59 protein-coding genes (1 of these 59 cut by a window edge) are annotated in these 57,671 nt (G+C 46.6%); 53 read left to right on the top strand and 6 right to left on the bottom strand.

Features of this window, described 5'->3' with window-relative positions; genetic code table 11:
* Positions 1 to 339: the 3' portion of an arginine--tRNA ligase gene (gene argS, locus QNH36_RS23200; protein ID WP_283904373.1), read on the top strand. Its footprint begins 1,332 nt before the window's first position; 339 of the gene's 1,671 nt are visible here — the last part of the coding sequence; the start codon falls outside the window, past its left edge; its stop codon occupies positions 337 to 339.
* Between the two features lie 251 nt (positions 340 to 590).
* On the opposite strand, the gene QNH36_RS23195 is transcribed toward argS, so the two are convergent.
* The 3 genes from QNH36_RS23195 to cls form a co-directional block, all read right to left on the bottom strand.
* Positions 591 to 686, bottom strand: coding sequence for a putative holin-like toxin (locus tag QNH36_RS23195; RefSeq protein ID WP_222125080.1), 96 nt, complete (start codon positions 684 to 686; stop codon positions 591 to 593).
* 121 nt (positions 687 to 807) lie between these two features.
* A complete protein-coding gene (uvsE, locus tag QNH36_RS23190; protein WP_283904372.1) occupies positions 808 to 1,764 on the bottom strand; it encodes a UV DNA damage repair endonuclease UvsE in 957 nt (318 codons plus the stop codon).
* A 108-nt stretch (positions 1,765 to 1,872) separates the two neighbouring features.
* Entirely contained in the window at positions 1,873 to 3,072 is a 1,200-nt protein-coding gene (cls, locus tag QNH36_RS23185; protein WP_283904371.1) for a cardiolipin synthase, read from the bottom strand.
* Between the two features lie 241 nt (positions 3,073 to 3,313).
* Between cls and QNH36_RS23180 the strand changes: the two genes are divergently transcribed.
* The 10 genes from QNH36_RS23180 (at position 3,314) to QNH36_RS23135 (ending at position 18,306) form a co-directional block, all read left to right on the top strand.
* Entirely contained in the window at positions 3,314 to 5,425 is a 2,112-nt protein-coding gene (locus QNH36_RS23180; RefSeq protein WP_283904370.1) for a (Fe-S)-binding protein, read from the top strand.
* 281 nt (positions 5,426 to 5,706) lie between these two features.
* Positions 5,707 to 6,894 (top strand): acetyl-CoA C-acetyltransferase, encoded by a 1,188-nt coding sequence (locus QNH36_RS23175; RefSeq protein ID WP_251542558.1) that lies wholly within the window; start codon positions 5,707 to 5,709, stop codon positions 6,892 to 6,894.
* A gap of 69 nt (positions 6,895 to 6,963) precedes the next feature.
* Positions 6,964 to 7,815, top strand: a complete 852-nt coding sequence (locus QNH36_RS23170) for a 3-hydroxybutyryl-CoA dehydrogenase (protein ID WP_251542812.1) — start codon at positions 6,964 to 6,966, stop codon at positions 7,813 to 7,815.
* A gap of 61 nt (positions 7,816 to 7,876) precedes the next feature.
* Positions 7,877 to 9,007: an acyl-CoA dehydrogenase gene (locus tag QNH36_RS23165; RefSeq protein WP_251542560.1), complete on the top strand. Its 1,131-nt coding sequence runs from the start codon at positions 7,877 to 7,879 to the stop codon at positions 9,005 to 9,007.
* Between the two features lie 1,218 nt (positions 9,008 to 10,225).
* Positions 10,226 to 11,365: an acyl-CoA dehydrogenase gene (locus QNH36_RS23160; protein ID WP_283904369.1), complete on the top strand. Its 1,140-nt coding sequence runs from the start codon at positions 10,226 to 10,228 to the stop codon at positions 11,363 to 11,365.
* Between the two features lie 18 nt (positions 11,366 to 11,383).
* Positions 11,384 to 12,037 carry a TetR/AcrR family transcriptional regulator gene (locus QNH36_RS23155; RefSeq protein WP_144479191.1) on the top strand — a complete coding sequence of 218 codons (654 nt, stop codon included), beginning with the start codon at positions 11,384 to 11,386 and terminating at the stop codon, positions 12,035 to 12,037.
* A 2-nt stretch (positions 12,038 to 12,039) separates the two neighbouring features.
* Entirely contained in the window at positions 12,040 to 15,300 is a 3,261-nt protein-coding gene (gene icmF / locus QNH36_RS23150) for a fused isobutyryl-CoA mutase/GTPase IcmF (RefSeq protein ID WP_283905459.1), read from the top strand.
* Between the two features lie 244 nt (positions 15,301 to 15,544).
* Complete coding sequence (locus QNH36_RS23145) at positions 15,545 to 15,751, top strand: hypothetical protein (protein WP_144479189.1); 207 nt, start codon at positions 15,545 to 15,547, stop codon at positions 15,749 to 15,751.
* 118 nt (positions 15,752 to 15,869) lie between these two features.
* Entirely contained in the window at positions 15,870 to 16,442 is a 573-nt protein-coding gene (gene rpoE / locus QNH36_RS23140; protein WP_283904368.1) for a DNA-directed RNA polymerase subunit delta, read from the top strand.
* Positions 16,443 to 16,704: 262 nt separating this feature from the next.
* Positions 16,705 to 18,306, top strand: coding sequence for a CTP synthase (locus tag QNH36_RS23135; protein ID WP_144479185.1), 1,602 nt, complete (start codon positions 16,705 to 16,707; stop codon positions 18,304 to 18,306).
* 70 nt (positions 18,307 to 18,376) lie between these two features.
* On the opposite strand, the gene QNH36_RS23130 is transcribed toward QNH36_RS23135, so the two are convergent.
* A complete protein-coding gene (locus tag QNH36_RS23130) occupies positions 18,377 to 18,892 on the bottom strand; it encodes a DUF2529 domain-containing protein (RefSeq protein ID WP_144479183.1) in 516 nt (171 codons plus the stop codon).
* A gap of 195 nt (positions 18,893 to 19,087) precedes the next feature.
* Between QNH36_RS23130 and QNH36_RS23125 the strand changes: the two genes are divergently transcribed.
* The 13 genes from QNH36_RS23125 to spoIIR all read left to right on the top strand — a co-directional run bounded on the left by QNH36_RS23125 (position 19,088) and on the right by spoIIR (position 31,313).
* Positions 19,088 to 19,462, top strand: coding sequence for a response regulator (locus tag QNH36_RS23125; protein WP_144479181.1), 375 nt, complete (start codon positions 19,088 to 19,090; stop codon positions 19,460 to 19,462).
* A 298-nt stretch (positions 19,463 to 19,760) separates the two neighbouring features.
* The gene (locus tag QNH36_RS23120; RefSeq protein ID WP_144479179.1) at positions 19,761 to 20,618 is read left to right on the top strand and encodes a class II fructose-bisphosphate aldolase; all 858 of its coding nucleotides are present in this window, start codon (positions 19,761 to 19,763) and stop codon (positions 20,616 to 20,618) included.
* A 255-nt stretch (positions 20,619 to 20,873) separates the two neighbouring features.
* Positions 20,874 to 21,521, top strand: a complete 648-nt coding sequence (fsa, locus tag QNH36_RS23115) for a fructose-6-phosphate aldolase (protein ID WP_144479177.1) — start codon at positions 20,874 to 20,876, stop codon at positions 21,519 to 21,521.
* 551 nt (positions 21,522 to 22,072) lie between these two features.
* Positions 22,073 to 23,359: a UDP-N-acetylglucosamine 1-carboxyvinyltransferase gene (locus QNH36_RS23110; protein WP_144479176.1), complete on the top strand. Its 1,287-nt coding sequence runs from the start codon at positions 22,073 to 22,075 to the stop codon at positions 23,357 to 23,359.
* A 175-nt stretch (positions 23,360 to 23,534) separates the two neighbouring features.
* Complete coding sequence (glpX, locus tag QNH36_RS23105) at positions 23,535 to 24,497, top strand: class II fructose-bisphosphatase (protein ID WP_144479174.1); 963 nt, start codon at positions 23,535 to 23,537, stop codon at positions 24,495 to 24,497.
* A 262-nt stretch (positions 24,498 to 24,759) separates the two neighbouring features.
* The gene (locus QNH36_RS23100) at positions 24,760 to 24,939 is read left to right on the top strand and encodes a hypothetical protein (protein WP_144479172.1); all 180 of its coding nucleotides are present in this window, start codon (positions 24,760 to 24,762) and stop codon (positions 24,937 to 24,939) included.
* Between the two features lie 180 nt (positions 24,940 to 25,119).
* A complete protein-coding gene (gene rho / locus QNH36_RS23095; RefSeq protein ID WP_079506270.1) occupies positions 25,120 to 26,391 on the top strand; it encodes a transcription termination factor Rho in 1,272 nt (423 codons plus the stop codon).
* 144 nt (positions 26,392 to 26,535) lie between these two features.
* Positions 26,536 to 26,745: a 50S ribosomal protein L31 gene (gene rpmE / locus QNH36_RS23090; protein ID WP_144479171.1), complete on the top strand. Its 210-nt coding sequence runs from the start codon at positions 26,536 to 26,538 to the stop codon at positions 26,743 to 26,745.
* Between the two features lie 279 nt (positions 26,746 to 27,024).
* The gene (locus QNH36_RS23085; protein ID WP_144479169.1) at positions 27,025 to 27,645 is read left to right on the top strand and encodes a thymidine kinase; all 621 of its coding nucleotides are present in this window, start codon (positions 27,025 to 27,027) and stop codon (positions 27,643 to 27,645) included.
* 300 nt (positions 27,646 to 27,945) lie between these two features.
* Positions 27,946 to 28,395: a hypothetical protein gene (locus QNH36_RS23080; RefSeq protein ID WP_144479167.1), complete on the top strand. Its 450-nt coding sequence runs from the start codon at positions 27,946 to 27,948 to the stop codon at positions 28,393 to 28,395.
* Positions 28,396 to 28,570: 175 nt separating this feature from the next.
* Positions 28,571 to 29,644 carry a peptide chain release factor 1 gene (gene prfA / locus QNH36_RS23075; RefSeq protein ID WP_283904367.1) on the top strand — a complete coding sequence of 358 codons (1,074 nt, stop codon included), beginning with the start codon at positions 28,571 to 28,573 and terminating at the stop codon, positions 29,642 to 29,644.
* Positions 29,637 to 30,503, top strand: coding sequence for a peptide chain release factor N(5)-glutamine methyltransferase (prmC, locus tag QNH36_RS23070; protein ID WP_251542564.1), 867 nt, complete (start codon positions 29,637 to 29,639; stop codon positions 30,501 to 30,503). The genes prfA and prmC overlap by 8 nt, the downstream gene beginning before the upstream one ends.
* 96 nt (positions 30,504 to 30,599) lie before the next feature.
* Positions 30,600 to 31,313, top strand: a complete 714-nt coding sequence (spoIIR, locus tag QNH36_RS23065; RefSeq protein ID WP_251542816.1) for a stage II sporulation protein R — start codon at positions 30,600 to 30,602, stop codon at positions 31,311 to 31,313.
* Positions 31,314 to 31,560: 247 nt separating this feature from the next.
* Here spoIIR and QNH36_RS23060 read toward each other — a convergent pair whose 3' ends face one another.
* Both QNH36_RS23060 and QNH36_RS23055 read right to left on the bottom strand, forming a co-directional pair.
* Complete coding sequence (locus tag QNH36_RS23060) at positions 31,561 to 31,902, bottom strand: cupin domain-containing protein (protein ID WP_283904366.1); 342 nt, start codon at positions 31,900 to 31,902, stop codon at positions 31,561 to 31,563.
* Between the two features lie 12 nt (positions 31,903 to 31,914).
* Entirely contained in the window at positions 31,915 to 32,292 is a 378-nt protein-coding gene (locus tag QNH36_RS23055) for a globin domain-containing protein (RefSeq protein WP_283904365.1), read from the bottom strand.
* A gap of 305 nt (positions 32,293 to 32,597) precedes the next feature.
* Here QNH36_RS23055 and QNH36_RS23050 point away from each other — a divergent pair, with 305 nt between their 5' ends.
* The 29 genes from QNH36_RS23050 to nuoK all read left to right on the top strand — a co-directional run bounded on the left by QNH36_RS23050 (position 32,598) and on the right by nuoK (position 57,669).
* Positions 32,598 to 32,987: a KGG domain-containing protein gene (locus QNH36_RS23050; RefSeq protein WP_144479157.1), complete on the top strand. Its 390-nt coding sequence runs from the start codon at positions 32,598 to 32,600 to the stop codon at positions 32,985 to 32,987.
* A gap of 140 nt (positions 32,988 to 33,127) precedes the next feature.
* The gene (locus tag QNH36_RS23045) at positions 33,128 to 33,571 is read left to right on the top strand and encodes a GNAT family N-acetyltransferase (RefSeq protein ID WP_144479155.1); all 444 of its coding nucleotides are present in this window, start codon (positions 33,128 to 33,130) and stop codon (positions 33,569 to 33,571) included.
* 142 nt (positions 33,572 to 33,713) lie between these two features.
* Entirely contained in the window at positions 33,714 to 34,757 is a 1,044-nt protein-coding gene (locus QNH36_RS23040) for an L-threonylcarbamoyladenylate synthase (protein WP_283904364.1), read from the top strand.
* 132 nt (positions 34,758 to 34,889) lie between these two features.
* Positions 34,890 to 35,444, top strand: a complete 555-nt coding sequence (locus QNH36_RS23035; protein ID WP_251542570.1) for a manganese efflux pump MntP — start codon at positions 34,890 to 34,892, stop codon at positions 35,442 to 35,444.
* A gap of 121 nt (positions 35,445 to 35,565) precedes the next feature.
* The gene (locus QNH36_RS23030; protein WP_251542572.1) at positions 35,566 to 36,003 is read left to right on the top strand and encodes a low molecular weight protein arginine phosphatase; all 438 of its coding nucleotides are present in this window, start codon (positions 35,566 to 35,568) and stop codon (positions 36,001 to 36,003) included.
* 75 nt (positions 36,004 to 36,078) lie between these two features.
* On the top strand, positions 36,079 to 37,374 hold the full coding sequence (locus tag QNH36_RS23025) for a methyl-accepting chemotaxis protein (protein ID WP_481825294.1): 1,296 nt from the start codon (positions 36,079 to 36,081) through the stop codon (positions 37,372 to 37,374).
* A 382-nt stretch (positions 37,375 to 37,756) separates the two neighbouring features.
* Entirely contained in the window at positions 37,757 to 38,200 is a 444-nt protein-coding gene (gene rpiB, locus QNH36_RS23020; RefSeq protein WP_283904363.1) for a ribose 5-phosphate isomerase B, read from the top strand.
* An 18-nt stretch (positions 38,201 to 38,218) separates the two neighbouring features.
* Positions 38,219 to 38,791: a TIGR01440 family protein gene (locus QNH36_RS23015; RefSeq protein WP_283905457.1), complete on the top strand. Its 573-nt coding sequence runs from the start codon at positions 38,219 to 38,221 to the stop codon at positions 38,789 to 38,791.
* A 138-nt stretch (positions 38,792 to 38,929) separates the two neighbouring features.
* A complete protein-coding gene (gene glyA / locus QNH36_RS23010) occupies positions 38,930 to 40,171 on the top strand; it encodes a serine hydroxymethyltransferase (protein WP_251542578.1) in 1,242 nt (413 codons plus the stop codon).
* A 178-nt stretch (positions 40,172 to 40,349) separates the two neighbouring features.
* Positions 40,350 to 40,979, top strand: coding sequence for a uracil phosphoribosyltransferase (gene upp, locus QNH36_RS23005; protein ID WP_144479139.1), 630 nt, complete (start codon positions 40,350 to 40,352; stop codon positions 40,977 to 40,979).
* A gap of 261 nt (positions 40,980 to 41,240) precedes the next feature.
* Positions 41,241 to 43,529 (top strand): S8 family serine peptidase, encoded by a 2,289-nt coding sequence (locus tag QNH36_RS23000; RefSeq protein WP_283904362.1) that lies wholly within the window; start codon positions 41,241 to 41,243, stop codon positions 43,527 to 43,529.
* 267 nt (positions 43,530 to 43,796) lie between these two features.
* Complete coding sequence (locus QNH36_RS22995; protein WP_079506312.1) at positions 43,797 to 44,018, top strand: AtpZ/AtpI family protein; 222 nt, start codon at positions 43,797 to 43,799, stop codon at positions 44,016 to 44,018.
* Positions 44,019 to 44,024: 6 nt separating this feature from the next.
* A complete protein-coding gene (locus tag QNH36_RS22990) occupies positions 44,025 to 44,396 on the top strand; it encodes an ATP synthase subunit I (protein ID WP_144479135.1) in 372 nt (123 codons plus the stop codon).
* A gap of 23 nt (positions 44,397 to 44,419) precedes the next feature.
* Complete coding sequence (gene atpB, locus QNH36_RS22985) at positions 44,420 to 45,130, top strand: F0F1 ATP synthase subunit A (RefSeq protein WP_079506316.1); 711 nt, start codon at positions 44,420 to 44,422, stop codon at positions 45,128 to 45,130.
* 72 nt (positions 45,131 to 45,202) lie between these two features.
* Positions 45,203 to 45,415 (top strand): F0F1 ATP synthase subunit C, encoded by a 213-nt coding sequence (atpE, locus tag QNH36_RS22980; RefSeq protein WP_023613579.1) that lies wholly within the window; start codon positions 45,203 to 45,205, stop codon positions 45,413 to 45,415.
* A gap of 242 nt (positions 45,416 to 45,657) precedes the next feature.
* Positions 45,658 to 46,176 (top strand): F0F1 ATP synthase subunit B, encoded by a 519-nt coding sequence (locus QNH36_RS22975; protein ID WP_144479133.1) that lies wholly within the window; start codon positions 45,658 to 45,660, stop codon positions 46,174 to 46,176.
* Complete coding sequence (locus QNH36_RS22970) at positions 46,173 to 46,709, top strand: F0F1 ATP synthase subunit delta (RefSeq protein WP_144479131.1); 537 nt, start codon at positions 46,173 to 46,175, stop codon at positions 46,707 to 46,709. Before QNH36_RS22975 ends, QNH36_RS22970 begins: the two co-directional genes overlap by 4 nt.
* A gap of 24 nt (positions 46,710 to 46,733) precedes the next feature.
* On the top strand, positions 46,734 to 48,242 hold the full coding sequence (atpA, locus tag QNH36_RS22965; RefSeq protein WP_283904361.1) for a F0F1 ATP synthase subunit alpha: 1,509 nt from the start codon (positions 46,734 to 46,736) through the stop codon (positions 48,240 to 48,242).
* Between the two features lie 82 nt (positions 48,243 to 48,324).
* Positions 48,325 to 49,185, top strand: a complete 861-nt coding sequence (locus tag QNH36_RS22960; RefSeq protein ID WP_283904360.1) for a F0F1 ATP synthase subunit gamma — start codon at positions 48,325 to 48,327, stop codon at positions 49,183 to 49,185.
* Positions 49,186 to 49,272: 87 nt separating this feature from the next.
* Positions 49,273 to 50,685 (top strand): F0F1 ATP synthase subunit beta, encoded by a 1,413-nt coding sequence (gene atpD, locus QNH36_RS22955; RefSeq protein ID WP_283904359.1) that lies wholly within the window; start codon positions 49,273 to 49,275, stop codon positions 50,683 to 50,685.
* Positions 50,686 to 50,707: 22 nt separating this feature from the next.
* Entirely contained in the window at positions 50,708 to 51,115 is a 408-nt protein-coding gene (locus tag QNH36_RS22950) for a F0F1 ATP synthase subunit epsilon (RefSeq protein WP_144479123.1), read from the top strand.
* A gap of 855 nt (positions 51,116 to 51,970) precedes the next feature.
* Positions 51,971 to 52,348 (top strand): NADH-quinone oxidoreductase subunit A, encoded by a 378-nt coding sequence (locus QNH36_RS22945; RefSeq protein ID WP_144479121.1) that lies wholly within the window; start codon positions 51,971 to 51,973, stop codon positions 52,346 to 52,348.
* Positions 52,339 to 52,851 carry a NuoB/complex I 20 kDa subunit family protein gene (locus QNH36_RS22940; protein WP_144479119.1) on the top strand — a complete coding sequence of 171 codons (513 nt, stop codon included), beginning with the start codon at positions 52,339 to 52,341 and terminating at the stop codon, positions 52,849 to 52,851. Before QNH36_RS22945 ends, QNH36_RS22940 begins: the two co-directional genes overlap by 10 nt.
* Positions 52,852 to 52,854: 3 nt before the next feature.
* Entirely contained in the window at positions 52,855 to 54,252 is a 1,398-nt protein-coding gene (locus QNH36_RS22935) for an NADH-quinone oxidoreductase subunit C (RefSeq protein ID WP_283904358.1), read from the top strand.
* Positions 54,253 to 54,255: 3 nt separating this feature from the next.
* Positions 54,256 to 55,356: an NADH-quinone oxidoreductase subunit D gene (locus QNH36_RS22930; RefSeq protein WP_144479115.1), complete on the top strand. Its 1,101-nt coding sequence runs from the start codon at positions 54,256 to 54,258 to the stop codon at positions 55,354 to 55,356.
* Entirely contained in the window at positions 55,356 to 56,369 is a 1,014-nt protein-coding gene (gene nuoH, locus QNH36_RS22925) for an NADH-quinone oxidoreductase subunit NuoH (RefSeq protein WP_144479113.1), read from the top strand. Before QNH36_RS22930 ends, nuoH begins: the two co-directional genes overlap by 1 nt.
* A 48-nt stretch (positions 56,370 to 56,417) precedes the next feature.
* On the top strand, positions 56,418 to 56,837 hold the full coding sequence (gene nuoI, locus QNH36_RS22920) for an NADH-quinone oxidoreductase subunit NuoI (RefSeq protein WP_144479111.1): 420 nt from the start codon (positions 56,418 to 56,420) through the stop codon (positions 56,835 to 56,837).
* On the top strand, positions 56,834 to 57,358 hold the full coding sequence (locus QNH36_RS22915; RefSeq protein WP_144479109.1) for an NADH-quinone oxidoreductase subunit J: 525 nt from the start codon (positions 56,834 to 56,836) through the stop codon (positions 57,356 to 57,358). The genes nuoI and QNH36_RS22915 overlap by 4 nt, the downstream gene beginning before the upstream one ends.
* Positions 57,355 to 57,669, top strand: a complete 315-nt coding sequence (gene nuoK, locus QNH36_RS22910) for an NADH-quinone oxidoreductase subunit NuoK (protein WP_144479107.1) — start codon at positions 57,355 to 57,357, stop codon at positions 57,667 to 57,669. The genes QNH36_RS22915 and nuoK overlap by 4 nt, the downstream gene beginning before the upstream one ends.
* The last annotated feature ends 2 nt before the right edge of the window (positions 57,670 to 57,671 follow it).

Here is a 57,671-nt window from a genome sequence, read left to right as displayed (position 1 = left end):
AACAGCATTCTGCGTTCTGCTGCAGAGCAAGGTTTGATTTTCGACATTGAAGCAGACTTCAAGCATATCCAATCCGAGAAGGAAATCGACCTGCTGAAAAAGCTGGGAGAATTCCCGCTGGCTGTTGCCGAAGCAGCCCAGAAGCGTATGCCGCATCGAATCTCTAACTACATTTTCGAACTGGCATCCGTATTCCACAGCTTCTACAACGCTGAAAAAGTACTGGATCTGGAGAATAAAGAAAGAACAGCAGCCCGTCTGTCGCTGATCAAGACAGCGCAGATCACTTTGAAGAATGCACTTGAGTTGATCGGGGTATCTGCTCCGGAGAAGATGTAATATACCTTTTAAGAGATCCAGCCACTTGGCTGGGTCTCTCTTAGTAACTGAACTTCCAAATTATAGTGAAGTATTATCGGTTTTGTTGAATTGATGTAATATAAGGTTTATAATTTAAGCATAAAGTCCATATAGTAAAAAAAGAGATCTCGGCTGCAACCGAGATCTCAATACACAGCAAGCTGCTTGAATTACAGCGGCCAGTTCCGAATAGAAGTAATCTACTCACATTTGGCGATGTGCAGGGTAGGTTACTTCTTTTTATTAGAAGAAATACCTATGGCGATTACGGCAACGATAAGCGTGGCGAAGCTCACCATCAAGTTCATTGCTTCATACGTAACCATCAGCGTCACCCCCTTTCCTGCTGGATTGGGGACGGCCGCTGCACACCCTGCTTTTTGCTGTGCTAGTTAATTATACCATATAGGTAGCGGATACCATTATCTTTCCTAGTTTCTTTATTCATCACTTCCACTCCAAAACAGCCCCGCCAATCCGCTTCACTCCGCGGATTTTCGCCAAATCCTCGACGAGCCTAAGCGCGGCTTTGTCCTTCTCCTTCGCTTCGATCATGAAATCGACGTCCTGGCCTATACTCCGTAAAATATCGATCAGCGGAAGGATGAATTCCGGATCCACGTAATCGGCATGTGACCGGTAGGCTTTTTCCGATTTCGGTGAGGAAATGTGGACCTTCGGCTTCATCCCGATCCGTTCCCAGGTCGTGAAACCTTCAGGAAGCAATTTTTCAAGAGGCTCTTCACAGAGGTTTGCCATGTGATGGTGATAATCGAACATGAATGGCACGTCCTCTTTTTTACAAGCCTTCAATGTTTCTTCAGAATTATAGGTTTTATCATCGTTTTCAAGGGTGGTGATTGCCTTGATATGGGGAGGCAGTTTTGCGAAGTTTTCATGAAAACGCAAAATTGTCTCTTCTTTGTTTCCGTAAGCCCCGCCAATATGGATATTGATGAGTGCGTTGTTTTCCAATCCCATTGCTTCGAGCATTCCGTAGTGATATTCCATATCGATGATGGCATTGGCCGTCACTTTCTCCCTCGGGGAAGTGAACAGCGTATACTGGTTAGGATGGAAGCTTGTGCGCAGCTCATGCTTTTTCACCAACGCACCGATTTCCAGCCATTTTTCACGAAAAGGTGTGACAAAATCCCACTTGACCTCCGGATGGGTCGCCAGCGGGGCGATCGAGCTGGAAAAGCGGTATAAAGGAATGTCATGGGCGATATTGTAATGAATCATTCTTTCGGTGTTCAAGAGATTTTGATAGGTAACGGAAAGCAATTTTTCATACCGCTCCTCCTCAGGCAGCTGCCCGTATCTGGCAAACGTAAGTGCCTTGGAGGGAGATGCATCCCATAGGCTGATGGCGGTGGATACATATCCTAGCCGAATGATCATATAGAACCTCCTTTTTCCGGAGGAGGCCGAACACTAACTCCGGTTATGTTATAGAAAGGCTGTTTTCGCTGCTTTTCAGAGATGTTTCTGAATTTTTACGAAAAGAGCCTATAGGAAAAATGAAATCGTCCTTGCGGCTGTTTCTTTGAATGATAAAAACAGGTTTGCGCGGCTGAAGTCAGCAAGTGAAGCTTTATGAGAATCCAACATGTCTTCAGTGAGAATATGCTTCACTTTTTTAATAAAAGAAGGGTCATAAACTAAGCAATTCAATTCATAATTTAAAAACATGCTTCGTTGATCAAAATTTGCTGTTCCGATATCACAAATATTGTCATCGATCATCACGACTTTGGCATGATAAAAACCCTTCAAATATTGATATACATCGGCTCCATCCTTGAGGAGGGAACGTAAATACCTGTACGATGCTTCTTTTACGAGAATATGGTCGGACTTATATGGGACAAGGACCGTAACGGACACTCCCCGGGAAATCGCAGCATTTAATTGCTCAAATACCTCTTTGCTTGGAATGAAATATGGTGTGCCGATGATGATGGATTTCTTTGCTTCGCTGATTAACGTGGCGATTAAGTCTTCGAGTGAATCACCTTCGGTTGGGACGAACTGCTGGCGAATCGATCCCTTTTGCAACTCAGGAAAGTACGCTTTGTTCTGGAGAAGGTTCACCTTGCTTGCACATTGCCAGTCACGTAAAAATTCTTTCTGCAAGTCAACAATCCCTTCACCAGTTAATTTCAAATGATAATCCCGCCAAGGTGAAAGCTTTGGATTCTTGTCATTATATTCATCCCCAATATTAAAGCCGCCAAGGTAACCGATTTGTCCGTCAATAACCGTAATCTTACGATGGTTGCGGACCTGGGATGAATAGAACAAAAAGGGAGGCTTCGGAATATGGGTATAAGCGAACTGCACTCCCGCTGCCTTCAGGGACTTGATCGTCTTCCGTTTCAAGTTGCTTCCGATCCAATCTACAAGAAGCCGAACTTCAACTCCCTCCTGTGCTTTGTTCTTCAATAAAGTGACGAACTCGTGGCTGAGTTTATCATCTTTGATGATATAAAATAAAATATGAATGTGCTGTCTGGCCTTTTTAATTTCAGAAAATAAATCCTCGAACAATTCTGGTCCCTTTGCGAATATTTCCAGATCACTATACCTTTCTGGAAAAGCGTACTTTTTTGCATTTGCAAGATGCTGCTTCCTGCCAAGAAGGAAATCCGCGGTGACCCACAGTGCAATCCCGGCTATTATCCAAAATATCATCCATCCAATTCCCATAGCGTTTTGGCTCCCTTGTTAAAAATTTAGGGTTGTACATTTCATATTATTTTTGCCGAAAACGCTTTATATATGTTAAGTTCCTGTAAAAGGGCGAGCGTAAACAATTTTCAGAAATGAATGGAAATGAGTTGACTGAATGCTCATTCATTATATAATGGAGTTAAAGGTAAATTCAGAAAATTGATTTGGTTAAAAATTTTCTTCCAAAAATTCAGCATCGAAAGGGGTAAATGATTTTATGAACGGTTTGCTTTGGATCAATCTTATTGCGTTCTTGTTTGTAACCGCTTACGCTATCAGTCTGTTCGTTTATGTGGTGAAGACGAGAATCGAATACATCAAACTCGGCAAGAAATCTGAGTTTGATGATGATATCAAAGATCGCTGGAGAAGAATCCTTGTTCATGTATTCGGCCAGAAAAGGCTATTGAAGGACAAGAAAAGCGGCGCCATCCACGTTATGTTTTTCTATGGCTTCCTCCTTGTCCAGTTTGGGGCAATTGATTTTATCTGGAAGGGCATAAAGCCCGGCTCGCATTTGCCGCTGGGACCGTTGTATCCGGGCTTCACTTTCTTCCAGGAGCTTGTTACGCTTACGATTCTTGTAGCGGTTGTATGGGCTTTTTATCGCCGTTATGTTGAAAAACTTGTCCGTCTGAAGCGCGGCTTCAAAAACGGATTGGTCTTGCTGTTCATCGGCGGATTGATGCTTTCTGTACTGCTCGGGAACGGGATGGGCATGATCTGGCATGGCCATGAAGGAACATGGACTGAGCCGGTTGCATCACTTATTGCTGCGGCTTTCAGCGGAATTCCTGAGGCAGCTGCCATTACGGTTTTCTATATTGCATGGTGGATTCACTTATTATTCCTGCTTGCGTTCCTTGTGTACGTGCCGCAATCAAAGCACGCCCACTTGATTGCTGGACCAGCCAATGTTTATTTAACAAGGGTTGACTCACCAGGAAAAATCACGAAGATCGATTTTGAAGATGAAACACAGGAAACATTCGGTGCTGGTAAAATCACTGATTTCAATTATGAACAAATGATCGATTTCTATGCTTGTGTTGAATGTGGACGCTGTACGAATATGTGTCCGGCAACTGGCACTGGGAAGATGCTGTCTCCGATGGACTTGATCGTCAAACTGCGTGACCATCTGACTCTAACAGGTGCAGCGGTCACATCAAAACAGCCCTGGGTACCGACATTTGCATTTTCCGGCACAAAAGGCAACCAGATTGCTCTGGCAGCTTCAGGACAGGGTGTCAATGAATCCGCTGCAGCTCTGGCTTACAGCCCAAGCATGATCGGCGATGTCATTACAGAAGAGGAAATCTGGGCTTGTACGACTTGCCGCAACTGTGAAGACCAGTGTCCAGTCATGAACGAACACGTTGATAAAATCATCGACCTTCGCCGTTATCTTGTTTTGACAGAAGGCAAGATGGACGCTGATGCACAGCGTGCGATGACAAATATCGAACGCCAGGGCAACCCTTGGGGCTTGAACCGCAAGGAAAAAGAAAACTGGCGCGAGCTTCGCGACGATGTTGTCGTTCCTACCGTAAAAGAACTTAAGAAAGCAGATGAAGAATTCGATTACTTATTCTGGGTCGGCGCAATGGGTGCGTTTGACAACCGCAGCCAAAAGATCGCGCTGTCATTCGCCAAGCTGATGAACGAAGCAGGCGTCAAATTCGCCATCCTTGGCAACAAGGAAAAGAACTCAGGTGACACACCGCGCCGTCTGGGCAATGAATTCCTGTTCCAGGATCTGGCAACAAAGAATATCGAAGAATTCGAAAAAAATGAAGTGAAGAAGATCGTGACGATCGACCCTCACGCATACAATATCTTTAAGAATGAGTATCCAGACTTTGGCCTTGAAGCAGAGGTATATCACCACACTGAACTTCTTGCTCAATTAATCAAGGAAGGAAGACTCACTCCGAAGCATGCAGTGAACGAAACGATCACTTTCCATGATTCCTGCTACCTTGGCCGCTATAACGAGGTTTATGACGCACCGCGAGATATCCTCAAAGCGATCCCGGGCGTGGACCTCAAGGAAATGGAACGCAACCGCGATACAGCAATGTGCTGCGGCGCTGGCGGCGGCTTGATGTGGATGGAGGAAGAAACGGGCCACAGAATCAACGTTTCCCGTACTGAACAGGCACTTGCTGTGAACCCGTCCGTCATCAGTTCCGGCTGCCCATACTGCCTGACAATGCTTTCCGATGGCACTAAGGCGAAGGAAGTTGAAGACAGCGTTGAGACGCTCGACGTTGCAGAACTGCTTGAAAAATCCGTTTTTGGTGAGATTAAGCCGTTAGTTTCTTAATGAATAGTTAAAACCTGAATAGTAGAAGTTGACTCACATTAAAAATTCGACATATGCCAGAATTTTTAGCAAAGTGTTTCAATTTCTACTATTTTTAAAGTAAAATGAATAATATGATAAAGCGCTTACATTTATCTTATTCAGCAAGAATCCACTTTTTATAGCCTCATGGAACAGCAGAAGTATTTTTTATGGACCAGTATCGAGCGAGCGTTCAGTCACTCAATGTCGCAGGGATTTTTCATTTTTAAAAATTAATAGATTAAAAGGGAGAGATGGCAATGGGAAGAACAGTCATTTTAGCAGGGGCAAGAACACCGTTTGGCAAGCTTGGCGGCGGATTGAGCAGTTTTTCGGCCAGTCAGTTAGGAGGAATTGCTGTAAAGGAAGCATTATCACGCGCTGGTGTTAAACCTGAGGAAGTCGGCGAAGTCATTCTTGGGACAGTGCTGCAGGGAGGCCAGGGACAGCTTCCATCACGCCAGGCAGCAAGGGAAGCAGGCATTCCATGGGAAGTGAAAACAGAAACCATCAACAAAGTATGTGCATCCGGGATGCGCAGCCTGACACTTGGCGACCAGATCATCCGTGCTGGAGATGAGGAAGTGATTGTAGCCGGCGGAATGGAGTCAATGAGCAATGCGCCTTATATCCTGCCTAAAGCACGATGGGGCTTCAGGATGGGCGACGGTCAGGTGAAAGACCTGATGATCCATGATGGCCTGACATGCAGCTTCAAAGGTGTCCATATGGGGACATACGGAAATGAAGTAGCGAAGGAATATGAAATCAGCCGTGAGGAGCAGGATCAGTGGTCGTACCGCAGCCATCAAAGGGCTATCGAAGCGATTGAATCAGGAAAGCTTGCCGAAGAAATCGTCCCGGTTGAGGTGCCGAAGCGTAAGGGCGACCCGATATTGGTCCAGCATGATGAAGCGCCGAGGAAGGACACTTCAGTTGAAAAACTGGCCAAACTGGGGCCGGTTTTCAATTCGGGCGGCACTATTACTGCAGGCAATGCACCAGGTGTCAATGACGGTGCGGCCGCCCTCGTCCTGATGAGCGAAGAGCGTGCGCAGCGTGAAGGAAGGACACCGCAGGCAGTGGTTTTGGCTCATGCCGCAATTGCCACTGAAGCAAAGGACTTCCCAAAAACACCGGGAATCGTCATTAACGAGTTATTGAAAAAGACCGGCAAATCACTTGAAGAGATTGACCTATTTGAAATCAATGAAGCCTTCGCAGCGGTTGCATTGACAAGCGGACGAATCGCAAACCTTGATCCGGAAAAAGTCAATGTCAACGGCGGTGCGGTTGCCCTCGGACACCCGATCGGAGCAAGCGGGGCGCGCATCATCCTGACATTGATGCATGAACTGAAACGCCGCGGCGGCGGTGTAGGCATTGCGGCGATCTGCTCAGGCGGCGGCCAGGGTGATGCTGTGATGATCGAGGTTCCGAAACAATAACGAAAAAAGAATGAGGGCATATGCGAGAGCTGCCCTCCATTGATACAAACTTTTTTAGGAGGAGAAATGATGAGTGTGAAAACAATTATGGTAATCGGCGCAGGTCAGATGGGCTCCGGTATTGCCCAGGTGTGCGCGCAGGGTGGATATGATGTGTTTTTGAACGACCTGAAGCCGGAATTTGTGGAACGCGGACTTTCCGGAATTAAGAAGAATCTTAACCGCCAGGTAGACAAAGGCCGAATGACAGCAGACCAGTTGGACGCCGTTGTTGGCAGGGTTACTGCCTCAACAGACCTTCAGGATGCCGGTAAGGTTGACCTGGTCATCGAAGCTGCTGTGGAGAACATGGACATCAAGGCAAAGATTTTTGCCCAGCTTGATGAAATCGCACCTGAACACACAATCCTTGCTTCCAATACATCATCGTTACCAATCACCGAGATTGCTGCAGCAACAAAGCGTCCGGAAAAAGTTATCGGCATGCATTTCATGAACCCGGTACCTGTCATGAAGCTGGTCGAAATCATTCGCGGCCTGGCGACAGCTGATGAAGTGTATCAGACAATCGAAGATATCACCAAGACTTTGGAAAAGGTTCCTGTAGAAGTGAATGATTTCCCTGGATTTGTGTCCAACCGCATCCTTATGCCGATGATCAACGAAGCCATCTACACATTATATGAAGGCGTAGCAACAAAGGAAGCAATCGACGAAGTCATGAAGCTCGGCATGAACCATCCAATGGGTCCGTTGACGCTTGCTGATTTCATCGGTCTGGATACTTGCCTTTACATCATGGAAACACTTCACGAAGGCTTCGGCGACGATAAATATCGACCGTGCCCATTATTAAGGAAATATGTAAAAGCTGGCTGGCTAGGCAAAAAATCCGGCCGCGGGTTCTACACATACGCGTAAAGAATTCAGCGACAAATGCGTCCATACATACTCACTGTCTGGACGCCTGGAGGGTGAAAACATGAATCTGAGATTCACAGAAGAACAAGAAATGATGCGCAAGATGGTACGTGATTTTGCACAGACAGAAATTGCGCCGTTCGTTGAAAAATTGGAGGAAGGCGAGTTCCCAAGGGAGATTTTAAAAAAGATGGGCGAACTTGGCCTGATGGGGATTCCGGTACCTGAGGAATATGGCGGTTCAGAGATGGACTTCATTTCCTATATCATTGCTATCCATGAAATTTCCAGGGTCAGCGCAACGGTTGGCGTCATCCTATCCGTTCATACATCTGTAGGAACAAATCCGATCCTGTACTTCGGGACAGAAGAGCAGAAGAAAAAATACGTACCTAAGCTAGCTTCAGGGGAATACCTGGGAGCCTTTTGCCTGACTGAGCCAAGTGCCGGTTCCGATGCTGCCAGCCTGAAAACCCGTGCGGTAAAAAAAGACGGACATTATGTATTGAACGGATCGAAGGTGTTCATCACCAATGGCGGCGAAGCAGATGTCTATATTGTTTTCGCATCGACTAATCCTGAAGCAGGTACAAAGGGCGTCTCAGCCTTTATCGTTGAAAAAGATACACCGGGCTTCATTGTCGGCAAGGATGAGCACAAAATGGGGCTGTACGGCTCCCGAACAGTCCAGTTGACATTCGAGGATATGAAGGTGCCAGAAGAAAACCTGCTTGGCCAGGAAGGCGAAGGATTCAAAATCGCGATGAGCAACCTTGACTCCGGCCGTATCGGCATCGCGGCTCAGGCTCTTGGCATTGCAGAGGCTGCATTGGACGCAGCGTCCTCATATGCAAAAGAAAGAGTCCAATTTGGCAAGCCAATCGCAGCCCAGCAAGGCGTCGGCTTCAAGCTGGCAGACATGGCAACATCCGTTGAAGCTGCAAAACTATTAATCTACCGAGCGGCTCAATTGCGGTCTGAAGGACAAAAGTGCGGAATCGAAGCCTCTATGGCAAAGTTGTTCACATCAAGAACAGCAGTCGAAGTCACAACCGAAGCCATCCAGGTATTCGGCGGCTACGGCTATACAAAAGACTATCCAGTCGAACGCTACTTCCGTGACGCCAAAGTCACCGAGATTTACGAGGGTACGAGCGAGATCCAGAAGATTGTCATAAGTAAGCAGTTGTAACACGGGATGTTATAACAGCTACGGCTAGTGAAGACAGAGAAGCTGTCAAGTAAAGGCTGTTATTCTGACAGGTAAAGCTGCTGAAGCAGAAAAGCTGTCAAGAAAAGCAGGTTATTCTGACAGCTAAGGCAGTGAAAGACGAAAAGTTGTCAAGAAAAGCTGTTTATTCTGACAGGTAGGGCAGTGAAAGCTGAAAAGTTGTCAAGAAAAGCAGGTTATTCTGACAGGTTAGGCTGCTGAAGCTAAAAAGCTGTCAAGAAAAGCAGGTTATTCTGACAGGTTGGGCAGTGAAGGACGAAAAGCTGTCAAGAAAAGCTGTTTATTCTGACAGGTTAGGCAGTGAAAGCAGAAAAGTTGTCAAGAAAAGCAGGTTATTCTGACAGGTTGGGCAGTGGAAGCAGAAAAGCTGTCAAGAAACCCTCGTTATTCTGACAGGTTAGGCTGCTGAAGCTAAAAAGCTGTCAAGAAAAGCAGGTTATTCTGACAGCTAAGGCAGTGAAGGACGAAAAGCTGTCAAGAAAAGCTGTTTATTCTGACAGGTAGGGCAGTGGAAGCAGAAAAGCTGTCAAGAAACCCTCGTTATTCTGACAGGTTAGGCTGCTGAAGCTAAAAAGCTGTCAAGAAAAGCAGGTTATTCTGACAGGTTAGGCAGTGAAGGACGAAAAGCTGTCAAGAAAAGCAGGTTATTCTGACAGGTTAGGCAGTGAAGGACGAAAAGCTGTCAAGAAAAGCTGTTTATTCTGACAGGTTAGACAGTGAAGGACGAAAAGCTGTCAAGAAAAGCAGGTTATTCTGACAGGTTGGGCAGTGGAAGCAGAAAAGCTGTCAAGAAACCCTCGTTATTCTGACAGGTTAGGCTGCTGAAGCTAAAAAGCTGTCAAGAAAAGCAGGTTATTCTGACAGGTTGGGCAGTGGAAGCAGAAAAGCTGTCAAGAAACCCTCGTTATTCTGACAGGTTAGGCTGCTGAAGCTAAAAAGCTGTCAAGAAAAGCAGGTTATTCTGACAGGATGGGCAGTGTAAGACGAAAAGCTGTCAAGAAACCCTCGTTATTCTGACAGCTAAGGCAGTGAAGACAGAAAAGCTGTCAAAAAAGTCCGGAATAATCCAGGGTCGACTGCGAAAATGAAGTCAATTAACGATTGAACACAACGAAGCGGCTGAAAAGGTAACCTAACCAATTGGCAAATATAAATCAAACAGTAACGGAGGAAACAATAATGAATTTTCGATTATCCGAAGAACATGAAATGATCCGGAAAATGGTCCGTGATTTTGCGAGGAATGAAGTGGCTCCTACGGCTGCTGAGCGTGATGAAGAGGAACGCTTTGACCGTGAGATTTTTGACAAGATGGCGGAGCTTGGACTGACTGGTATTCCTTGGCCTGAAGAGTACGGCGGCATCGGCAGCGACTATCTGGCTTACTGCATTGCAGTGGAAGAATTATCACGTGTTTGCGCATCGACTGGTGTCATGCTTTCCGCACATACTTCACTTGCTGGCTGGCCGATCTTCAAGTTCGGAAACGAAGAGCAGAAGCAAAAATATTTGCGTCCAATGGCTGAAGGAAAGAGCATTGGAGCTTACGGTTTGACTGAGCCAGGAAGCGGTTCTGATGCAGGTGCAATGAGGACGACTGCAAAAGAAGATGGAGACCATTATGTATTAAATGGTTCGAAAATCTTCATCACAAACGGTGGTGTGGCTGATATTTATGTTGTGTTCGCATTGACTGATCCGTCAAGCAAGCACAAAGGAACGACTGCGTTCATCGTCGAAAGCAGCTTCACTGGATTCTCTGTCGGCAAGAAGGAAAAGAAGCTGGGCATCCGTTCATCTCCGACAACTGAAATCATCTTTGAAGACTGCCGCGTGCCAAAGGAAAATATCCTTGGTGAAGTTGGCGAAGGTTTCAAAATTGCGATGATGACACTTGATGGCGGACGTAACGGAATCGCTGCACAGGCAGTCGGAATTGCACAGGGTGCTCTAGATGCAGCGGTCGATTACGCGAAAGAGCGCCAGCAATTCGGCAAGCCAATCGCGGCGAACCAGGGAATCGGCTTCAAGCTTGCTGACATGGCAACTTCAGTAGAAGCTTCAAGACTATTAACTTATCAGGCTGCATGGCTAGAGTCTGAAGGCCTTCCATACGGCAAGGAATCAGCAATGTCCAAACTATTTGCCGGCGACACAGCAATGAAGGTGACAACTGAAGCAGTACAGGTATTCGGCGGCTACGGCTACACGAAGGACTATCCGGTTGAACGCTTCATGCGTGACGCAAAAATCACGCAGATCTATGAAGGTACACAGGAAATCCAGCGTCTAGTCATCTCAAGGATGCTGACGAAATAACAAGGCGGGGCAGAAGAGATGAAAAAGCGAGAAGTGCAGGCGTCGGTAAAAGATGAGCGACTTGTGAAAAAGAGGCGCGACCAGATGATCAAAGGGGCCGTAACCCTTTTCAAGCAAAAGGGCTTCCACCGCACGACGACCAGAGAGATTGCCCGGGCTTCAGGCTTTAGCATCGGTACCCTTTATGAATATATCCGCACGAAGGAAGATGTGCTTTACCTAGTCTGCGACAGCATTTATGACGAAGTCCGCGACCGCCTTCAGGAAAACCTCGACACGAACCAGGGGACGCTTGAGAGCCTGAAGGTTGGCATCGCCAATTACTTCAAGGTCATGGATGACCTGCAGGACGAAGTGCTCGTCATGTACCAGGAGGTCAAATCGCTGACGAAGGATGCCCTTCCATATGTGCTGAAAAAAGAAATCGAGATGGTAGGGATGTTTGAGGATGTAATCCAGCGCTGCGTCGAAAATGGCGAGCTTGACCTGGATGAAAAACATGTCAAAATCATTGCCCATGATATTTTTGTCCAGGGGCAGATGTGGGGATTCCGCCGCTGGGCACTGCAAAAACTGTACACTCTCGAGGAGTACACAGAACTGCAGACAGATTTGCTTTTCAAGGGGATTAAGGGATCGGAAATGAAATTAGGAACAGGGGGAACAAAATGAGTATGCCGGAAATGTATAAGCCAAAGAACCATATTCGCTTTGTGACAGCTTCAAGCTTGTTTGACGGCCATGATGCCTCAATCAATATCATGCGCAGGATCATCCAGTCATTGGGTGGCGAGGTTATTCACCTTGGCCACAACCGCTCCGTCGAAGAGGTCGTCAATGCCGCAATCCAGGAGGATGCACAGGGGATTGCGATTTCTTCCTATCAGGGCGGGCACGTTGAATACTTTAAGTATATGTACGATCTTTTGAAGGAAAAAGGCGCTTCCCATATCCGCATTTACGGCGGTGGCGGCGGTGTCATCATTCCTCGGGAAATAAAAGAGCTTCATGAATACGGAATCGCCCGTATTTTCTCGCCAGAAGACGGCAGGAAATATGGCCTTAATGGCATGATCGAGCAAATGATCAAGGAGTGTGATTTCCCGACTGTGACTGCTGAAGGCGTCGAGGAAATCGAAAAACTTGAAGATGGAGACCCAAATGCTGTCGCAAAGCTGATCACGCTTGCCGAGCAGCATGTTGGTTCGGAAAAAGAAACAGCCGCCGCTGTCGAAAGCTTGATGGAAAAAGTCAAGACGATGACAAAGGCGGTGCCGGTTGTAGGAATTACGGGTACGGGCGGTGCAGGTAAAAGTTCATTGACGGACGAGTTGATCAGGCGCTTCATCAATGAAATTCCTGAAAAACGCGTAGCGATTTTATCAGTCGACCCTACAAAGCAGAAAACAGGCGGAGCACTTCTGGGAGACCGGATCCGCATGAACGCGATTTTCTCTCCACGCGTTTACATGCGCAGCCTGGCGACGAGAAAGTCAAAGTCTGAGTTGTCCCTTGCGATCAAGGATGCCATCGATGTTGTAAAAGCAGCAGGGTTTGACCTGGTTATCGTCGAAACGAGCGGCATTGGCCAGGGCGATGCAGGAATCACGGATGTCTGTGATGTTTCCATGTATGTGATGACGAGCGAATTCGGTGCGCCGTCACAGCTTGAGAAAATCGACATGATCGATTATGCCGACTTGATTGTTATCAATAAATTCGAGCGCAAAGGCTCAGAGGATGCAAAGCGCCAGGTGCAGAAGCAGTATCAGCGCAGCCATATGTTTTTTGACAAAGAGCTTGATGAAATGCCTGTCTACGGCACAATCGCCAGCCAGTTCAACGACCCTGGCACGAACGCGCTGTTTGCTGCGCTGGTCAATAAAATCAATGAAAAAGCAGGCACAGATTGGACGACATCATTTTCTACCAATGCAGTAGTGGAAAAACAAAATGTCATCATCCCGAATGACCGCCGCTATTACCTAAGGGAAATTTCCGAAACGGTACGGAGCTACCATAAACACGCAGCTGAGCAGGCCGACCTTGCCCGCAGACTGTTCCAGCTTGAAGGGGCAATCGAAGCGGTAAAAGAAAAAGAAACAAACAGCGAAGTTCTTTCTTCTCTGCAAGCGTTAAGGGAAGAAACAGAGAAGAAACTGACACCAGAGTCAAGAAACATCCTTGAAAACTGGGAATCTCTGAAGGAAAAATACAGCGGTGACCAGTTCATCACGAAAATCCGTGACAAGGAAATCGTAACGGAATTGAAGACAAAAAGTCTTTCCGGGTTGAGCATCCCTAAGGTTGCACTGCCAAAATACAAGGATTACGGCGAAATCCTGCGCTGGGTTTATCTTGAGAACGTGCCTGGCAGCTTCCCGTACACAGCGGGCGTATTCCCGTTCAAGCGTGAAGGTGAGGATCCGAAACGCCAGTTTGCTGGTGAAGGAACGCCGGAGCGGACAAACCGCCGTTTCCATTACCTTTCAAAGGATGACACAGCAAAACGCCTAAGCACTGCATTCGATTCCGTCACACTTTACGGGGAAGACCCGGATTATCGTCCCGATATTTACGGTAAGGTCGGCGAGAGCGGCGTCAGTGTTTGTTCGCTTGATGATATGAAAAAGCTGTATGCAGGATTTGACCTTTGCCATCCATCAACATCCGTGTCGATGACAATCAACGGACCGGCACCGATCATCCTGGCGATGTTCATGAACACAGCGATTGAACAGCAGGTGGAAAAGAAGGAAGCCGGGCTTGGCCGCAAGCTGAATGACGAAGAGTTTGCCCAGGTCAGGGAAATGACACTTCAAACGGTCCGTGGTACAGTACAGGCCGATATTTTAAAAGAAGACCAGGGACAGAATACTTGTATCTTCTCTACTGAATTCGCACTACGTATGATGGGCGATATCCAGCAGTATTTTATTGATGAAAAAGTCCGGAACTACTATTCTGTTTCGATTTCCGGTTACCATATTGCCGAAGCAGGGGCGAACCCGATTTCCCAGCTGGCGTTCACACTGTCAAATGGCTTCACGTATGTTGAATACTATTTGAGCAGAGGAATGAAGATCGATGACTTTGCGCCAAACCTGAGCTTTTTCTTCTCGAATGGCCTTGATCCTGAGTATTCCGTGATTGGCCGCGTTGCCCGCAGAATCTGGGCGACGGTCATGAAAAATAAGTACGGAGCGAATGAACGCAGCCAGAAACTGAAGTATCATATCCAGACATCAGGCCGCTCGCTTCATGCCCAGGAAATCGACTTCAACGATATCCGGACGACGCTTCAGGCGTTGATGGCACTTCATGATAACTGCAACTCGCTTCATACGAATGCCTACGACGAAGCAATCACCACGCCGACTGAGGAATCAGTCAGACGTGCGATGGCGATCCAGATGATCATCACGAAGGAGCACGGATTGACGAAGAACGAAAATCCGCTCCAGGGTGCGTTCATCATTGAAGAGCTGACTGATTTGGTTGAGGAAGCAGTCCTTCAGGAATTCGAACGGATCAATGACCGCGGAGGCGTGCTTGGTGCAATGGAAACTCAGTATCAGCGCGGTAAAATCCAGGATGAATCCATGTACTATGAAATGAAGAAGCATTCCGGGGAGCTGCCGATCATCGGTGTGAACACGTACTTGAATCCAAATCCTCCATCAGAGGAAGAGATCGACAAGATGGAGCTTGCCCGTGCGACGAAAGAAGAAAAAGAAACACAGATCCGCAACCTAGAAGCATTCAAGGACCAGAATCAAGACCAGTCCGAAACAGCGCTTGACCGGCTGAAGGAAACAGCAGTCAATGGCGGCAATATTTTCGCCGCACTGATGGAAACTGTTAAATACGCAAGCCTGGGACAGATCACAAGGGCGCTTTACGAAGTAGGCGGCCAGTTCCGCAGGAATATGTAAAGGTTAGTTTCAAAACAAGCATTATGGTGTAAAAATGTAGGGCGTGCAAAAAAAAGACTTTTGCAATCTGCCTGAATGGGATGGCTTATAGGAAATCTATGAGCCATCTTGCATTTTATGGTGCTCGTTTCGTAAACTAGAAACCAATATAAGATTTTTCAAATTTTACCTATCATTTGGCGGATAATCTTATATAATCTAGTTATCGGTTCATACATACGACCTACTTCAGGATGTGAATTTTGTGAAATCGGTTTTGTTCACGGCAGGGGCTTTTGTGGCTGCTGCTGCCATGTATTATCTTTATCAGCGTCAGCTTGGCGCAATCCCATTTTTCATTTTATCGATCGCCTTTTTTTTACTGGCATATGGCCAGCTGAAGAAAAGGAGGAAGGCTGGCAGAGGGAAAGTGGAAATGGAAAGCGAAAAAAGCCGGGAAAACGGCAGATAAAACTGGCATAAAGGTCTAAAATTTGTTTATAATGTAGAATATGCATTCTGGGATATTTTCCTTGTTTTCGGACGAATGGCCGGGTAAAGGCCTGGAATAGAGAAAGGAAGTGCGAAAATTGAGTTTAAGCCAATACTCAAAAGAAGAGCTTCAAGAAATGTCATTGATTGAAGTAGGATTTGAAATTTTAAAAGAAAAGAAGCAAGCGATCACGTTTCAGGAGCTGATGGCTGAAATCAAGAGCGTCCTTAAATTGGACGAGGCCGATGCTGCTGAAAGAATGGTTCAATTCTATACAGATATAAATATAGATGGACGTTTCATGTCCCAGGGTGAAGGACGCTGGGGTCTTCGCGTCTGGTACCCAGTCGACCAGATCGAAGAAGATAATGTCACCACAGTCAAGCCGAAAAAGAAGAAGGCTAAGAAGGCTGTTGATGAGGACGATCTAGATCTTGACGAATTCGATGAAATCGATGAGGACGATCTGGACTACGATGATGTCGACGAATTCGATGAAGAAGACGACGATGATGCTCTCGACGACGATGACGACGATGATGAGGACTTCGATGAGGACCTGGAAGATTCCGATGACTTCGAAGACGATGAGGATGAGCTGCTGGAGGATGAAGACGAAGACCTGCCGCTCGAAGATGAAGATGTCGAAGATGAAGACGAAGAACTATAATTAACAACTTGACTTTTATATTTACCGAATGTAGAATACTTTTTGGGCTCCTTAAAAAAGGACGATTAAGTAAAACAGCCACTAAACGCTCCCCATACTCTGTATGCGGGGCGTTTTTTTTATTTTTACAGGCTAAAAATAACCCCCTGTACATCCGCTTGCAAAAACAGAAGCAGGCGAAATGAAAAGGTTAAAAATTTAATTAATAAATCAATTAAACAGGTGCATATTGTACAAACTGTTTGATGAGGGGGATTACACAATGGCAAAGTATATTTTTGTTACGGGCGGAGTAGTTTCGTCCTTAGGTAAGGGAATCACGGCTGCATCCCTTGGAAGATTGCTGAAAAACAGGGGCTTGAACGTGACAATCCAGAAGTTCGATCCATACATCAACGTAGACCCTGGGACAATGAGTCCTTACCAGCACGGTGAAGTATTCGTGACGGACGATGGCGCCGAAACGGACCTGGACTTGGGCCACTACGAGCGCTTCATCGATATCAACCTGAACAAATACTCAAACGTGACAACAGGAAAAATCTACTCGACGGTTCTGAAAAAAGAGCGCCGCGGTGACTACCTCGGAGGAACTGTGCAGGTTATCCCGCACATCACGAATGAAATCAAGGAAAAGGTTTTCCGTGCCGGCAAAGAGACTGGCGCAGATGTTGTCATCACTGAAATCGGCGGCACAGTAGGGGATATCGAATCACTGCCGTTCCTTGAAGCAATCCGCCAGATCAAGAATGATGCTGGCCGTGACAATGTGATGTACATCCACTGTACACTGGTTCCTTACATCAAGGCAGCCGGTGAAATGAAAACAAAGCCAACCCAGCATAGCGTAAAAGAATTGCGCAGCCTGGGAATCCAGCCAAATATTATCGTTCTTCGTACCGAAATGCCGATTTCACAGGACATGAAGGACAAGATTGCCCTGTTCTGTGATATCGACAAGGAAGCGGTAATTGAGGCGACAGATGCGGAAACTCTTTATTCAATCCCTCTGGCTCTTCAAGAGCAGAAGATGGACCAGCTTGTATGCGAGCACTTCAAATTGGACTGCGCTGAAGCAGACATGACTGAGTGGAATGCACTCGTCGAGAAAGTGACGCATCTTACCGGCAAAACGAGAATTGCCCTCGTCGGTAAATATGTTGAACTTCAAGACGCTTACATTTCAGTAGTTGAATCATTGAAGCATGCAGGATATGCATTTGACAGTGATATTGAAATCAAGTGGATCAACTCTGAGGAAGTAACAGAGGAAAACGTCGTTGAATTGCTGAATGACGCAGATGGAATTCTTGTTCCTGGCGGATTTGGCGATCGCGGAATCGAAGGGAAGATCCTTGCGACCAAATACGCGCGCGAGAATAAAGTGCCTTTCTTCGGAATCTGCCTTGGCATGCAGCTGGCATCCGTTGAATTCGCACGCCACGTTCTTGGCTTGAAAGATGCTCACTCTGCCGAAATCATGCCAAGCACGTCAAATCCGATCATCGACCTTCTTCCTGAGCAGAAGGATATTGAAGATCTTGGCGGAACACTCCGTCTTGGCTTATATCCATGTAAGCTTGCTGAAGATACGAAGGCATTCGCTGCTTATGGTGATGACCTGGTATACGAGCGCCATCGCCACCGTTACGAGTTCAATAACGAATACCGTCAGGCAATGGAAAATGAAGGGTTCATCTTCTCAGGGACAAGCCCGGATGGTCGTCTGGTTGAAATCATCGAACTGAAGGACCACCCATGGTTCCTGGCATCACAGTTCCATCCTGAATTCACATCAAGACCAACACGTCCGCAGCCACTATTCAGGGACTTTATTGAAGCATCCATCAAGACAAATAAATAACATGAAAAAAAGCCGGTGAATTTGCCGGCTTTTTTTGTGCATTTTTGTGATTTAATCATACAAATACGTGTCAATAGTCTTCCAAAATTTCCTCAATCGTGAATTTTAGGCCAAAATAGATATACAGTGCCGCCATAGAAGTGGGATAGCCAATTCTGTTGCCGGCATCATCCGGCAGCAGGCCTTTTTTGATTCGTAAATCAATATGGACGTCCGCAAGCGTATTCAGTCCTTCATTTTCATTCCGGACGGTAGAAATCGCCACGAACGGGATCCCTTTTTCCTGTATAATGCCTGCCATTTTGACTGCCTCTTCATTATCGGCGTAGCGGCTGACAATCAGCACGCGGTCTGCGGCTTCTATTTCTGTTTCCTTCGATAAAATAGCTGCAGATTGAAGTGGCTCTTCGCCATAAACGGCTTCAAGTTCAACAGCCTTCATTTCCCCGGTACCGAAAATATAAATTTTGCCTTCTCCGGCAGCAGCCTGTGCCAGCAGCCGTGCTCCATCCTCAATTGAAAATTCTTCTTTTTCCATCAGCCGGTTGAATAATCCGGCCAATTGTGTCGAAAACATTTTTAACATTCCAGCACCTCCGTCTTTGCCAATACTGATTATAAAGTACTACAATGAGAATGAAAAAGCATCTGTCGAAAATAAGTTTAAAAATATGGCAGGAATTTCAAGATTCTTAACGAATTGTGTAATGGGGATAGGACGAAACCATTTCCTGGGCAAAAGCATTTACTCATATTACATTTATTAGGGGGAAGAGGCGGCATGAAAGAAAAAATACTAATTGTTGACGACCAATTTGGCATCAGAATTCTACTTAATGAAGTGCTGCAAAAAGAAGGTTATCAAACGTACCAGGCTGCAAATGGCGTCCAGGCCCTGGAACTGGTTAAGAAGCATCCACCCGATCTCGTTCTTCTGGACATGAAAATCCCGGGCATGGATGGTATTGAAATTTTAAAAAGAATGAAAGTAATCGACCCGGATATACGCGTCATCATCATGACCGCCTATGGCGAGCTGGATATGATTCAGGAAGCGATGGACCTTGGTGCTTTGACCCACTTTGCCAAGCCATTCGATATTGATGATATCCGCGCAGCAGTAAAGAAATATTCACAAACCGTATCAAAAGATTGAGATACATAAAGTGCCCTCAGGATGCTCCAGGGGGTTTTTTCTTGCCTGAAAAAGTGAGTTTACAGACAAGTGAAACTATTGGTAGCGCTTGCTTTATAGCATTTTTATGACACTTGCAAAAACAAGGCTTGAACAATGGCAATTCTGATTTTCTTTTGGTATGATACATATGAATTCCACAGGATCATTTCGTTTTGATGAATGCCATCTCGGGTACATAATCAAAAGCAGAGAGGGAAACCCTTTTAAAGGGTAGCATAATCAAAAAGCGATTGATCATAACGAAGGAGGAAAAGATATGCCTTTAGTTTCAATGACTGAAATGCTGAAAAAAGCGAATGCGGAAGGCTACGCTGTTGGGCAATTCAACTTAAATAACCTTGAGTTCACTCAAGCGATCCTTCAGGCTGCAGAAGCTGAGAAGTCACCGGTTATTCTTGGTGTTTCTGAAGGTGCTGCACGCTACATGGGCGGCTTCAAGACTGTTGTGAAAATGGTAGAAGGTTTGATGGAGGACTATAACACTACAGTTCCTGTCGCTATTCACCTTGACCACGGTTCAAGCTTCGACAAATGTAAAGAGGCAATCGACGCAGGCTTCACATCTGTCATGATCGATGCTTCACACGGACCTTTCGAAGAGAATGTTTCAACAACTTCAAAGGTTGTAGAATACGCTCACTCAAAAGGTGTTTCTGTTGAAGCAGAACTTGGAACTGTCGGCGGACAGGAAGACGATGTCGTTGCTGACGGCGTTATCTATGCTGACGTACAAGAGTGTAAAGAACTTGTTGAGCGCACTGGCATTGACTGCCTTGCTCCTGCACTTGGTTCTGTACACGGCCCTTACAAAGGCGAACCAAACCTTGGTTTCAAAGAAATGGAAGAAATCAACAAGGTTGCAGGCGTACCATTGGTATTGCACGGCGGTACAGGCATTCCAACAAAAGACATCCAGAAAGCAGTCTCTTTAGGAACTGCTAAAATCAACGTTAATACTGAAAACCAGATTGCTTCAGCTAAAGTTGTCCGCCAGGTATTGGCTGAAAAGCCTAACGAGTACGATCCACGCAAATACCTTGGACCAGCTCGTGACGCAATCAAAGAAACTGTGATCGGCAAAATGCGCGAATTTGGTTCTTCTAACAAAGCGTAATAGCAACGAAAATTTGTTATAATAAAACCGCCTTACAATAAGGCGGTTTTTGTCCATTTATATAATTTAGAATATTTTAAATCCACTTCGAGAATTGTCTAGCTTCAGCGCCTAGCCCCTCAAGACGCTTCGGTCCTGCCAATGAAGTCAAAGAACGACTTCACTGTCAGGCCCTCCAGCGCTTGTCGGGGCTGACCAAGGCGCTTGCGCTTTTCTCGTAAGTTTGAAAATTATGTCGACTGGAGGCGTTTACAAATGAAGTTTTTTATCGATACTGCAAATATGGAAGAAATCCGCGAGGCCTATACTCTTGGAATTTTATCAGGTGTCACGACAAACCCGTCACTTGTGGCAAAAGAAAAGAATGTGAAGTTTGAGGACCGTCTGAAGGAAATTACCGAATTGGTCCCTGGCTCTGTCAGTGCCGAAGTCATCGCGCTTGATGCAGAAGGCATGATCAAAGAGGGAAAAGAATTAGCTGCAATCGCACCGAACATTACGATCAAAGTTCCGATGACTCCAGAAGGGCTGAAGGCTGTTTCCGTATTCTCAAAAGAGGGAATCAAGACAAACGTAACACTGGTCTTCAGTGCAAACCAGGCATTGCTGGCAGCCAGAGCGGGGGCTACATACGTGTCACCATTCCTTGGCCGCCTCGATGACATCGGCCATAACGGACTCGACCTGATTTCAACGATTGCCGAAATCTTCACCATCCACGGAATCGACACAGAAATCATCGCAGCATCCATCCGTCACCCACAACACGTAACAGACGCAGCACTAAGAGGCGCACATATCGCCACCGTACCATACAAAGTCATTCAGCAAATGTTCAACCACCCGCTGACAGACAAAGGAATCGAAGCATTTTTGAAAGACTGGGAATCTCGCGGACAGTAATTGTATCTGCTGTATGAAGCAACTTACTTAGTTGCTCTGTTACACCCAACGATTTTTTAAGTCCTGTTGACCGTAGTGGAAGGCACGAAGACTCCTCCGAAAATGCTAACGCATTTCCATCGTGCGTGGGCGAACTCGAGGAAGCTTATTCAAAGTCCTGCGGGATTAGCAAGTCATTGGGAGACCCCGCAGGCGTGTTAACGCCGAGGAGGCTACCAGACTGCCCGCGGAAAGCGAAGTGCCTGGAACGAAGGTCAACAGTCTTGATTAACAGGGCTATTGAAACTAGAAATATGGTCTGCCTTGCAGAGGCATAGTCTAGTTAGGAACTTTTACCCAATTTAATCTTTTTTGCATTTTATTACATGAAATTGGGAATATCGTGTAAACTAAGGGAATAGAAAACTCCCGGAATCTGAATATTTTTATTGGAAAAATAAACCAAATTGATTTCGGTCATTTTAATCTACGTAGAGCCTATATCGGTCTTAGCTGTACATTGTTTGCATCTCCAGCTTGACCTTACATCACGGCTTAGAAGGGAGTCAAAAATGGAAAAGCTTAAGATTGCAGGCGGTTATCCTTTAAAAGGGACTGTACGGGTAAGCGGCGCGAAAAACAGCGCGGTAGCCTTGATCCCCGCAACTATTTTAGCTGAATCGCCTGTAACCATTGAAGGTTTGCCGGATATTTCCGATGTTCATATGCTCAAGGACTTGATGGAGGAAATCGGCGGTTCTGTTGAATTCTCGAACAATGAAATGACGGTAGATCCGTCTTCCATGATTTCCATGCCTTTGCCGAATGGAAAAGTGAAAAAGCTGCGAGCTTCTTACTATCTAATGGGAGCGATGCTTGGCCGTTTTAAAAAGGCTGTCATTGGACTGCCTGGCGGATGCCATTTGGGTCCCAGGCCGATTGACCAGCATATAAAAGGATTCGAAGCACTTGGTGCCAGCGTGACAAATGAGCAGGGTGCAATCTATCTTCGTGCAGATGAGCTTCGCGGAGCAAGAATCTATCTTGACGTCGTAAGCGTTGGGGCAACGATCAATATCATGCTTGCAGCTGTACGGGCAAAAGGGCGGACCATCATTGAAAATGCCGCCAAAGAGCCGGAAATCATTGACGTAGCAACATTGCTCACCAATATGGGAGCGAAAATCAAAGGAGCCGGAACCGATGTAATCCGTATCGATGGTGTGGACGAGCTTCATGGCTGCCGCCATACTATCATTCCGGATCGAATCGAGGCAGGAACATATTTGATTCTTGGAGCTGCGATTGGTGATGGCGTCACGATTGATAATGTCATTCCGCAGCATATTGAGTCACTTGTGGCCAAGCTGAAGGAAATGGGAGCCAAAATTGAAGCCAGTGATGAACAAATCTATGTTGCTCCTGCTGAGAAGTACAAGGCGGTCGACATTAAGACACTCGTTTATCCAGGATTCCCGACAGACCTGCAGCAGCCATTCACCGCACTGCTCACAAGGGCGGAAGGCTCAAGCGTTGTCACGGATACAATCTATGGCGCACGCTTTAAGCATATCGATGAACTGAGAAGAATGAATGCCAATATCAAAGTTGAAGGCAGATCTGCGATCATCAGCGGTCCGGTCAAGCTTCAGGGAGCCAAGGTTAAGGCAAGCGATCTCCGCGCCGGAGCAGCTCTTGTCATTGCCGGCCTTATGGCTGAAGGTGTCACTGAGGTGACGGGTGTAGACCATATCGATCGCGGCTACAGCCACATCGTTGAAAAGCTGAATGGGCTCGGTGCCACAATTTGGCGTGAAGATATGACCTCTGAAGAGCAAGAAGAAGTAAAAAAATCATAAAAAGTATAGTACAATGGAGTTGTACAATACAAATAGTGGTGCTAATGCTGATTGAAACCGTAAATTAGTATAACCTATTTGATTATCGAGCCGTGCATTGCGGCCACATCAAAGAGATAGAGAGGTTTACTGTTTCGGTGGGCATTAGCCCCTTTCATGATTAGGGGATGATCATATGGAACGTAGCTTAACGATGGAGCTTGTCCGCGTGACCGAGGCGGCGGCGCTTGCGTCAGCACGCTGGATGGGACGCGGAAAAAAAGACGAAGCTGACGATGCTGCAACGTCGGCAATGAGAGATGTGTTTGACACCATCCCGATGAAAGGTACAGTCGTGATCGGTGAAGGTGAAATGGATGAAGCACCGATGCTGTATATCGGTGAAAAGCTTGGGACAGGCTATGGCCCGCGTTTGGATGTAGCGGTCGATCCTTTGGAAGGAACGAATATCGTAGCGTCCGGCGGCTGGAATGCCCTTGCTGTCCTAGCGGTGGCAGATAACGGCAACCTGCTTCATGCACCTGACATGTACATGGATAAGCTTGCAGTAGGACCAGAGGCGGTTGGAATGGTCGATATCAATGCTTCTGTCCTTGATAACCTGAAGGCAGTTGCAAAAGCGAAGAACAAGGATATTGAAGATGTTGTAGCGACGGTATTGAACCGTCCGCGCCATGAACATATCATTGCCCAGCTTCGTGATGCCGGAGCAAGGATCAAACTGATCAATGACGGAGATGTAGCAGGCGCGATCAATACGGCGTTTGATACTACCGGCGTGGATATCCTGTTTGGTTCAGGCGGAGCACCTGAGGGTGTCATCGCAGCTGTAGCACTTAAAAGCCTCGGCGGTGAAATCCAGGGAAGATTGCTTCCGCAAAATGATGCAGAGCTTGAGCGATGCAAAAAAATGGGCATCGATGTCAATAAAGTCCTCCTTATGGAAGATTTCGTCCGCGGCGACGATGCGATCTTTGCAGCCACAGGCGTAACAGACGGCGAGCTGCTTAAAGGAGTCCAGTTCAAAGGCTCATACGGCTCAACCCACTCCGTCGTCATGCGTGCAAAATCAGGCACAGTCCGGTTCATCGAAGGCCAGCACAGCCTGAAGAAAAAACCTCACTTAGTCATGAAATAATAAAAATTTTTTAAAAAATTGTGTTAAAAACCCAATGTTGTTGAACTCTGCTGTTGATTGTAGTGGAAGGCGCGTAGACTCCTCCGAAAATGCTATCGCATTTCCATCGTGCGTGGTTAAACTCGAGGAAGCCATTCAGTGTCCTGCGGGCGCAGCTGGTCAGATGAGACCTAGGTAAAATGATTCACGTGAGGAATCATTTGCACCCCGCAGGAGTGGAACGACGAGGAGGCTCAGCGCCAGCCCCAAGGAAGAATTGCTTATGAAAAAGACGGCAGTTGGTCTTTTTCATATTCTTCCAGCGGAAAGCGAAGCGCCTGAAACGAAAATCAACAGTCGTGTTTTAATAGCTAAAAAAATGACTGCAAACCCTTTCAAGTCCGCTGCCTTACCACCTAAAGGCAGCGGATATATAAAAAGATTGATTATTTTTCATATTTAAGGGTAAAATGAAAATTGTTTTGAAAGTAATATATATAGTTCACAAAATGTTCTACCTTCATTAATTCCTTCTTACAACCTTCAAGGAACTCATTTCTTCTTTTTCCATCCATACTCTGATATTCTTATACTTTTCTTTATGGGGGAAATCGAAATATTTTAAGGCGTGGTGACATTCATTATGGAAGTAAATATTTCAAGCTTAGAAAATATGAAATTGAAAGAGCTTTATGAACTCGCGAAAGAGTATAAAGTCTCTTACTACAGCAAGTTGACGAAAAAAGAACTTATTTTTGCTATTTTAAAAGCACGTGCCGAACAGCAGGGTTATTTTTTCATGGAAGGTGTCCTGGAAATCATCCAGTCTGAGGGCTTTGGATTCCTGCGCCCAATCAACTATTCCCCAAGCTCAGAGGACATCTACATTTCGGCTTCGCAGATCCGCCGTTTTGACTTAAGGAACGGGGACAAGGTATCGGGTAAAGTCCGTCCTCCTAAAGAGAACGAACGTTATTTCGGATTGCTTCAGGTCGAGGCTGTCAACGGTGATGACCCAGAATCGGCAAAAGAAAGGGTTCACTTCCCGGGATTGACGCCATTGTACCCAGACCGTCAGATGAAGCTTGAGACTACACACAACAAGGTTTCCACCAGAATCATGGATGTCCTTGCACCAGTCGGCTTTGGACAGCGCGGATTGATTGTCGCTCCGCCAAAGGCTGGTAAAACGATGCTTATCAAAGAAATTGCCAACAGCATTACAACGAACCATCCGGAAGCGGAACTGATTGTGCTATTGATCGATGAGCGTCCTGAAGAGGTAACAGATATCGAGCGTTCCGTTGCCGGCGATGTAGTCAGCTCCACTTTTGACGAAGTGCCTGAAAACCATATCAAGGTTGCAGAGCTTGTGCTTGAGCGTGCGATGCGCCTTGTCGAGCATAAGCGTGATGTCATCATCCTGATGGACAGCATCACACGTCTTGCACGTGCCTACAACCTTGTCATTCCGCCAAGCGGACGTACATTGTCCGGTGGTATTGACCCTGCGGCATTCCACCGTCCGAAGCGTTTCTTCGGTGCTGCGCGTAATATCGAGGAAGGTGGCAGCTTGACGATCCTTGCAACTGCGCTTGTAGATACAGGCTCACGTATGGACGATGTCATTTACGAAGAATTCAAAGGAACAGGTAATATGGAACTTCACCTTGACCGTTCACTTGCCGAAAGAAGGATCTTCCCGGCCATCGACATCCGTCGCTCCGGAACGCGTAAGGAAGAATTGCTTATTCCAAAGGACCATCTGGACAAGCTGTGGGCGATCCGCAAATCGATGTCCGATTCACCGGATTTCGCGGAAAAATTCCTGCGCAAGCTAAGACAGTCCAAGTCGAATGAAGATTTCTTCGCAGTACTTGGTGAAGAAATGAAAGGCAATAACAAGCGCTCATAATTCCAGATTCTGGGCTGAAAAACTGACTTGAAAAAATGAATTGGACTTGTTATAATGAGGTCAGTGTGTTTTTCCAATAACGGTCTGAACCGTTGATTATAACTCTGTTTCGGATATGATTCAGGGCGGAAGGAGATGAAAAGAATGAAATCAGGAATTCATCCAAACTACAAAACAGTTAAGGTGACTTGCGCTTGCGGAAACGAATTCGAAACTGGTTCTGTTAAGGACGAGATTCGCGTTGAAACTTGCTCTGAATGCCACCCATTCTATACTGGACGTCAGAAGTTTGCTGAAGCTGGCGGACGTGTTGACCGCTTCAACAAGAAATACGGTCTTAAAAACAACCAGTAATATAAGAGATGATGAAACAGGCAAGAAGCTTTGTGACTTGCCTGTTTTTTATTGCCTTTTTACATGTGCTTTTGGGTACATATATAAGATAAAAATTTATTTTATGAACTTTATTTTTGTGTCTGGATTCAGCGGAATTTTTTGTTATAATGGAAAAAGCTGAAAAAAAGTGTCGAACTTTGACCAGGCTTTTTTCGTACCTTTATGGCATGGAAAAGCCGTAAAAATACGAAAAAAGCCTATCAAATTTTTGGTTTAGCGAGGAAGGAGAGGCCGACCATGTACGTTATGAAACAAAGCGGCTGGATCGAATTGATCTGCGGCAGCATGTTTTCCGGTAAATCCGAAGAACTGATCCGCCGCGTGCGCAGGACGCAATTTGCAAAGCAAAAAATTGCTGTTTTCAAGCCTGCGATTGATAACCGCTACAGCGAAGAATCGGTTGTATCACACAACGGAGCAGCAGTTACTGCCAAGCCTATTGCCAACTCTACTGATATTTTCAAGCACATCAACCCTGATATCGATGTCATTGCCATCGATGAAGTCCAGTTTTTTGACAATGAAATCCTTGCGGTTGTCCAGCACCTGGCAGACAGCGGCTATCGCGTCATCGTTGCCGGGCTTGACCAGGATTTCCGCGGCGAGCCATTCGGCCAAATGCCTGCGTTGATGGCTGTTGCTGAAAATGTGACCAAGCTTCAGGCTGTATGTGCTGTCTGCGGATCGCCTGCAAGCCGTACACAGCGTCTGATCAACGGCAAACCGGCTTCTTACGATGATCCAGTCATACTTGTTGGCGCATCAGAAGCATATGAGCCGCGCTGCAGACACCACCATGAGGTGCCAAAATCACCAAATGAGCTTAAAATCGAAAAAACGACGCAAAGCTTAACATAATAATGTCTGATCCTCCCGTGAGCGGGGGGATTTTTTATATGAATTCGCCTATATTGGTTAAGCGTGCAATCATGTAACATTACGGTGCAATTAACACGGGTGAGCGTGCAATTAATGTTTCTTACGGTGCAATTAACACGGTTGAACATGCAATTAATGCTTCTTATCGTGCAATTAATATTCATTAAGATGCAATGATAGCCGTGAAGTTTTCCGGCCGCGTATTTCCGCTAAAAATAGCTCAATCCTTGCATGGATGATCCCCCAAATGGGCAAGCTAACCGCGGGAGGTGCCATAATTTGAAAAAATTACTCATATTGCTTATGTTCGCGGTGGTTATGGTTTCAGGATGTGCTCAGGATAATGCTGAATCTGTATATGACAAGGATGAAGACCAGGCTGGTGTTGATCTGAACAGGGAAAATGACGGAGTCCGCCACGGGGATGGCCCGAATTTCACAAAGGACCAGGACAATGGCATGACGATGACCGATCAAAACCCGAATTTGCTGAATACCGATAACGAGAACCACCACAGTTTTTCCCAGGATGTCCAAAAAGCGAAAGACGTCATTTCAGATGCTGGCTATGAACCAGGTTCGATCTGGATCAACGGCGGGGAGATGAACGTGACAGCTCAGCTTCAAGGGCGGGTAACCCGAAAGGATCGCGAAAAAGCACAGAAAACATTACATGATAAGCTGGCTCAAGCTTTGCCGCGCTACGACATCAATGTCAATATTGAATAAAAGCACCATCGGGACAGCATGCTCGGCATCGGGCATGCTTTTTCGTTGGCTATAAGCGTTTAGAATGATTTTGACTGAGAGTGGCACCTATACTATAATTAGAATGTTATGCTATGAACTTTTACTATTATGTTTGAATCCATATGAAGGATTATGAAAATAGAGGTGAATGTCCGTGTTTGATCGTCTTCAAGCAGTTGAGGATCGTTATGAAAGATTGAATGAACTATTGAGTGACCCGGAAGTAGTCAATGACTCCAAGAAGCTCCGCGAGTATTCCAAGGAGCAGTCTGACATCCAGGAAACGGTCATGGCTTACCGTGAATACAAAGAAGTGAAAGAGCAATTGGCCGATGCAAAGGCGATGCTCGAAGAAAAGCTTGATGCTGGTATGCGTGAAATGGTCAAGGAGGAAATCTCCGATCTTGAGCCGCGCATTGAAGAGCTGGAAGCGCGAATCAAGATTCTCCTGGTTCCTAAGGACCCTAATGATGATAAAAACGTTATTATGGAAATCCGCGGCGCTGCGGGCGGTGATGAGGCCGCTCTGTTTGCTGGCGACCTATACCGCATGTACAGCCGTTTTGCTGAATCACAGGGCTGGAAAACAGAAATCATCGATGCCAGCACGACTGGCGTTGGCGGTTTTAAAGAGATCATCTTCATGATCAACGGAAATGGCGCATATTCCAAAATGAAGTTCGAGAACGGCGCTCACCGCGTCCAGCGTGTTCCGGAAACGGAATCAGGCGGACGTATCCATACTTCAACAGCTACGGTTGCATGTCTTCCGGAAGCAGAAGAAGTTGAAATCGAGCTGCATGATAAGGATATCCGCTTCGATACATTCGCGTCCAGCGGAGCCGGCGGACAGTCCGTAAACACCACGATGTCAGCGGTCCGTTTGACTCACATCCCGACTGGAATCGTCGTGTCATGTCAGGATGAAAAATCACAGCACAAAAACAAAGACAAGGCGATGAAGGTACTTCGTGCCCGCGTCTATGACAAGTTCCAGCAGGAAGCGCAGGCGGAGTACGACCAGGTTCGTAAATCAGCCGTTGGTACCGGCGATCGCTCTGAGCGTATCCGTACGTACAACTTCCCGCAGAACCGCGTGACTGACCACCGTATCGGTTTGACGATCCAAAAGCTTGACCAGATTCTCCAGGGCAAGTTGGATGAAATCATCGATGCATTAATCATGGAAGACCAATCGCAAAGACTTGAGAGTGCGAACAATGACTAATCCCAAAATGTATGAAGCCCTCAACTGGGCTTCTTCTTTTTTAAAAGAACATAACCGTGAAGAGTTTGCCGGTGAGCTGCTCCTGCGGCACTTCTCGGGGCTGTCCCGCACTTCGATGCTGATGAAGATGCGCGATGAACTGGATGGGGAAGTGTGGACAGAGTTCCGTGCCGCTGTAAAAAGGCATGCAGAAGGTGAACCGATCCAGTATATTATCGGTTCAGAGGAGTTTTATGGCCGCCGCTTTGAGGTGAACGAGCATGTGCTGATTCCACGTCCGGAGACGGAGGAGCTTGTTCATGGCACGCTTCAGCGGCTGGAAAAGCTTTTCCCGGAAAGTGGCCAAATTGACCTTGTCGATGTCGGGACCGGAAGCGGAGCGATTTCGGTTAGCCTGAAGCTGGAGAAACCTGAATTAAAGGTGGCAGCGATCGACCTTTCAGAAGACGCACTGGATGTTGCGCGGAAAAATGCCAGCCAGCTGGGTGCAGACGTCGAATTCTTCCATGGCGACCTGCTGCAGCCGCTTATTTTACAAGGAAAAAAAGTCGATGCTGTCATCTCGAACCCGCCGTACATTCCCATTGCAGACCAGGAATGGATGTCAGACATCGTTACCGAGCATGAGCCGCATATGGCGCTGTTTGCCGGGGAAGATGGATTGGACCTATATCGTCGCTTCATGGACGAGCTGCCACTTGTGCTGAAAGAAAAGGCACTCGTCGGCTTTGAAATCGGCGCAGGCCAGGGAGAAGCCGTCCGTGCGCTTCTGGAAAAAACCTTCCCGCACGCCAGAGTTGAGGTTGTTTTTGATATCAATGGCAAGGACCGGATGGTTTTTGCTGAAATGGACTCCTGATCAAAAGGGGTCCATTTTTTTTTCAAAATTACTAGTTTAAGAATCTATCAAACTGTCCACACTGTGACTAGTGAAGGGATGGTGCGAGAGATGATGATGATGAAAAAATCAGCGGCTTTATTATATATACTCCTATTATGTGCAGGTACGATGTTAAGTTTATATACACCGAAAACGGAAGTGGCAGCCCAGGAGGCAAAGGTCATACCGAACGAAGCGATCCGGCTGAGGATTCTTGCTGAAAGCGACCTTGAAAAAGATCAGGAAATCAAGCGACTGGTACGCGATGAAATCAATAAGGAGATCACCAAATGGGTCCAGGACCTTACATCGATTGAAGCTGCGAGAGAAGTGATCAAGTCCAAACTTCCGGAAATCCAGAAGATCGCCGAAAAAGTCGTCGCAGAACAAGGCTCCACACAGACGGTAAAAACAGAGTTCGATAAGGTCCAGTTTCCTACTAAACTATACGGACAGTTCCTTTATCCGGCAGGTGAATATGAAGCGATCCTCATCACCCTGGGCGAAGGAGAAGGAGCAAACTGGTGGTGCGTCCTGTATCCGCCGCTATGCTTCCTTGATTTCTCAAACGGCGAAGCAACAAGCGAAGGCTTCGATGAAAACAGCGACAAAGGTGATGTAAAAGCAGATGTGGAAGACGAAAAGGCAGATGCCGATCTTGTAAAAGAAACGAAAAAGGACAAGAAATCATCAGAAAAGGATGAAAAACCAGTCTACGAAGGCAGCGAGGAAGAAGAAGTGGAGGTTGCATTCTTCCTGGTGGAGATTTGGAACAGGATTTTCGGATAAAATAAGCCCCGGCAGAGGATGCAGGGGCTGTTTTTTAGCAGATTTGATCAAAATAACTTCGATTTAGCTCGCAATTTTAGATAATTCAACCGCATTTTTAATTAATTTGGCGAATTTCAAAATATATCGACCACTTTTTGAATTATATCAGCGGATTTTCAATTATATCGACCACATTTTAAAGTATTTCGACCAAATCCATCATTATATCGACCAACTAGCAAAAACCAGCTGCTTCAATCTTACTTTAAATATCTTGTGCAAATCTTTCATCCGGAATCTTGTTGAGCATCACATATAAAGTGACAGGCTCATCACCGGTGTTTTTATAGGATAGTTCTTCGCTGCCGCTCAAATGGACGGTTTCGATGGCTGCTGCCGTTACTTCTTCTCCGTCAATCGTAAACGTTCCTTCGCCCTGCATTGTTAAAATAAACACTTCTGTCCCTGGATGAGTGTGCTTCGGCAGCTCCTGGCCTGGCATGAAGTTTAGCAGGAATACAGTGCTGTCACCTTTTTTAAAGACAATCCGTTTCGTAAACCGTTCTTCGCTGAATTCCTGGTATTGTTTCAATGATTGTTTTTCCATGATAAGCCCTCCTTATTGGCTGTTGATCATAATTGGCGCGATCTGGCTCAAGCGCTCGAACAAGGCTTTGCCTCCCCCGGTTTCCAGCAATCCTGTTTCGGTCAATGTTTCATGCATCAGCCTCAGCCATGCCTGCGCGCGAATAGGCGTTATTTCAAAAGGCATATGCCTGGCCCTCATATTGGGAGGTCCGAATTCCTCGCTGTAAAGTGCTCCGCCGCCGGTCAGTTGTGTGAGGAACATCCACTGCTTCCTCTTGATTTCTGCTATATCTCCTTCAAACAACGGACTGAGCTCTTCATTTTCATAAACTTTCGGATAAAAAGTATCAACAATTTTGCGGATCGATTCGTCTCCGCCAATTTGCTGATAGATTGTTTTGATTTCCATGCCCTGCCCCCTTTTTGAGAAAGGTTTTCATCTGTATAAATTTATTATAACCATACAAAGTGAGGGACATAGTGACCTAAATCACTCACGTATGAATTTTTCACTATGAGAAGCTAGGAAACATTAGCTAGCTTCTATTAAGAAATACATGGTAAAGGAGGAAAAACGACTGCGCGATTTTCCAAAAATATTACATTCGTTGAACAAGCATATTACATTCTTTTGAATCTAGTTTTAGCATGTGAGATTCCGGATATTCAGTGTAGTGTAACATCAAAACTTAGATTTCAAGGAGGATGAGTAATATGGCTAAAAACAATAATAATGATAAGATGTCACGTGAAGAACGAGGACGCATGGGCGGCGAAGCAACAAGTCAGAACCATGGCAGCGAATTCTATCAGGAAATCGGCCGTAAAGGCGGCGAAGCAACTTCCAACAATCACGACAAAGATTTCTATCAGGATATTGGCCGCAAAGGCGGAGAGGCTACTGCTGAGAGCCATGACAGCGAATTCTACCAGGAAATCGGTAAAAAAGGTGGCGAATCAACATCCGAAAGCCACGACAAGGACTTCTATCAGGAGATTGGCCGCAAAGGCGGAGAAGCGACTTCTGAGAACCATGACCGAAGCTTCTATGAAGAAATCGGTGAAAAAGGCGGCAATGCCCGCAACAACAATAACAACGACTAAACACCCGGCTTAAAGAGCACATTTAAAAGAAGCACGGCAGCGTCACATAAGTGATTTGCTGCCGTGTTTTTTTTTTGAGTTCTACTTTTTTCGATCCTATCATATCAATTTAGTAGAATCTAAATCTCGAGGTGAAAGATATGACATGGAAAATCAGAAGTGCAAATAAAGAGGACCTGCCTAAGCTAGATGCTTTTTTGACAGAGGCAGGTGTAAGCCCGGAAGGTTTGGCAGAATCGATTGAAAACTTTTCTTTAATGGAGAATCAGGAAGGGGAACTTAAGGCATGTCTTGGTGTAGAACCTGTGGACAAGGCGGGTTTATTGCGTTCCTTCGTCGTCTCTCCGCAAATTGCCCAGCCTGATTTGATGCTTCTTTTCAAAAGAGCATTCCTGACGGCGAAAAGCCAGGAGCTGGAGGAGCTTTATCTCGTCACCAACAAGATGAGTGCTGTCTCTTTTTTTGGGAGCATTGGTTTTGAAATGGTGAACCAATCCGAAATTCCTGATTCTCTTCTTGAAAAAAATCATCTTAAACAAGTTTTAACTGTGGATAACTCCGCGATTATGAAAATAATTCTGTGAATTGTGGATTAATCCACAAAGTTATCCACTGTTTCATTAAAAGTATCCACAATTTGTGGATAAAAACTTGAGTTCTGCTAATTCTTCTTTTATACTTTCATAGAAATAGACTAGTATAGCGAGAAGTAAAAGGTGGATGTACATGCAAACACAAATGTGGACAGTGGATAAGAATGTGGATAATTTAAAAACATATCCACAAATCATGGAAGCTGCACAAAAACTGAAGCAAAATGAAGTCGTCGCTTTTCCGACAGAAACGGTTTATGGACTCGGAGGTAACGCAGAAAGCGATGAAGCCGTATCGAAGATTTTCGAAGCAAAAGGAAGACCTGGGGATAACCCATTGATTATCCATATTGCCAATCGTGAACAAATTCATTCTTTTGTAAAAGAAATCCCTGAACAGGCATTGCGATTAATGGATGCTTTCTGGCCAGGTCCGCTGACGATCATCCTCGAAAAGAAGGCAGGCGCTCTTTCTGAAAAGGCAACTGCCGGATTATCCACAGTCGCAATCAGGATGCCCGACCATCCCGTTGCCCTGGCACTCATCGAGGGGACAGGCCTTCCACTTGCGGCACCAAGTGCGAATCTGTCAGGTAAGCCAAGCCCGACGACGGCTGCGCATGTTGCCGACGATCTGACCGGCAGAATTTCCGGGATTGTCGATGGCGGTGCAACCGGAGTTGGCCTTGAATCCACGGTGGTCGATTGCACCAGTGAAATCCCTGTGATTCTAAGGCCTGGCGGTGTAACGAAGGAGCAGTTGGAAGAAGTAATTGGTAAAGTTTCGGCAGACCCGGCGTTAACGGATGAAGGCCAGGCCCCGAAAGCACCTGGGATGAAATACCGCCATTACGCGCCTAATTCCCCTTTTTATCTCGTTGATGGATCAAAAGAAGAAATCCAGCAGCTGGTGAATGAAAAGCGGAACGAAGGCCAGAGAGTCGGCGTGATGACCACGAAGGAAAACAAGAGATTTTATGATGCGAATGTCGTGATAGCATGCGGCGAAAGAGCCCGTCTTGAAACTGTCGCGGAAGCTCTCTATGATACACTCCGGGCCTTCAACCAGGAAGACCTCGATATCATTTTCGGAGAAGTCTTCCCTGAGCAGGGCGTCGGCCAGGCAATCATGAATCGCTTATCAAAGGCTTCTGGTCTGCCGATTATCAACAAATAGAAGAAAAGCGCTTCAGTCCTGGAGCGCTTTTTTGCTGTTGCGGCCGCCATGAGTTTTAAACTCCCAATTCCGTGCTTCTAAATCTTTTTGGACGTGCATATGCTGAATTAGCAAGTCCGAGGGGGCGAAGACATGGCAGCAATAGCCGGCGAATTATTCACACTGATGTTGATGGCATTCGCATTGGGAATGGATGCATTTTCCGTAGGTCTCGGAATGGGCATGTTCAGGCTGACGAAAAGGCATATTTTTAAAATTGGCGTCACGATTGGCTTGTTCCATGTGTGGATGCCGCTGCTTGGAATGGTGGCAGGAAGATTTTTATCGCAGCAATTCGGGGCGATAGCAGGATATATTGGCGGCCTGCTGCTGATTGTGCTCGGTGTCCAGATGATCTGGGCAAGCTTCAAGGAAGAGGAGACAAGCCTGATTACTCCGGTTGGCAAGGGTTTAATGATTTTTGCCCTATCTGTCAGCCTTGATAGTTTTTCTGTCGGCCTCACACTGGGAATCTATGGCGCGAGGACGCTGCTAGTACTGATTTGCTTTGGAGTCGCAGCGATGGTCCTGACATGGGCAGGCCTGCTGGTCGGGAAAAGAGTGCAGGGTTGGCTTGGTACATACAGCGAAGCATTGGGAGGAAGCATTTTGCTCGCATTCGGGCTGAAATTGCTTCTGCCAATATAGACTTTTTTGTGCACCTGTTGTGATGCGGGTGTATTTTTTTCGCGCGTTTCCAAATGGCAAAAATGAAAATGCTTTAAGATTGTCTTATAATGGAGAAAAGTTCAACACAGGAGGGAAACGCATGGCGCGCGTTTTATTTGTCTGTACCGGAAATACTTGCCGAAGCCCAATGGCGGAAGCGATTTTAAAAAGCAAGCAGCTGCCCGGCGTCGAAGTGAAATCAGCGGGAGTGTATGCTTCGAACGGCGCGGATGCTTCGGTCAACGCAAAAATCGTGCTTGAGGAAAACGAAATAAGCCATGAGCATCTTTCCTCGACATTGACAAAGGATATGATTGATTGGGCGACAGTGGTCCTGACGATGACCGGTAGCCATAAAGGGCTGATTCTTAGCCAATATCCAGACGCGGCTGAGAAAACTTTTACATTAAAAGAATTTGCGGGGGAAAGCGGAAGCCGAGATGTGGCCGACCCGTATGGCGGGGATGAGCAAATTTATCGGAAAGCTTTTCAAGAAATTCAAAAAAGTATCGAAAGAATCATCGATAAAATCCGATAATACCCTTGAGAAAAACTTTTCGCAGCGATTCGAAAAGTGGAACGATGCAAATTCATTTTTTCAGGGGGATTGTCAGTGGGTTCAAAACGAAGCTACAAAATGGGATTGCGAAAGAAAATGGTCATACTGACGACCGTGTTAGCGATCATCACGTATTCAACAAGTGCATTCTTTATTTATTTCCTTTATCCTTTTGTTCAAAAGTTCATTGGCATTAATTCGGTCGTTTATACTGCCGCAGTTCTAGGTCTCGGTATCTTCTGGTCCGGGCTGCTCGCGTATATGGCTGCCGGTCTTATTATCAAGCCATTGCAAAAGCTGGAACAATCGGCTTTGAAGGCGGCACAGGGTGAGATTGGCGAGGATGTCGAAGTCTCGAAATCGGATGACGAAATCCGCTCTTTGGGAATGGCCTTCAATAACATGCTGTCAAACCTGCGTGAGATGGTCAGCCAGATTGATGCGAATTTCAATGAAACAAATGAAAAAGTAATCCGCATTTCCGGCCAATCAGCAGCAGCCTCCGAGCAGGCGTCGATCATTTCAACGACGATCAAGGAAATTGCGGCTGGAGCTGATTCTTCGGCGCTATCTACGCAAACGACGGCGGAATCGGTTGATGAAGTCATCCGGATCGCAGAAGACGTCCAGGAAAAAGCGCGGGCATCTGAATCGATCTCCGTGGAAATGGTTAAAGATCTCCAGGAATCAAAGGATGCCATCCATTCATTGATTTCAGGGATTGAAAGGCTTGCGAATGATAACCGCGAATCGCTTGGCACGGTCAAACGATTAGAAGAAAACGCGACAAAAGTGGAGCAGATCATCCAGCTTGTTGGCGATATCGCTGCACAGACGAATTTGCTCGCGCTTAATGCATCGATTGAAGCAGCACGTGCCGGAGAGCATGGCAAAGGCTTCGCAGTTGTCGCCGAAGAAGTGAGGAAGCTTGCCGACCAGAGTGCGGATGCTGTCCAGGGAATATCAGGCTTGATCCAAAACATCCAGTCTGAGGTGCAGAACGTCGTCGGCCAGATCAGCAGACAGGTCGAGACGGCGAATGGTGAAGCGAAGAAAGGCGAGAAGACAAACCAGGTAATTGAAGAAATGACGGAAACTATCCACGAGATGGCAGATGTGATCCACACGATTACCGCACTTGTCGAAACGCAAATGAAAACCATCCAGCACACATCCAATCAATCGCAGGAAATGGCCGCGATTGCGGAAGAGACTTCTGCCGGAGCATTGAGCGTGGCCTCAGCTGCCGAACAGCAGGCGGAAGTCATTTCAGATGTAGAAGAGTTGGCGGTAGAACTGCAAAACCAGGCCGGAAAACTAAAAAGCACGATTACGAAGTTTTCGTTGTAAATAATTGTTGGACCACAGCTGGAAGATGCTGTGGTTTTCTTTTTTTGAGTTGGAAAAAATGGCGCTGAATTTCCAAGTCGCTATAAAAATGAGAAAGTCGCTATATAAATTAAAAACTCGCTATAAAAAACGAAAAGTCGCCATATAAAAATGAAACTCGCTATAAAAAACGAAAAGTCGCTATATAAAAATGAAACTCGCTATAAAAAGCAAAAAGTCGCTATAAAAAAGTAAAACTCGCTATAAAATCTTTTTCTAAACAAATATTAGTAATGAATATCAATACAAAAAAACCGTTTTCTTTATAATCCAGAGCGAATATGAGAAAATAACAGTAGATATAATCGCCCCGCAAGCGGGAAAACATAGGAGGATTTTACAAATGAAGGTTGCAATTGCTTCAGATCATGGCGGAGTCAATATCCGCGAGGAAATTAAGAAATTGATGGATGAAATGAATATTCAGTATGAAGATTTCGGCTGTGAGTGCGGTACTTCTGTTGACTATCCAGACTATGCGCTCCCGGTTGCGGAAAAAGTGGCGAACGGAGAGTTTGATAAGGGAATCTTGATTTGCGGTACAGGCATTGGCATGAGCATCGCTGCGAACAAGGTGAAGGGCATTCGCTGTGCGCTGGTGCATGATGTATTCAGTGCGAAAGCAACTCGCCAGCACAATGACAGCAATATGCTCGCGATGGGAGAGCGTGTCATCGGACCTGGGCTTGCGCGGGAGATTGCAGCTGTATGGCTTACAGAGGAGTACGAAGGCGGCCGCCACGAAAACCGTGTAGGCAAAATCAAGGAGTATGAAAACAAGCAGTAAGATTTTTAAAAGGAGGCGCTGACACTGTCTATTCAACAATGGGAAGCAGAATTGAACTCCATTCTTACCGATTTTAACGAACAGGTACAACTGAAAAAAGGCCAGGTATTGGTTGTCGGCTGCAGCACGAGTGAAATCATCGGCCAGCGGATTGGTACAGCGGGTACGGACGAGGTCGCGGCAATGGTCTTCAGGCAGCTCCGCGAACTACAGAATCAAACAGGCGTCCAGCTGGCGTTCCAATGCTGTGAGCATTTGAACCGCACGATCGTCGTCGAACGGGATACGGCGGAGCGAAAGCAGCTGGATGAAGTGACGGTAATCCCGGTGAGGGATGCAGGCGGGGCAATGGCTGCGCATGCCTACCAAAACCTCGACAACCCTGTTGTGGTGGAATTCATCAAGGCAGACGCCGGCATCGATATTGGCGATACATTGATTGGCATGCAAATGAAGCATGTCGCCGTGCCAGTCAGAGTGCAGCAGAAAAGCGTCGGACATGCCCATGTGACGCTGGCGAAAACAAGGCCGAAGCTGATCGGCGGCGCCCGAGCAGTTTACGAACGAACAAACGAAAATGAATCATGTTGATTGATGAAGAAGCAGAACCTGTTCAATGGTTCTGTTTTTTCTAGCGTCATCCTTTTCTTTCATCATAATATCGGCTAAAATAAGAATGAATTTTCTAATAACGAAACCAGATAATACATATCAAGAGGGGGAACTTACGTGAAGCACTTGTCACAGCAGGATAGCCAGTTATTCGCAGCAATGCAGGATGAATTGAAGCGTCAGCGTACCAAAATCGAATTGATTGCATCTGAGAACTTTGTCAGCGAGGCAGTCATGGAAGCGCAGGGATCTGTACTGACAAATAAATATGCGGAAGGTTATCCAGGCCGCCGCTATTATGGCGGATGCGAGCATGTCGATGTTGTCGAAAATATCGCCCGCGACCGCGCGAAGGAAATCTTTGGCGCAGAGCACGTGAACGTCCAGCCTCACTCAGGCGCCCAGGCGAATATGGCGGTTTATTTTACCGTTCTTGAACAGGGCGATACCGTCCTCGGGATGAATCTTTCCCACGGCGGTCACTTGACTCATGGCAGCCCGGTTAACTTCAGTGGTGTCCAGTATAATTTCGTCGAGTACGGTGTCGACGAGGAAACTCAAGTCATCGATTATGATGTTGTCCTTGAAAAAGCGCGTGAACATAAGCCGAAGATGATCGTTGCCGGTGCGAGTGCATACCCAAGAGCGATTGATTTCAAGCGTTTCCGTGAAATCGCGGATGAAGTCGGCGCCTATTTGATGGTCGATATGGCGCATATCGCCGGTTTGGTTGCAGCAGGCCTGCACCAGAATCCGGTTCCATATGCTGATTTTGTCACGACGACTACCCATAAAACCCTTCGCGGACCGCGCGGCGGGATGATTCTTTGCAAAGAAGAATTCGCGAAGAAAATCGACAAGTCCATTTTCCCTGGCATCCAGGGCGGCCCGCTTATGCATGTCATTGCTGCCAAAGCAGTTGCGTTTGGCGAAGCGCTGGAGGATTCTTTCAAAGAATACGCCCAGAATATCATCTCCAATGCCAACCGCCTTGCAGAAGGCTTGAACAAAGAAGGAATCGATCTTGTATCGGGCGGTACAGACAATCATTTGCTGTTGGTTGATCTGCGCTCACTTGGCCTGACTGGAAAGGTAGCGGAAAAGGTCCTGGATGAAATCGGCATCACTGTCAATAAAAATACGATCCCATTCGATCCGGAAAGCCCATTCGTCACAAGCGGAATCCGTATCGGTACAGCCGCCGTCACAAGCCGCGGCTTCGGACATGAAGAGATGGACGAGATTGCTTCATTGATCGCGTTCACCCTGAAAAATCATGAAGATGAAGCAAAACTGGCAGAAGCGCGCAAACGCGTCGAAGACCTGACAAGCAAGTTCGAATTATACCCTGAGAGATAAAATAACACCCCGGCGGCCCATCATGAATGAGGGCCGCTTTTTCAGGGAAAAATCATTACGCTATTGCGGTTGCTTGTAAAGAGGTTTTTCTGTAAAATTAAACGAAGTGTGATTCAGCAGATCTTACATATAACAGACGGTGTTCACAACTCATTTACCTTTAAAAGGAGCGATAATCATGGCAAAAGTATACGTATTTGACCATCCATTGATCCAGCATAAACTTACTTATATCCGCGAAAAAAGCACAGGCACAAAGGAATTCCGCGAGCTTGTAGACGAAGTCGCAACGCTGATGGCGTTCGAAATCACGCGTGACATGCCGCTTGAGGAAATTGAAATTGAAACACCAGTCGAAAAGACAAAATCGAAAGTACTTTCAGGCAAGAAGCTCGGCATCATCCCGATTCTGCGTGCAGGTATCGGAATGGTTGACGGCATCCTGAAGTTAATCCCGGCAGCGAAGGTAGGACATATCGGTCTTTACCGTGATCCGCAAACATTGAAGCCGGTTGAATATTATGTGAAGCTTCCAAGCGACGTCGAAGAGCGCGACTTCATCGTCGTTGACCCAATGCTTGCGACAGGAGGATCTGCTGTTGAAGCGATCAACTCTCTTAAAAATCGCGGCGCCAAGCACATCAAATTCATGTGTTTGATTGCAGCCCCAGAAGGCGTCGAAGCGGTAAAAGAAGCCCATCCTGACGTCGATATCTATATCGCCGCGCTCGATGAAAAGCTGAACGACCACGGATACATCGTACCTGGCCTTGGAGATGCAGGCGATCGTTTATTTGGAACGAAGTAAGTAATAATGAAGACACCTCTTTTCTGAAAAAGGGGTGTTTTTCTTTTCTTTGAAAATCTTATGGATTTAGAATAATTCTAGTTCGCGGAATTCCAGCAAGATTTCGCGGAATTATCGAATTTTTCGCGGGAAACAACCCTGATTTCGCGGGGTTGCTCATTACATTCGCGGAATTCCCCGCTGTTTTCGCGGAAAAAATGTAATCTGAATACTATTCTCCCTAAAATGACAGGCTAAGCTAAAAAGGGAGGGCTGTATTTCATGAAAATCCGTAGCATTTTCTTCTTTTTCCTTTCATTAGTCATCCTTACCGCCTTCCAGCCACAAAAATTGCAGCATCCGCCGATTCCGCGTGAAGATCCCCAGGCTGAAAAAATCGCCATCGTAATGACGGAGCAGCCGGTGGAGGAACAGCAAATCAAAAATACGCTGAAAAACCTTAAAAATACGAAGCTTCGACGTGTGTTCACACATGCGATCAATGGATATTCTGTACAGGGGCCAGCTTCTGAACTGAAACAGCTGGAAGGGATAGAAAATGTAAAACTTGTTTCTGAAGTAAACACATACAGAGTGGAGAATTCATCACTTCACCAGCCTCAGCACTATCAATCCAGCCCCAGCTTCATTGATAACTTTGAATTAATAGGAACGGAAGCGGTCCATGGGCTGCTTGATGAAAAGGGAAACCATTTGACGGGAAAGGGGATTACCATCGGGGTGATCGATACGGGAATCGATTACGAGCATCCTGACTTAAGGAGAAGTTTTGCCGGAGGCCATGACCTCGTAGATGGCGATGATGATCCGATGGAAACGAAGGGTATGGGATTCAAAAGCACGCTTCATGGTACGCATGTGGCCGGTGTCATCGCAGCAAACGGGAGAATGAGAGGCATGGCACCTGAAGCGAAAATTGTTGCCTACAGGGCGCTTGGTCCGGGCGGAAGCGGAACGACCGAGCAGGTGATTGCGGCGATAGATGAAGCGATCAAGGATAAGGTGGACATCCTGAACCTATCACTTGGAAATGATGTAAATGGTCCTGATCTGCCGATCAGCCTTGCGCTTAACAAAGCGGTAGATGCGGGGATCGTCGCTGTTACGTCTTCGGGTAATTCAGGTCCTAACCGCTGGACAGTCGGGTCGCCAGGGACCGCTTCAAAAGCGATATCGGTGGGCGCTTCCACTCCACCGATGCAGATACCGTACATCACCGCTACAGGCAACACGGAAGAAATCAGGCTCGAGCTTTTACAGGGTTCGGACAATTGGAAGATTACCCAGAGTGAGAACTTGGTGTTTGCAGGACTGGGAACCAAAGAAGAGATGAAAGATGTTAGTGATAAGCTAGTCCTCGTAGAGCGGGGCAAGCTTACTTTTACCGAAAAAGCAAAGAATGCCTTCGAAGCAGGCGCGATTGGTGTCATCATCTACAACAATACGGATGGTACATTCTTCGGCAACCTTGAAGAGACCCTGCCGATCCCTGTAGCTGCAATCAGCAAGAAAACTGGGCTGGCTTTGAAAAAGCAACTGAAAAACAATTCGATGATGATTCGCATCCATTTAATAGAAGAAAAAGATATCCTGGCAGACTTCAGTTCGCGCGGCCCGGTGACGGTCACCTGGGAAATCAAACCGGATATCGTAGCGCCAGGGGTCGCGATTAACAGCACGATTCCCGGAGGATACCTGCCGCTTCAGGGAACGAGCATGGCATCGCCCCATATCGCCGGTGCTGCGGCTCTCATCAAGCAAGCGCACCCGGATTGGAATCCTGCTGAAATCAAGTCGGCGATCATGAACACTGCCAAGGAAATCCAGGATCAGTCCGGAAAAACATACCGGACATTCGAGCAGGGGGCAGGACGGATCCAGACAGAAGCTGCAATCGAAACAGGGAGCCTCGTGATTCCTGGATCGCTGCAATTTGGGAAATTTCAGCTTGCAGATAACATGCATCGGCATAGCGCTCGACTGAAAGTGAAAAATACGGGCTCCGCCACAAAGTCCTACTCCTTCTCGATACCGAAAAAACAAAAAGGGATTGCATGGGAGCTGCCGCTGAGTTTTACACTCAAACCAGGTGAAAGTAAAGATGTCGCAGTGGCGATGAAGGTTACCCCGGAGATGCTCGATGACAAAATCAATGACGGCAGCCTTGTGATGGATGACGGAAAAAATAAGATCCGCATACCCTATCTGTATGTTCTCGAAGAGCCGGATTATCCGCGGGTAATGGGCTTCGGTTTCGCTCCAGCCGACTCTGGGACAGCCTATCGATATGAAGTTTATCTCCCCGGGGGAGCCGACGAGTTTGGTATCGCCCTCTTCGATCCTGATCAGTTTCGGTTCGTTGGTTTTCTCGATTGGGGAAGAAAGCTGAAAAAAGGGATGGCCGGCAAAGAGATACCGCTTGAAAAATTGCCGGAGGACGGAGTGTATCTGGCAAAGGTATTCGCGAAGAAAGCTGGGCGCGAGAGCATGATCGAAACGATGATTTATATCGATAAAACTTCTATTGAAAACAGGACCGGAAAAAGGTGAAACTTTACTCCGGTCCTGTTTTTTTCTGTTATAATAATATAATACTGATATAGGGTTGATGGTATATATTCACAGTGAAAACTTTGTGAATTTTTTCACCCCAATTGATTGACATTGACATTTGCCTATTGTATGCTTACAAAGGGCATAAAATGATAAGGTTTTCAATGTTGATATGCAAGCTTTTTTTTATGTGAAAATATTGTTTTTGCAAAAATATTTCTCACTCCCCTGAATGTCCATTCTCTATAGTGAGGATGCGTTTTTATGCGCCGAAACAACCGCCACCCTTTACAAGCGATGGCACTCATGTCCGCTATACTATCTCAATTGGTAGGCTCCATTTTAATTGGCATTTTTTCCGGAAGATGGCTTGACCGTACCCTTGGTACAGAGCCGCTTTTCTTAATATTCGGATTGCTGATCGGACTGGCGGCAGGTGTGTATGCCATGCTTCGCCTCATCCAACACTTCTTTTCAGGAGACTAGCCACCAATGGAAATTAAGGATATGTTTACTCGCCAGCGAAAATACATATTTACATTATTGTCCTTATATGTACTTGGATATGGGTTTACAACCTATCAATCTGTTTTTGCCGGATTGATTTTTGGTACAAGCCTGAGCCTTTTTAATTTATGGCTGCTTGCGAGGAAAATGAACACCTTCGGGGATTCGGTGGTACAGGGGAAGAAGGTTCGCTCACTTGGCTCGATGTCGAGACTTGCGACCGGTGCGCTTGCCGTAATCATTGCGATGGAATATCCGGATCGCATAAACCTTGTATTTACGGTTTTGGGATTAATGACAGCTTATATTGTCATTATGATAGATTTTTTTGTCCAGACTTTTCAATCACGTAAATAGCGGGGAAGAGAGGTGAATAATTGATGCATCATGAAGCTCCATTAAAAGAAATATTTGGGCTTACTTTTAACTTAGCAAATTTGCTGATGATTACAGTAGCTACCGCAATCGTATTCATCATTGCCGTTCTTTCCACTCGCAGGCTTGCGATGAAACCGACAGGAATGCAGAACTTCATGGAATGGGTTATGGATTTCGTCAAGGGAATCATCAACAGCACGATGGACTGGAAGGACGGGGGAAGATTTCACGTCCTTGGGATCACACTGCTGATGTATGTGTTTGTTTCCAATATGCTGGGACTGCCGTTCTCTGTCGTTGTCGACAATGAACTATGGTGGAAATCACCGACAGCTGACCCGGTCATCACACTGACTCTTGCAGTCATGGTGGTAGGGCTTTCCCATTATTATGGCGTCAAGCTAAAGGGCACTGCCGAGTATGGCAAGGAATTCTTTAAGCCGTTTTGGTTCATGTTCCCGATCAAGATCATTGAAGAGTTCGCGAATACGCTCACTCTTGGTCTTCGTCTTTACGGTAACATTTACGCAGGTGAGATCCTGTTGGGTCTTCTTGCAGCCAGCCTCGCAACCGGAGTAGGCGGACACTTGGCCGCAGCCGTTCCAATGCTTGTATGGCAAGGATTCTCCGTTTTCGTCGGAGCAATCCAGGCGTTTATCTTCACTATGTTAACGATGGTTTATCTCTCTCATAAAGTGAGTCATGACCATTAATATATACCCTGTTCATTTAATGAACAAAACTTATAAAACTATTTTTTCATACATTAAAGGAGGAACTTTATAATGGGTCTATTAGCAGCAGCAATCGCAATTGGTTTAGCAGCACTTGGTGCAGGTATTGGTAACGGTTTGATCGTATCACGTACAGTAGAAGGTATCGCTCGTCAGCCAGAAGCTCGCGGTATGCTTCAAACTACAATGTTCATCGGGGTTGCGTTGGTTGAAGCGATTCCTATCATCGCAGTAGTTATCGCGTTCATGGTAATCGGTGGTTAATCAATTATAAGAATTTAAGATGGCGAAGATCATTCCGCGCGAACCTTCGCCATTCTATTATGTAGGCTTCGAGACGGTTAAACCCGGAGAGGAGCAGACCTGGATCTGAATGCAAGCAATCGTTTGAAATAAAATAGGGCAAGCAGGCATTTTGAGCGGCCCTAAGCGTCGGCACTAAGCCGGATGACGCATGTTGGACCTTTTTTAATCATGGTACAACTCTTGAAGGGAGTGAATCGAGGGTGTTAACAATGAATTTTGTATTGGGAGCGGCTTCCGGCCTAAATACTGGAGATATTTTGTTCCAGCTTGTTATGTTCCTTGTTTTGTTAGCATTGCTTAAAAAGTTCGCTTGGGGTCCATTGATGGGCATCATGAAGGAACGTGAAGAGCATATTGCTGGTGAAATCGGAGCGGCTGAAAAGAGCCGTGCAGAAGCACAAAAACTTTTGGAAGAACAGCGTGATATGCTTAAGCAGGCACGCACAGAAGCACAGGGCCTAATTGAAAATGCAAAGAAACAGGGCGACCTTCAGCGTGATGAAATCATTGCACTGGCACGTACTGAATCTGACAGAATCAAAGAATCTGCGAAGCTTGAAATCGAACAGCAGAAGGAGCAGGCTGTTGCAGCGATCCGCGAACAAGTTGCTTCACTTTCTGTCTTGATCGCTTCTAAAGTAATCGAGAAGGAAATCTCTGCAGCTGACCAGGAAAAGCTCATCAATGAATACATTCAAGAGGCGGGTAATGCCCGATGAGCAACTCTACAGTAGCAAAACGCTATGCCCTGGCACTTTTTCAACTCGCTTCTGAAAAGCAGGCTCTCCCACAGGTTGAGGAAGAGCTTCGCACAGTAAAAGAAGTTGTTGTGAACAATCCGGAATTGACTGCATTTTTAAAGTCTCCGAAACTTCCTAATGAGAAGAAGAAAGAGGTTTTGAAGCAGGCATTCGGATCTGTAAGCACGTATGTCCTTAACACTTTGATGATTTTGGTTGACCGCCACCGCGAAGACCAGATCGCAGACGTTGCTGACCAGTTCATCGCCCTTGCAAATGATGCAAAAGGTGTGGCTGAAGCAAAAGTCTATAGTGTCCAGCCACTTTCGGCTGAGCAGGCTGAAGCTCTTTCAGCTTCGTTCGCGCCACAGGTTGGCAAACAGTCACTTCAAATTGAAAACATTGTAGATTCCAATTTGCTTGGAGGCGTAAAGCTTCGCATTGGAAACCGCATTTTTGACGGCAGCTTGCGCGGCAAGCTCGATCGTTTAGAACGTAAATTGCTAGGCTAAGATTCGTAGATAGGGGTGAAACTCATGAGCATCAAAGCTGAAGAAATCAGTGCGCTGATAAAATCGCAAATCGAAAATTATCAGTCGGAAATTCAAGTGAGTGATGTGGGTACAGTTATCAGTGTTGGTGACGGTATCGCCCGTGCTCATGGCCTCGACAATGTCATGGCTGGAGAACTTGTTGAATTTTCAAACGGCGTTATGGGTATGGCACAAAACCTGGAAGAAAATAACGTCGGTATCATCATCCTTGGACCTTTCACGGACATCCGCGAAGGCGACGAGGTACGCCGTACGGGCCGCATCATGGAGGTTCCTGTTGGGGAACAGCTTATCGGCCGCGTCGTAAACCCACTTGGACAGCCAGTGGATGGCATGGGTCCAATCAACACAACTAAAACTCGTCCAATCGAGTACGCTGCACCAGGCGTTATGGATCGTAAATCCGTTCATGAGCCATTGCAGACTGGTATCAAGGCGATCGACGCTCTTGTGCCAATCGGCCGCGGACAGCGTGAATTGATCATCGGTGACCGCCAGACTGGTAAAACATCTGTAGCGATCGATACAATCCTTAACCAAAAAGGCCAGGACATGATCTGTATCTACGTTGCAATCGGACAGAAGGAATCAACTGTACGTAATGCGGTTGAAACACTCCGTAAGAACGGCGCGTTAGATTATTCTATCGTTGTTACAGCATCTGCTTCCCAGCCAGCTCCATTGCTATACCTTGCTCCGTACGCAGGTGTTACAATGGCTGAAGACTTCATGTACGATGGCAAGCATGTGCTTGTAGTATATGATGACCTTTCAAAACAAGCGGCAGCATACCGTGAACTTTCCTTGCTGCTTCGCCGTCCTCCAGGCCGTGAAGCTTACCCAGGGGATGTATTCTACTTGCACTCACGCTTGCTAGAGCGTGCTGCTAAGTTGAGCGACGCTAAAGGAGCGGGTTCAATCACAGCACTTCCGTTCATTGAAACGCAGGCAGGCGACGTTTCTGCTTACATTCCAACGAACGTTATCTCAATCACAGACGGACAGATCTTCTTGCAGTCCGACCTATTCTTCTCTGGCGTTCGTCCAGCGATCAACGCAGGTCTTTCTGTATCCCGTGTAGGTGGATCCGCTCAAATCAAAGCGATGAAGAAGGTATCTGGTACACTGCGTCTTGACCTTGCTTCATACCGTGAATTGGAAGCATTCGCATCGTTCGGTTCTGACCTTGATAAAGCAACTCAGGCAAAACTTAACCGCGGTGCCCGTACGGTAGAAGTACTTAAACAAGATCTTAACAAGCCGCTTGCTGTTGAAAAGCAAGTTGCAATCCTATATGCACTGACTCGCGGCTTCCTGGACGATATTCCATTGCAGGATATCCGCCGCTTCGAAGGTGAATTCCTTTCATGGTTAGACCACAACCATACAGAAGTGTTAGACCATATCCGATCAACGAAGGAACTTCCTTCAGACGACGATATGGCTGCTGCACTAAACGCTTTCAAAAAGACGTTTGCAGTATCTGAATAAGTAGTTAAGCAGCGCCAGCTTCCATGCTGGTCCTGCCTGACCTTGGACTAACAATCTATGTAAAAGGGTGGTGAGAACCGAAATGGCATCTTTACGCGATATAAAAAACCGTATTACTTCGACTAAAAAGACGAGCCAGATTACCAAGGCAATGGAGATGGTATCCGCAGCTAAATGGAACCGTGGGGTCATGAACGCGAAAGCATTCGTTCCTTACATGGAAAAAATCCAGGAAGTGACTGCCTCAATCGCAATGGGCAGCAAGGATTCCAACCACCCAATGCTGAACAGCCGTCCAGTCAAGAAGACGGGATATCTAGTGATTACATCTGACCGCGGACTAGCAGGGGCTTACAACAGTAACGTCCTTCGCCAGCTGTACCAGACAATCCAGCAACGCCATAAATCAAATGATGAGTTTGCGATCATCGCGATCGGGCGTGTCGGCCGTGACTTTTTCCAAAGCCGTGGCATGAACGTTGTCCTTGACATCGTTGGCATCGCTGACCAGCCGTCCTTCTCTGAGATCCAGGATATCGCCAGCAGCACAGTTGGCATGTTCTCGGATGGAACATTTGATGAATTATATATTTACTACAGTCATTACGTCAGCGCGATCGCTCAAGAAGTAACCGATAAGAAACTGCTTCCGTTAACGGATATTGGCGCAGCTTCAACAAAGCTTACTTCATATGAATTTGAGCCGAACGCTGAGGAGATCCTGGAAGTTCTCTTGCCGCAATACGCAGAAAGCTTGATTTACGGAGCACTGCTTGACAGCAAAGCAAGTGAACACGCTGCTCGTATGACAGCCATGAGAAACGCGACGGACAACGCGAAAGAGCTGATCAATTCCCTCAGCTTGAGCTACAACCGCGCGCGTCAGGCTGCGATTACCCAGGAAATCACCGAAATCGTCGGTGGAGCTGCAGCGCTCGAATAGGTTTTTCAATGATAATGGGGGATGTGGCTTGATGCTGCATCCCATCATGATGTATATATTTCAACTAGTACGATAGGAGGGAACAAGATGAACAAAGGACGCGTTCTCCAGGTTATGGGTCCGGTTGTTGACGTTAAGTTTGAAAGCGGCAATCTTCCAGAGATCTATAACGCTTTGAAAATTGTAACCAGCGATGCGGATGTGAACATCGAACTAACTCTTGAAGTAGCCCTTCACTTAGGCGATGACACAGTTCGTACAATCGCGATGTCTTCCACAGACGGCCTTAAGCGCGGCGTGGAAGTATTAGATACAGGTGCTCCAATCTCCGTTCCGGTTGGGGACGTAACACTAGGGCGTGTATTCAACGTATTGGGTGAGTCAATCGACCTTGACGCTCCAATCGCTGCTGAATCACGCCGCGATTCAATCCACAGGGAAGCTCCAACATTCGAACAGCTTTCAACTGAGGTAGAAATCCTTGAAACAGGTATCAAGGTAGTTGACCTTCTTGCTCCATATATCAAGGGTGGTAAGATCGGATTGTTCGGTGGTGCCGGTGTAGGTAAAACTGTACTAATCCAGGAATTAATCAACAACATCGCTCAAGAGCACAGCGGTATCTCCGTATTCGCAGGTGTTGGTGAGCGTACACGTGAAGGTAACGACCTTTACCACGAAATGACTGACTCTGGCGTTATCAAGCAAACAGCGATGGTATTCGGACAGATGAACGAGCCGCCAGGAGCACGTATGCGTGTTGCCCTGACTGGTTTGACAATGGCTGAATATTTCCGTGATGAGCAAGGACAGGACGTTCTTTTCTTCATGGATAACATCTTCCGTTTCACACAAGCAGGTTCCGAGGTTTCTGCCCTACTTGGCCGTATGCCATCAGCGGTAGGTTACCAGCCGACTCTTGCAACTGAAATGGGTAAATTGCAGGAACGTATCACATCTACTAACGTAGGTTCTGTTACTTCCATCCAGGCGATCTATGTACCTGCCGATGACTACACTGACCCGGCTCCGGCTACAACTTTCGCTCACTTGGATGCAACAACGAACCTTGAGCGTAAGCTTTCTGAAATGGGTATCTACCCTGCGGTAGATCCGCTTGCTTCGACTTCACGTGCATTGACACCTGAAATCGTTGGCGAAGAGCACTACTCAGTAGCTCGCCGCGTACAGCAAACTTTACAGCGTTACAGAGAACTTCAGGACATCATCGCAATCCTGGGTATGGATGAGCTTTCTGACGAAGATAAGCTGACTGTACACCGCGCTCGCCGCGTCCAGTTCTACCTGTCACAAAACTTCCACGTAGCCGAGCAGTTCACAGGACAGCCAGGTTCTTACGTGCCAGTTAAAGAAACAGTTAAAGGATTCGCAGAAATCCTTGACGGCAAATATGACCACCTTCCAGAAGATGCATTCCGCCTAGTTGGCCGAATCGAAGAAGTTATCGAGAATGCAAAACGTATGGGTGTAGAGGTCTAATAACGGACCAGGAGGGTAAAAAATGAAGACGATTAAAGTCAGTGTTGTTACTCCCGATGGGCCGGTGTATGAATCAGATGTTGAAATGGTAAGCACAAAAGCAAGCACAGGCGAGCTTGGAATCTTGCCAGGCCACATTCCAATGGTTGCACCGCTACAAATTGGCGCTGTCCGTTTGAAAAATGGCAGCAATTACGAGTTCATTGCAGTAAGCGGCGGCTTCCTTGAGGTCCGTCCCGAGCAGGTAACCATCCTTGCTCAATCTGCAGAACAATCATCTGAAATCGATCTTGAACGTGCATTAAGAGCAAAGGAACGCGCTGAACAGCGCCTGCATGAAAGAAAGCAGGAGAACATCGACTTCAAGCGTGCAGAACTTGCCCTTCAGCGTGCAATCAACCGTATTTCAGTTGCTGAACGCAGAATTTAATGTTTTTAATGGACACCCTCCAGCAATGCTGGGGGGTGTTTTTTATGCCGGTGTGTTTGTCGACAACAATGTATCCTTGCTGTTGTGCGGTGAATGAATCTTCTTTTTGGCATTGATAGAATGTCGTGAATTTCCGCGGAGCTATCCAATTGATTAGCAAATCTGGGATCGGATTCCGTTTCGCTATATAAACTAAAAACTCGCTATAAAAAAGAAAAAGTCGCTATATAAATAAAAAAGTCGCTATATAAATAAAATTTCGCTATATAAATAAAATTTCGCTATAAAACTCAAAAATAGATCAGGGTTTATCTTAAAAATTATCCTAAGAAATCATGATAGAGATCAAAAATAATCTCTATCATCGTTAAAATTCTCGTTTAGAAATCAATTCCTCACTCAATTCCCCAATAAAGGTCCCCAAAAACTTCCGCCAGGCGAAAAGTCCACAATTTCGCCATAAACTCAACGCTGCAACAGAACTCATAAATGTTGACAAACGTCACTGACAATCAAGCCTGATTTGTTTTAAATATAAAATGTAACCGATTGTCTTGTTTTAGCGCGCGTCTGTGAGGCTGCACCCTTCAGAACGCGGCTCGGCCTTCACACCAGACAGCCTCGTAAAAACAATGAGAATAATTTGCCTTCTGGACAACTAAGTATGGAAGGGGACGACTCTTTCCCGCTTTCCGAACAGGTCAAGAAAGATACTATTTTTCTATCAAAAAGTGTATGGAAGAAGGTTGCCAGATTGTTCAAAGCCTTGTCGACACACTATTGCAACAATGGTATAATTGTTATCGGTTACAAGTTTAAAAAGTATGAAAATTTTACAACATTGGAGGGATGGGCATGGAACAGTTGAATCTATATCAAAATAACTATTTGATAGTCTTTGTGTTCCTATGTCTCGGGGTATTGCTTCCAATCGTAGCCTTGTTTGCGGCTAAGCTTCTGAGGCCGAAATACAAGAACGACGAGCGGAAATATACCACCTACGAGAGCGGGATGGAACCGTTCAGCGATGCACGGGTCCAGTTTAATGTCCGTTATTATGTGTTTGCCCTTATGTTCGTTATTTTTGATGTAGAAACAGCGTTTTTGTATCCATGGGCTGTCGCCTACGAGAAGCTGGGGATCTTCGCATTGATTGAAATGCTGATTTTCGTCGTAATGCTTCTAATCGGACTCATCTACGCATGGAAAAAGAAGGTGCTAAAATGGATTTAAAATTGGATGATTTATCACCAGCAGAAGCGGCAGAACTCCAAAGGAATGTATTCGTGACAACTCTTGAACAGGTAAAAGGCTGGGCCAGAAGCAACTCGATGTGGCCAATGACTTTTGGTCTTGCGTGCTGCGCGATTGAAATGATGGCGTCCAGTTCGGCTCACTATGACCTTGACCGTTTTGGGACGTTCTACAGGAACTCACCTCGTCAATCCGATGTCATGATTGTTTCAGGTACCGTAACGAAGAAAATGGCTCCGACTGTCCGCAGGCTGTATGACCAGCTGGCAGAACCAAAGTGGGTAATCGCGATGGGTTCTTGCGCGACAGCAGGTGGACCATATGTAAAATCATACTCAGTTGTAAAGGGAGTCGACCAGATTGTACCGGTTGATGTATACATACCGGGATGCCCGCCGAACCCAGCAGCATTGATTTACGGGATTAATAAATTGAAAGAGAAAATCCGTTATGAGGCGAAAACCGGGAAGAAGGTGATCTAACCGATGAGCGGGGAAAAGGATTTAGAGCAAATAAAAAGAGAAGCAGCCCAAAAGGCGAAGGAGCTTGCAAAGCAGCGTCAGGCTGCCAAACAAGCAGGGGAAGGAAATGACCCGAAAGAGGTTGCCGACAAAGTCGCAGAACCTGAAGAAAAACAAACTGAAGCAAAAGCGGAAGCACCTGCTGGTGACGATGCCGAGCTAGCGAAAAAGAAAGCCGCAGCCGCAGCGAACGCAAAGGCAGCTGCACTTGCAAAAATGAAAGCCAACGAGCAGTCTGGGGAAGCTCCAGAGGCAAAAGAAGAGGTTTCGGCTCCGGTCGAAGGACAGGATGCTGATTTGGCCAAGAAAAAAGCAGCTGCAGCCGCAAAAGCAAAGGCAGCCGCTCTCGCAAAGATGAAAGCGACTGGCCAGATAGAGGAAAACGCCGAAGCTCCAGCAGCATCAGAAACTCCAGCAGCAGCGGATGCTCCAGCCGGAGACGACGATGATTTGGCGAAAAAGAAAGCCGCAGCCGTAGCGAAAGCCAAGGCAGCAGCGGCAGCGAAAAGGAAGGCGCAGGCCGAGGCAGAAGGTGGAGCGGACGCTTCAACGGATGACGATGACCTTGCGAAAAAGAAAGCCGCAGCCGTAGCGAAGGCAAAGGCAGCAGCGGCAGCAAAAAGGAAAGCACAGGAGGCAGCTGGAGGAGAAGACGCTTCAGCAGGTGACGATGATCTGGCGAAGAAGAAAGCCGCAGCTGTAGCGAAAGCGAAGGCGGCCGCAGCAGCAAAAGCAAAAGCGGCAGCAGGCGGTGGCTCAGCTGACGATGAAAAAGCGAAAGCAATTGCAGCGGCAAAGGCAAAAGCAGCCGCAGCAGCGAAGGCGAAGTCAGCAGCTGGCGCGAAAGCCGGAGCAGATGAGCCTGTCGAAGAGAAGAAGCCATCTCCAAACCAGCCTTACCTTGATAAATATGTAAAAGCAATCACCGACAATCTTGGCGATGACATTTTGGAAGATTCCTATATTAACCCTCTTTCAAAGGATGTCCCAACGCTTGTGGCAAAGAAAGAATCCTATTATCGCCTGGCTGAATTCCTGAAGTACAATGAACTGCTTGGATTCGATTATCTGTCAGAGCTTCACGGAACGGATTTCCAGACCCATATGGAAGTGTATGTTCACTTGTACTCATACAAGAACAGACAGTCAGTAGCGTTGAAAGTTAAGCTTGACCGTGACCAGCCGGCCATCGAGTCATTGGCGAACCTGTGGGCAGGAGCGAACTGGCCAGAGTGTGAAACCTACGACCTTCTTGGCATCAAATTCGAAGGCCATCCTGACCTCCATCGCATCATGCTTGGTGAAGACTGGGTCGGCCACCCATTAAGAAAAGACTATGAACCGTATGATGTGGAGGTGTAGCCCGTGATACGCACAGAAGAAATGCTCTTGAACGTGGGCCCGCAGCACCCTAGTACACACGGTGTATTCCGCCTCGTTCTCAAAATCGACGGGGAAATCATTGTAGAAGCGAAGCCGGTCATCGGCTATTTGCACCGCGGCACTGAAAAGCTGGCGGAAAATCTGCAATATACCCAGATCATTCCTTACACAGACCGGATGGACTATGTGTCAGCGATGACGAATAACTATGTCATCGTCCATGCTGTGGAAACGATGATGGGCGTCCAAATTCCGGAACGCGCCGAGTACTTAAGAGTACTTGCAATGGAGCTGAACAGGGTTGCCAGCCACCTGCTGTGGTGGGGAACATTCATCCTCGACTTTGGTGCGACAAGCCCACTGCTTTACGCATTCCGAGACAGGGAGATGATCCTGAATCTGCTGAATGAACTGTCTGGTGCTCGTCTGACGTTCAACTACATGCGTGTAGGCGGCGTCAAATGGGATGCTCCGGAAGGATGGATTGAAAAGGTAGCGGAATTCGTGCCATACCTGAGGGAACAGCTGAAGGGCTATCACCAGCTTGTATCAGGGAATGAAATCTTCCTTAATCGTACGAAGAATATCGGTACATATACAAAGGAAGACGCAATCAATTATTCATTGAGCGGCCCGAACCTGCGTTCAACCGGAGTCAAGTGGGATTTGCGCAAGGATGAGCCGTATTCAATCTATGACCGTTTCGACTTCGATATTGTCACGCGTGACGAAGGCGATGCGCTGGCCCGCTATTATGTACGGATGGGCGAAATCGAAGAATCATTAAAAATCATTGAACAGGCTGTGCAGCAATTCCCGAAAGAGGGAGAAATCATGGCCAAGGTTCCAAAGATCATCAAGGCTCCAAAAGGGGAAGCGTTTGTCCGGATCGAAGGCTCCCGGGGCGAAATTGGCTGCTATATTTCCAGCGATGGCAAAAAAGAGCCGTACCGCCTCAAGTTCAGAAGGCCTAGTTTCTATAATCTGCAAATCCTCCCTAAACTGCTCGAAGGTGAAAGCATCTCAAATCTGATTGCAATTTTAGGAGCGGTTGATATCGTTCTTGGGGAGGTAGACGGATAATGGTTCAGGAGCTACTCGAATCCAGTGCTGGCCTTATGAATTTCAGCATCTTCTTCGTCCTGGCTGTCGTCCTTTTGTTCGTAATCCTTGGATTCGTAACAATGGCGATTCTGGCAGAGAGGAAAGTGCTTGGTTTCATGCAGGGCCGTTATGGTCCAGCCCATGTCGGCGGTAAGTGGGGGCTGTTGCAATCCGTTGCCGACGTTGTAAAGCTTCTTGTAAAAGAAGACTTAATTCCAAAAGCAGCGGATAAGCCGCTGTTCATCATCGCACCGGTCATCGCGTTCGCGCCGTCCTTCATGGTCATGGCGACGATCCCGCTGACGGATAAACTGCAATTTGCCGACTTGAATGTCGGATTCCTGTATTATATAGCGATTTCAGGCCTGACGATTGTCGGGATGCTGATGGCAGGCTGGGCATCCAACAATAAATACTCATTGCTTGGCGGTATGCGTGCCGCGGCCCAGATGATTTCCTACGAAATCCCGCTGGTCATGAGTGTTTTGGGGATTGTCCTGTTATCAGGCAGCCTTAACCTGAATGAGATCGTTGAAACACAGCAGAACAACGGCTGGTTCATCCTGTGGCAGCCGATCGCGTTCATCGTGTTCTTCATTGCCGCTACCGCTGAACTGAACAGGGTGCCATTCGACCTTGCCGAAGCGGAGAACGAACTTGTTGCCGGTTTCCACACAGAGTATTCCGGATTCCGCTGGGCGATGTTCATGCTGGCTGAATATGTGTATATGTTCGCAATGTCTGCTTTGATCACTGTATTATTCCTTGGAGGCTGGCTGCCGCTCCCATTCCTCGGCTTCATCCCTGGAGCTGTATGGTTCGCGCTCAAGTTCAGCTTAGTGGTTTATATCCTCATTTGGTTCCGTGCTACGTTCCCGCGTATCCGTGCAGACCAATTGATGGAGTTCGCCTGGAAAGTGCTTTTGCCGGTTGCGCTGGCAAACATCTTCCTGTCGGCATTGATCAAAGAATTTTTCACTAATTTTTTCTAAAATAGGAATGGAAGCAGCATGGCTTCCTGCATTAAAGGGGTGAATTACGTGCTAGGATGGACTAAAGGATTAGCTTATACCCTTAAACAATTGACTCGCGAAAAGGTGACTTACGATTATCCGAACGAACCGATTCCGCTTCCTGACAGGTTCCGCGGAATCCAGAAGTTTTATCCTGAAAAATGCATCGTCTGCAACCAATGTGCCAATATTTGCCCGACCGAATGCATTAACTTGACTGGTAAAAAGCATCCTGATCCAACGAAAAAAGGCAAAATCATTGATACGTATGATATCAACTTCGAACTTTGCATCCTCTGTGACCTGTGCACAGAAGTGTGCCCGACTGAAGCGATCATCATGACGAATAACTTTGAACTTGCTGAATACAGCCGGGATGACTTATTCAAGAACCTGGAATGGCTTGACGAAAATGATGAGAATATACGGAAGGTGAATAAAGCATGACGTTAACAGGCGAATTCTTTGCGTTTATGTCACTTGCTTTAGTGGCGGTAATCGGCGGCGTGCTTTTATTGAATCTCACCAAGGTCATCCACATGGTCGTAGCGCTCGTCTTTACATTCGTCAGTATTGCAGGTATTTATGTGCTCTTGTCCGCTGAATTCCTGGCGGTCATCCAAGTCATGATCTACTCGGGCGCCATCACAATCATGATGCTGTTCGGGATCATGCTCACCCGCCACCATGGCGACGAAGAAGAGCCAAAGGGCGGAAGATTGCGCAAGCTTGTGCTGCTGCTCGGTGTCCTCGGATTTGGCGCAGCAGTCTATTTCGGTATCTACGATCTGGATTTCGAAGCATTGCCGAATACTCTGCACGAAAACAATACAGAACAAATCGGGGTCGCTCTGTACTCGCATTACATCATCCCGTTTGAACTGACATCCGTGATCCTGCTCGCTGCGCTTGTCGGCGCAATTGTACTCGCGCGCAAGGATGACGATAAGGAGGGTGATCAGGAATGAGTTCTGTTCCGGTTTCAGCCTATCTGGCACTTGCACTTATTATTTTCTGCATCGGACTGTACGGTGCCCTGACAAAAAAGAACACAGTCATTGTGTTGATTTCAATCGAACTGATGCTGAATGCGGTCAATATCAATCTCGTAACCTTCAGTAAATACGGAGCAGTTCCATCGATCACCGGCCAGGTGTTCGCGCTGTTTTCCATCGCGGTGGCAGCTGCTGAAGTAGCGGTTGGACTGGCGATCCTTATTTCACTTTACCGCAACCGCAGAAGTGTCAATATCGATGAAATGAATGAGTTGAAAAATTAATG

Origin of the sequence: Mesobacillus sp. AQ2 (genome assembly GCF_030122805.1) — a bacterium.
Lineage (GTDB): Bacteria > Bacillota > Bacilli > Bacillales > Cytobacillaceae > Mesobacillus > Mesobacillus oceanisediminis_A.
This window is presented reverse-complemented; position numbering and strand designations above follow the sequence as displayed.

What these genes read in the sequence shown, in the direction of transcription:
- QNH36_RS23195 (WP_222125080.1), bottom strand. Translation starts at nt 686, where the DNA reads ATGGTTACGTATGAAGCAATGAACTTGATGGTGAGCTTCGCCACGCTT.
- uvsE (WP_283904372.1), bottom strand. Translation starts at nt 1,764, where the DNA reads ATGATCATTCGGCTAGGATATGTATCCACCGCCATCAGCCTATGGGAT.
- cls (WP_283904371.1), bottom strand. Translation starts at nt 3,072, where the DNA reads ATGGGAATTGGATGGATGATATTTTGGATAATAGCCGGGATTGCACTG.
- QNH36_RS23180 (WP_283904370.1), top strand. Translation starts at nt 3,314, where the DNA reads ATGAACGGTTTGCTTTGGATCAATCTTATTGCGTTCTTGTTTGTAACC.
- QNH36_RS23175 (WP_251542558.1), top strand. Translation starts at nt 5,707, where the DNA reads ATGGGAAGAACAGTCATTTTAGCAGGGGCAAGAACACCGTTTGGCAAG.
- QNH36_RS23170 (WP_251542812.1), top strand. Translation starts at nt 6,964, where the DNA reads ATGAGTGTGAAAACAATTATGGTAATCGGCGCAGGTCAGATGGGCTCC.
- QNH36_RS23165 (WP_251542560.1), top strand. Translation starts at nt 7,877, where the DNA reads ATGAATCTGAGATTCACAGAAGAACAAGAAATGATGCGCAAGATGGTA.
- QNH36_RS23160 (WP_283904369.1), top strand. Translation starts at nt 10,226, where the DNA reads ATGAATTTTCGATTATCCGAAGAACATGAAATGATCCGGAAAATGGTC.
- QNH36_RS23155 (WP_144479191.1), top strand. Translation starts at nt 11,384, where the DNA reads ATGAAAAAGCGAGAAGTGCAGGCGTCGGTAAAAGATGAGCGACTTGTG.
- icmF (WP_283905459.1), top strand. Translation starts at nt 12,040, where the DNA reads ATGCCGGAAATGTATAAGCCAAAGAACCATATTCGCTTTGTGACAGCT.
- QNH36_RS23135 (WP_144479185.1), top strand. Translation starts at nt 16,705, where the DNA reads ATGGCAAAGTATATTTTTGTTACGGGCGGAGTAGTTTCGTCCTTAGGT.
- QNH36_RS23130 (WP_144479183.1), bottom strand. Translation starts at nt 18,892, where the DNA reads ATGTTAAAAATGTTTTCGACACAATTGGCCGGATTATTCAACCGGCTG.
- QNH36_RS23125 (WP_144479181.1), top strand. Translation starts at nt 19,088, where the DNA reads ATGAAAGAAAAAATACTAATTGTTGACGACCAATTTGGCATCAGAATT.
- QNH36_RS23120 (WP_144479179.1), top strand. Translation starts at nt 19,761, where the DNA reads ATGCCTTTAGTTTCAATGACTGAAATGCTGAAAAAAGCGAATGCGGAA.
- fsa (WP_144479177.1), top strand. Translation starts at nt 20,874, where the DNA reads ATGAAGTTTTTTATCGATACTGCAAATATGGAAGAAATCCGCGAGGCC.
- QNH36_RS23110 (WP_144479176.1), top strand. Translation starts at nt 22,073, where the DNA reads ATGGAAAAGCTTAAGATTGCAGGCGGTTATCCTTTAAAAGGGACTGTA.
- glpX (WP_144479174.1), top strand. Translation starts at nt 23,535, where the DNA reads ATGGAACGTAGCTTAACGATGGAGCTTGTCCGCGTGACCGAGGCGGCG.
- QNH36_RS23100 (WP_144479172.1), top strand. Translation starts at nt 24,760, where the DNA reads ATGAAAAAGACGGCAGTTGGTCTTTTTCATATTCTTCCAGCGGAAAGC.
- rho (WP_079506270.1), top strand. Translation starts at nt 25,120, where the DNA reads ATGGAAGTAAATATTTCAAGCTTAGAAAATATGAAATTGAAAGAGCTT.
- rpmE (WP_144479171.1), top strand. Translation starts at nt 26,536, where the DNA reads ATGAAATCAGGAATTCATCCAAACTACAAAACAGTTAAGGTGACTTGC.
- QNH36_RS23085 (WP_144479169.1), top strand. Translation starts at nt 27,025, where the DNA reads ATGTACGTTATGAAACAAAGCGGCTGGATCGAATTGATCTGCGGCAGC.
- prmC (WP_251542564.1), top strand. Translation starts at nt 29,637, where the DNA reads ATGACTAATCCCAAAATGTATGAAGCCCTCAACTGGGCTTCTTCTTTT.
- spoIIR (WP_251542816.1), top strand. Translation starts at nt 30,600, where the DNA reads ATGATGAAAAAATCAGCGGCTTTATTATATATACTCCTATTATGTGCA.
- QNH36_RS23060 (WP_283904366.1), bottom strand. Translation starts at nt 31,902, where the DNA reads ATGGAAAAACAATCATTGAAACAATACCAGGAATTCAGCGAAGAACGG.
- QNH36_RS23055 (WP_283904365.1), bottom strand. Translation starts at nt 32,292, where the DNA reads ATGGAAATCAAAACAATCTATCAGCAAATTGGCGGAGACGAATCGATC.
- QNH36_RS23050 (WP_144479157.1), top strand. Translation starts at nt 32,598, where the DNA reads ATGGCTAAAAACAATAATAATGATAAGATGTCACGTGAAGAACGAGGA.
- QNH36_RS23045 (WP_144479155.1), top strand. Translation starts at nt 33,128, where the DNA reads ATGACATGGAAAATCAGAAGTGCAAATAAAGAGGACCTGCCTAAGCTA.
- QNH36_RS23040 (WP_283904364.1), top strand. Translation starts at nt 33,714, where the DNA reads ATGCAAACACAAATGTGGACAGTGGATAAGAATGTGGATAATTTAAAA.
- QNH36_RS23035 (WP_251542570.1), top strand. Translation starts at nt 34,890, where the DNA reads ATGGCAGCAATAGCCGGCGAATTATTCACACTGATGTTGATGGCATTC.
- QNH36_RS23030 (WP_251542572.1), top strand. Translation starts at nt 35,566, where the DNA reads ATGGCGCGCGTTTTATTTGTCTGTACCGGAAATACTTGCCGAAGCCCA.
- rpiB (WP_283904363.1), top strand. Translation starts at nt 37,757, where the DNA reads ATGAAGGTTGCAATTGCTTCAGATCATGGCGGAGTCAATATCCGCGAG.
- upp (WP_144479139.1), top strand. Translation starts at nt 40,350, where the DNA reads ATGGCAAAAGTATACGTATTTGACCATCCATTGATCCAGCATAAACTT.
- QNH36_RS23000 (WP_283904362.1), top strand. Translation starts at nt 41,241, where the DNA reads ATGAAAATCCGTAGCATTTTCTTCTTTTTCCTTTCATTAGTCATCCTT.
- QNH36_RS22995 (WP_079506312.1), top strand. Translation starts at nt 43,797, where the DNA reads ATGCGCCGAAACAACCGCCACCCTTTACAAGCGATGGCACTCATGTCC.
- QNH36_RS22990 (WP_144479135.1), top strand. Translation starts at nt 44,025, where the DNA reads ATGGAAATTAAGGATATGTTTACTCGCCAGCGAAAATACATATTTACA.
- atpB (WP_079506316.1), top strand. Translation starts at nt 44,420, where the DNA reads ATGCATCATGAAGCTCCATTAAAAGAAATATTTGGGCTTACTTTTAAC.
- atpE (WP_023613579.1), top strand. Translation starts at nt 45,203, where the DNA reads ATGGGTCTATTAGCAGCAGCAATCGCAATTGGTTTAGCAGCACTTGGT.
- QNH36_RS22970 (WP_144479131.1), top strand. Translation starts at nt 46,173, where the DNA reads ATGAGCAACTCTACAGTAGCAAAACGCTATGCCCTGGCACTTTTTCAA.
- atpA (WP_283904361.1), top strand. Translation starts at nt 46,734, where the DNA reads ATGAGCATCAAAGCTGAAGAAATCAGTGCGCTGATAAAATCGCAAATC.
- QNH36_RS22960 (WP_283904360.1), top strand. Translation starts at nt 48,325, where the DNA reads ATGGCATCTTTACGCGATATAAAAAACCGTATTACTTCGACTAAAAAG.
- atpD (WP_283904359.1), top strand. Translation starts at nt 49,273, where the DNA reads ATGAACAAAGGACGCGTTCTCCAGGTTATGGGTCCGGTTGTTGACGTT.
- QNH36_RS22950 (WP_144479123.1), top strand. Translation starts at nt 50,708, where the DNA reads ATGAAGACGATTAAAGTCAGTGTTGTTACTCCCGATGGGCCGGTGTAT.
- QNH36_RS22945 (WP_144479121.1), top strand. Translation starts at nt 51,971, where the DNA reads ATGGAACAGTTGAATCTATATCAAAATAACTATTTGATAGTCTTTGTG.
- QNH36_RS22940 (WP_144479119.1), top strand. Translation starts at nt 52,339, where the DNA reads ATGGATTTAAAATTGGATGATTTATCACCAGCAGAAGCGGCAGAACTC.
- QNH36_RS22935 (WP_283904358.1), top strand. Translation starts at nt 52,855, where the DNA reads ATGAGCGGGGAAAAGGATTTAGAGCAAATAAAAAGAGAAGCAGCCCAA.
- nuoH (WP_144479113.1), top strand. Translation starts at nt 55,356, where the DNA reads ATGGTTCAGGAGCTACTCGAATCCAGTGCTGGCCTTATGAATTTCAGC.
- QNH36_RS22915 (WP_144479109.1), top strand. Translation starts at nt 56,834, where the DNA reads ATGACGTTAACAGGCGAATTCTTTGCGTTTATGTCACTTGCTTTAGTG.
- nuoK (WP_144479107.1), top strand. Translation starts at nt 57,355, where the DNA reads ATGAGTTCTGTTCCGGTTTCAGCCTATCTGGCACTTGCACTTATTATT.